The organism is Syntrophobacterales bacterium, from assembly GCA_031274925.1.
Classification (GTDB): Bacteria; Desulfobacterota; Syntrophorhabdia; order Syntrophorhabdales; family Syntrophorhabdaceae; genus PNOM01.
The window spans coordinates 1-57,671 of sequence record JAISPL010000041.1 but is presented as its reverse complement, the minus strand read 5'-3'; the positions used below and the strand labels follow the sequence as shown (position 1 = coordinate 57,671).

General features: G+C 48.0%; 47 protein-coding genes, 1 tRNA gene and 2 pseudogenes (1 of these 50 running past the window's edge). 20 read left to right on the top strand and 30 right to left on the bottom strand.

Annotation, left to right across the window (positions count from 1 at the left end; translation table 11 throughout):
- Both LBQ00_07470 and LBQ00_07465 read left to right on the top strand, forming a co-directional pair.
- Positions 1 to 381, top strand: the 3' portion of a protein-coding gene (locus LBQ00_07470) for a (2Fe-2S)-binding protein (protein ID MDR2018691.1). 225 nt of this gene lie to the left of the window's left edge; the window shows 381 of its 606 coding nt (coding positions 226–606); the start codon falls outside the window, past its left edge; its stop codon occupies positions 379 to 381.
- Between the two features lie 72 nt (positions 382 to 453).
- On the top strand, positions 454 to 2,529 hold the full coding sequence (locus LBQ00_07465; GenBank protein ID MDR2018690.1) for a molybdopterin-dependent oxidoreductase: 2,076 nt from the start codon (positions 454 to 456) through the stop codon (positions 2,527 to 2,529).
- A 172-nt stretch (positions 2,530 to 2,701) separates the two neighbouring features.
- Here LBQ00_07465 and LBQ00_07460 read toward each other — a convergent pair whose 3' ends face one another.
- Positions 2,702 to 4,456: a DUF362 domain-containing protein gene (locus LBQ00_07460; GenBank protein ID MDR2018689.1), complete on the bottom strand. Its 1,755-nt coding sequence runs from the start codon at positions 4,454 to 4,456 to the stop codon at positions 2,702 to 2,704.
- Between the two features lie 972 nt (positions 4,457 to 5,428).
- The gene (locus LBQ00_07455; protein ID MDR2018688.1) at positions 5,429 to 6,019 is read right to left on the bottom strand and encodes a class II aldolase/adducin family protein; all 591 of its coding nucleotides are present in this window, start codon (positions 6,017 to 6,019) and stop codon (positions 5,429 to 5,431) included.
- A 294-nt stretch (positions 6,020 to 6,313) separates the two neighbouring features.
- Here LBQ00_07455 and LBQ00_07450 point away from each other — a divergent pair, with 294 nt between their 5' ends.
- From LBQ00_07450 to LBQ00_07440, 3 genes and pseudogenes are all read left to right on the top strand, one after another.
- Positions 6,314 to 6,562, top strand: coding sequence for a hypothetical protein (locus LBQ00_07450; GenBank protein ID MDR2018687.1), 249 nt, complete (start codon positions 6,314 to 6,316; stop codon positions 6,560 to 6,562).
- 593 nt (positions 6,563 to 7,155) lie between these two features.
- Complete coding sequence (locus tag LBQ00_07445; protein MDR2018686.1) at positions 7,156 to 9,201, top strand: acetate--CoA ligase family protein; 2,046 nt, start codon at positions 7,156 to 7,158, stop codon at positions 9,199 to 9,201.
- A gap of 306 nt (positions 9,202 to 9,507) precedes the next feature.
- Positions 9,508 to 9,597: pseudogene (locus tag LBQ00_07440) on the top strand (hypothetical protein).
- Positions 9,598 to 9,642: 45 nt separating this feature from the next.
- Here LBQ00_07440 and LBQ00_07435 read toward each other — a convergent pair.
- The 4 genes from LBQ00_07435 to LBQ00_07420 are packed head-to-tail and all read right to left on the bottom strand — an operon-like array spanning position 9,643 to position 12,117.
- Positions 9,643 to 9,798, bottom strand: coding sequence for a hypothetical protein (locus LBQ00_07435; GenBank protein MDR2018685.1), 156 nt, complete (start codon positions 9,796 to 9,798; stop codon positions 9,643 to 9,645).
- A gap of 24 nt (positions 9,799 to 9,822) precedes the next feature.
- Positions 9,823 to 10,152, bottom strand: coding sequence for a hypothetical protein (locus LBQ00_07430; GenBank protein MDR2018684.1), 330 nt, complete (start codon positions 10,150 to 10,152; stop codon positions 9,823 to 9,825).
- Between the two features lie 25 nt (positions 10,153 to 10,177).
- Positions 10,178 to 10,498 carry a hypothetical protein gene (locus tag LBQ00_07425; GenBank protein MDR2018683.1) on the bottom strand — a complete coding sequence of 107 codons (321 nt, stop codon included), beginning with the start codon at positions 10,496 to 10,498 and terminating at the stop codon, positions 10,178 to 10,180.
- Positions 10,498 to 12,117 (bottom strand): DUF1538 domain-containing protein, encoded by a 1,620-nt coding sequence (locus LBQ00_07420; protein ID MDR2018682.1) that lies wholly within the window; start codon positions 12,115 to 12,117, stop codon positions 10,498 to 10,500. Before LBQ00_07420 ends, LBQ00_07425 begins: the two co-directional genes overlap by 1 nt.
- Positions 12,118 to 13,301: 1,184 nt before the next feature.
- On the opposite strand from LBQ00_07420, the gene LBQ00_07415 reads away from it, so the two are divergent.
- The 5 genes from LBQ00_07415 (at position 13,302) to cas7c (ending at position 21,808) form a co-directional block, all read left to right on the top strand.
- Positions 13,302 to 15,257, top strand: a complete 1,956-nt coding sequence (locus LBQ00_07415) for a cation:proton antiporter (GenBank protein ID MDR2018681.1) — start codon at positions 13,302 to 13,304, stop codon at positions 15,255 to 15,257.
- An 857-nt stretch (positions 15,258 to 16,114) separates the two neighbouring features.
- A complete protein-coding gene (gene cas3 / locus LBQ00_07410) occupies positions 16,115 to 18,391 on the top strand; it encodes a CRISPR-associated helicase Cas3' (protein ID MDR2018680.1) in 2,277 nt (758 codons plus the stop codon).
- A 27-nt stretch (positions 18,392 to 18,418) separates the two neighbouring features.
- The gene (gene cas5c / locus LBQ00_07405; GenBank protein MDR2018679.1) at positions 18,419 to 19,132 is read left to right on the top strand and encodes a type I-C CRISPR-associated protein Cas5c; all 714 of its coding nucleotides are present in this window, start codon (positions 18,419 to 18,421) and stop codon (positions 19,130 to 19,132) included.
- Entirely contained in the window at positions 19,116 to 20,987 is a 1,872-nt protein-coding gene (cas8c, locus tag LBQ00_07400; GenBank protein MDR2018678.1) for a type I-C CRISPR-associated protein Cas8c/Csd1, read from the top strand. Before cas5c ends, cas8c begins: the two co-directional genes overlap by 17 nt.
- Positions 20,984 to 21,808, top strand: coding sequence for a type I-C CRISPR-associated protein Cas7/Csd2 (gene cas7c, locus LBQ00_07395; GenBank protein MDR2018677.1), 825 nt, complete (start codon positions 20,984 to 20,986; stop codon positions 21,806 to 21,808). Before cas8c ends, cas7c begins: the two co-directional genes overlap by 4 nt.
- Positions 21,809 to 22,464: 656 nt before the next feature.
- On the opposite strand, the gene LBQ00_07390 is transcribed toward cas7c, so the two are convergent.
- On the bottom strand, positions 22,465 to 23,520 hold the full coding sequence (locus LBQ00_07390) for a branched-chain amino acid aminotransferase (protein MDR2018676.1): 1,056 nt from the start codon (positions 23,518 to 23,520) through the stop codon (positions 22,465 to 22,467).
- Between the two features lie 1,176 nt (positions 23,521 to 24,696).
- Between LBQ00_07390 and LBQ00_07385 the strand changes: the two genes are divergently transcribed.
- Complete coding sequence (locus LBQ00_07385; GenBank protein ID MDR2018675.1) at positions 24,697 to 26,607, top strand: ATP-binding cassette domain-containing protein; 1,911 nt, start codon at positions 24,697 to 24,699, stop codon at positions 26,605 to 26,607.
- Positions 26,608 to 27,527: 920 nt separating this feature from the next.
- On the opposite strand, the gene LBQ00_07380 is transcribed toward LBQ00_07385, so the two are convergent.
- The 7 genes and pseudogenes from LBQ00_07380 to LBQ00_07350 form a co-directional block, all read right to left on the bottom strand.
- Entirely contained in the window at positions 27,528 to 27,716 is a 189-nt protein-coding gene (locus tag LBQ00_07380; GenBank protein MDR2018674.1) for a hypothetical protein, read from the bottom strand.
- A gap of 208 nt (positions 27,717 to 27,924) precedes the next feature.
- Entirely contained in the window at positions 27,925 to 28,614 is a 690-nt protein-coding gene (locus tag LBQ00_07375) for an MBL fold metallo-hydrolase (GenBank protein MDR2018673.1), read from the bottom strand.
- Positions 28,611 to 29,615 (bottom strand): tRNA 4-thiouridine(8) synthase ThiI, encoded by a 1,005-nt coding sequence (locus LBQ00_07370; protein ID MDR2018672.1) that lies wholly within the window; start codon positions 29,613 to 29,615, stop codon positions 28,611 to 28,613. The genes LBQ00_07375 and LBQ00_07370 overlap by 4 nt, the downstream gene beginning before the upstream one ends.
- A 27-nt stretch (positions 29,616 to 29,642) precedes the next feature.
- Entirely contained in the window at positions 29,643 to 30,851 is a 1,209-nt protein-coding gene (locus LBQ00_07365) for a homocysteine biosynthesis protein (GenBank protein MDR2018671.1), read from the bottom strand.
- A gap of 223 nt (positions 30,852 to 31,074) precedes the next feature.
- Positions 31,075 to 31,332: a hypothetical protein gene (locus LBQ00_07360; GenBank protein ID MDR2018670.1), complete on the bottom strand. Its 258-nt coding sequence runs from the start codon at positions 31,330 to 31,332 to the stop codon at positions 31,075 to 31,077.
- Between the two features lie 313 nt (positions 31,333 to 31,645).
- Positions 31,646 to 32,500: a hypothetical protein gene (locus LBQ00_07355; protein ID MDR2018669.1), complete on the bottom strand. Its 855-nt coding sequence runs from the start codon at positions 32,498 to 32,500 to the stop codon at positions 31,646 to 31,648.
- Positions 32,489 to 33,015: pseudogene (locus tag LBQ00_07350) on the bottom strand (FAD-binding oxidoreductase). The gene LBQ00_07355 and the pseudogene LBQ00_07350 overlap by 12 nt, the downstream one beginning before the upstream one ends.
- A 506-nt stretch (positions 33,016 to 33,521) precedes the next feature.
- On the opposite strand from LBQ00_07350, the gene LBQ00_07345 reads away from it, so the two are divergent.
- Positions 33,522 to 33,680 (top strand): DUF4368 domain-containing protein, encoded by a 159-nt coding sequence (locus LBQ00_07345; protein MDR2018668.1) that lies wholly within the window; start codon positions 33,522 to 33,524, stop codon positions 33,678 to 33,680.
- Positions 33,681 to 34,032: 352 nt separating this feature from the next.
- Here the strand turns inward: LBQ00_07345 and LBQ00_07340 are convergent, their stop codons facing one another.
- Positions 34,033 to 34,731, bottom strand: coding sequence for a LuxR C-terminal-related transcriptional regulator (locus LBQ00_07340; GenBank protein MDR2018667.1), 699 nt, complete (start codon positions 34,729 to 34,731; stop codon positions 34,033 to 34,035).
- A gap of 376 nt (positions 34,732 to 35,107) precedes the next feature.
- On the opposite strand from LBQ00_07340, the gene LBQ00_07335 reads away from it, so the two are divergent.
- Positions 35,108 to 36,031 carry a hypothetical protein gene (locus LBQ00_07335; protein ID MDR2018666.1) on the top strand — a complete coding sequence of 308 codons (924 nt, stop codon included), beginning with the start codon at positions 35,108 to 35,110 and terminating at the stop codon, positions 36,029 to 36,031.
- Between the two features lie 985 nt (positions 36,032 to 37,016).
- On the opposite strand, the gene LBQ00_07330 is transcribed toward LBQ00_07335, so the two are convergent.
- The gene (locus LBQ00_07330; protein MDR2018665.1) at positions 37,017 to 37,880 is read right to left on the bottom strand and encodes a hypothetical protein; all 864 of its coding nucleotides are present in this window, start codon (positions 37,878 to 37,880) and stop codon (positions 37,017 to 37,019) included.
- Between the two features lie 79 nt (positions 37,881 to 37,959).
- Between LBQ00_07330 and LBQ00_07325 the strand changes: the two genes are divergently transcribed.
- Positions 37,960 to 38,700, top strand: coding sequence for a DUF1460 domain-containing protein (locus LBQ00_07325; protein MDR2018664.1), 741 nt, complete (start codon positions 37,960 to 37,962; stop codon positions 38,698 to 38,700).
- A gap of 449 nt (positions 38,701 to 39,149) precedes the next feature.
- On the opposite strand, the gene LBQ00_07320 is transcribed toward LBQ00_07325, so the two are convergent.
- Both LBQ00_07320 and LBQ00_07315 read right to left on the bottom strand, forming a co-directional pair.
- A complete protein-coding gene (locus tag LBQ00_07320; protein MDR2018663.1) occupies positions 39,150 to 40,148 on the bottom strand; it encodes a hypothetical protein in 999 nt (332 codons plus the stop codon).
- 53 nt (positions 40,149 to 40,201) lie between these two features.
- Positions 40,202 to 41,128: a C40 family peptidase gene (locus LBQ00_07315; GenBank protein MDR2018662.1), complete on the bottom strand. Its 927-nt coding sequence runs from the start codon at positions 41,126 to 41,128 to the stop codon at positions 40,202 to 40,204.
- 180 nt (positions 41,129 to 41,308) lie between these two features.
- Between LBQ00_07315 and LBQ00_07310 the strand changes: the two genes are divergently transcribed.
- Positions 41,309 to 42,064 (top strand): hypothetical protein, encoded by a 756-nt coding sequence (locus LBQ00_07310; GenBank protein MDR2018661.1) that lies wholly within the window; start codon positions 41,309 to 41,311, stop codon positions 42,062 to 42,064.
- Positions 42,065 to 42,627: 563 nt separating this feature from the next.
- Here LBQ00_07310 and LBQ00_07305 read toward each other — a convergent pair.
- The 12 genes from LBQ00_07305 to LBQ00_07250 all read right to left on the bottom strand — a co-directional run bounded on the left by LBQ00_07305 (position 42,628) and on the right by LBQ00_07250 (position 52,056).
- Positions 42,628 to 43,509 carry a lysophospholipid acyltransferase family protein gene (locus tag LBQ00_07305; GenBank protein ID MDR2018660.1) on the bottom strand — a complete coding sequence of 294 codons (882 nt, stop codon included), beginning with the start codon at positions 43,507 to 43,509 and terminating at the stop codon, positions 42,628 to 42,630.
- A 6-nt stretch (positions 43,510 to 43,515) separates the two neighbouring features.
- Positions 43,516 to 43,692, bottom strand: a complete 177-nt coding sequence (locus LBQ00_07300; GenBank protein MDR2018659.1) for a Trm112 family protein — start codon at positions 43,690 to 43,692, stop codon at positions 43,516 to 43,518.
- Between the two features lie 18 nt (positions 43,693 to 43,710).
- On the bottom strand, positions 43,711 to 45,435 hold the full coding sequence (locus tag LBQ00_07295; protein MDR2018658.1) for a 30S ribosomal protein S1: 1,725 nt from the start codon (positions 45,433 to 45,435) through the stop codon (positions 43,711 to 43,713).
- A gap of 8 nt (positions 45,436 to 45,443) precedes the next feature.
- Positions 45,444 to 46,268 carry a 4-hydroxy-3-methylbut-2-enyl diphosphate reductase gene (ispH, locus tag LBQ00_07290; GenBank protein ID MDR2018657.1) on the bottom strand — a complete coding sequence of 275 codons (825 nt, stop codon included), beginning with the start codon at positions 46,266 to 46,268 and terminating at the stop codon, positions 45,444 to 45,446.
- The gene (gene cmk, locus LBQ00_07285) at positions 46,269 to 46,940 is read right to left on the bottom strand and encodes a (d)CMP kinase (GenBank protein MDR2018656.1); all 672 of its coding nucleotides are present in this window, start codon (positions 46,938 to 46,940) and stop codon (positions 46,269 to 46,271) included. It abuts the gene before it with no gap.
- Between the two features lie 43 nt (positions 46,941 to 46,983).
- The gene (gene hisC / locus LBQ00_07280; GenBank protein ID MDR2018655.1) at positions 46,984 to 48,060 is read right to left on the bottom strand and encodes a histidinol-phosphate transaminase; all 1,077 of its coding nucleotides are present in this window, start codon (positions 48,058 to 48,060) and stop codon (positions 46,984 to 46,986) included.
- A complete protein-coding gene (locus LBQ00_07275) occupies positions 48,060 to 48,716 on the bottom strand; it encodes a histidinol phosphate phosphatase domain-containing protein (protein MDR2018654.1) in 657 nt (218 codons plus the stop codon). Before LBQ00_07275 ends, hisC begins: the two co-directional genes overlap by 1 nt.
- 4 nt (positions 48,717 to 48,720) lie before the next feature.
- Positions 48,721 to 49,218, bottom strand: a complete 498-nt coding sequence (locus tag LBQ00_07270) for a bifunctional nuclease family protein (GenBank protein ID MDR2018653.1) — start codon at positions 49,216 to 49,218, stop codon at positions 48,721 to 48,723.
- Positions 49,215 to 50,540, bottom strand: a complete 1,326-nt coding sequence (miaB, locus tag LBQ00_07265; GenBank protein ID MDR2018652.1) for a tRNA (N6-isopentenyl adenosine(37)-C2)-methylthiotransferase MiaB — start codon at positions 50,538 to 50,540, stop codon at positions 49,215 to 49,217. Before miaB ends, LBQ00_07270 begins: the two co-directional genes overlap by 4 nt.
- 82 nt (positions 50,541 to 50,622) lie before the next feature.
- Positions 50,623 to 51,102: a fructose-1,6-bisphosphatase gene (locus LBQ00_07260; GenBank protein ID MDR2018651.1), complete on the bottom strand. Its 480-nt coding sequence runs from the start codon at positions 51,100 to 51,102 to the stop codon at positions 50,623 to 50,625.
- A gap of 51 nt (positions 51,103 to 51,153) precedes the next feature.
- Entirely contained in the window at positions 51,154 to 51,903 is a 750-nt protein-coding gene (gene surE / locus LBQ00_07255; protein ID MDR2018650.1) for a 5'/3'-nucleotidase SurE, read from the bottom strand.
- Positions 51,904 to 51,982: 79 nt separating this feature from the next.
- Positions 51,983 to 52,056 (bottom strand) — tRNA-Pro (locus LBQ00_07250).
- A gap of 118 nt (positions 52,057 to 52,174) precedes the next feature.
- Between LBQ00_07250 and LBQ00_07245 the strand changes: the two genes are divergently transcribed.
- From LBQ00_07245 to LBQ00_07225, 5 genes are all read left to right on the top strand, one after another.
- Complete coding sequence (locus LBQ00_07245; GenBank protein ID MDR2018649.1) at positions 52,175 to 52,462, top strand: hypothetical protein; 288 nt, start codon at positions 52,175 to 52,177, stop codon at positions 52,460 to 52,462.
- A gap of 210 nt (positions 52,463 to 52,672) precedes the next feature.
- On the top strand, positions 52,673 to 53,854 hold the full coding sequence (ahbC, locus tag LBQ00_07240; GenBank protein ID MDR2018648.1) for a 12,18-didecarboxysiroheme deacetylase: 1,182 nt from the start codon (positions 52,673 to 52,675) through the stop codon (positions 53,852 to 53,854).
- Positions 53,855 to 53,903: 49 nt separating this feature from the next.
- A complete protein-coding gene (hemB, locus tag LBQ00_07235) occupies positions 53,904 to 54,890 on the top strand; it encodes a porphobilinogen synthase (protein MDR2018647.1) in 987 nt (328 codons plus the stop codon).
- On the top strand, positions 54,866 to 55,882 hold the full coding sequence (locus LBQ00_07230; protein MDR2018646.1) for a radical SAM protein: 1,017 nt from the start codon (positions 54,866 to 54,868) through the stop codon (positions 55,880 to 55,882). Before hemB ends, LBQ00_07230 begins: the two co-directional genes overlap by 25 nt.
- An 817-nt stretch (positions 55,883 to 56,699) precedes the next feature.
- The gene (locus LBQ00_07225; GenBank protein MDR2018645.1) at positions 56,700 to 57,581 is read left to right on the top strand and encodes a hypothetical protein; all 882 of its coding nucleotides are present in this window, start codon (positions 56,700 to 56,702) and stop codon (positions 57,579 to 57,581) included.
- The last annotated feature ends 90 nt before the right edge of the window (positions 57,582 to 57,671 follow it).

Here is a 57,671-nt window from a genome sequence, read left to right as displayed (position 1 = left end):
GTCAGGACAAGGTCCGAGAAGGTGGACAAAATCAGGAAAGTGCTGGTGGAATTTCTGCTTTCTCACGCTCCGGACTCGCCCATCCTTGATGAATTGGCCAGAGAATATGGAGCCGACCCGTCGAGGTTCAGAAGGGAGTCCTCATTCTGCCTTCTTTGCGGCCTGTGTGTGCGATACTGCGCCGAGATCAAAAAGAAGAATGCAGTGGGGTTTGTTGAGAATGGAGGTAAGCGGATCATAAGCTTTGTTCCTGAAATCGCAATAAAGGAATGCTGGAACTGTAAAGAATGTTTTCCTCTTTGCCCTACATCGTATTTACAAGCGGCTTACTTTCTGACTGAAGGCCTCTCGCTTTCGACGGATGCCGTATGGAAGGAATAGATGCCGTTACGTTGAAACATTACAGATGAATCTTAAACGGAGAAAAGATAGTGTTGACAAGGAGGAGCATATATGGCGACGCAAGTAATTAAGTCAGACTGTATCATGTGCATCAATAGTTGCGGAATAAATGCGTATGTTGAAGACGGCAAGCTTGTGAAAGTGGAGGGTATGAAGGAACACCCCATAAGCTTAGGAGAATTGTGCCCCCGTGGTGAGGCTCTGCCGGAGTGGGTCTATTCGAAGGGCAGGCTGACCTACCCCATGAAAAAGAAGACCGACGGTGGATGGGAACGTATTACCTGGGATTATGCCCTGGACACTATAGCCGAGAAGTTTCAGGAGATAAAAGATAAATACGGTGCCAGAGCTCTGGCTGTGTATACCGGTTCCCTGGGAACGGAGAATATTGAGCTTGCGGCCTATGCCCAGAGATTCCGCGGTGTTTACGGAACACCTAACCTGCTCTCGGTGGAAGGCAACTGTTTCCGCTCGCGCATCATGGCTCGTCAGATGACCTTTGGCGGTTATCCTATTGAAGAGCCCTGGAATGCCGAGTGCATCATCGTCTTCGGTCAGAACATGGACAATTCAAGGATCACCGTGGGCCGGAAGATATACAAAGCCATGGATGCCGGGACGCTGAAACATGTGATCATCGTCGATCCCAAGAGAATCCCCATGGCGGAGAAGGGTATTCATGTCCAGATCAGGCCGGGAACAGACACCGCACTTTGCCTCGGTATGCTCAACATAATCATTGAAGAGAACCTTTATAATAAGGAGTTCGTGGATAAATTTTGCCTCGGTTTTGACAAATTGGCGGAGCACGTGAAACAGTTCACGCCTGAGAAGATGTCAGAGATTACATGGGTGCCTGCGGATCAGATACGGCAGATTGCCCGCCTTTTCGCAAATTCTAGGCCGTCCTCCATTGTTCCTGGGACCTGTTCTATTGACCAGCACATAAATGGCTTCCAGGGTAACCGCATCCACGCCATCATGCAGGCCATCACCGGCAATATTGACGTCCCCGGCGGGTGGGTGAATATCCCCTTTATCCGCTTGGGAGACATGAGAGTCACCGAAATCAGCGACCCCATCGGCACCGATGAGCATCCTCTCTTCCGCCGTTTCTGGGGAAGGACTTCTCCCTACGGCCAACAGATGCTCTTTGCCGACGCAGTACTCAAAGGTAAACCTTACCCCATCAAGGGACTCATCTGCACCGGCGGCAACCCTGCCGTTACTCTCCCTGATTCAAAAAAAATCAAGGAAGCAATAAAAGCACTGGACTTTGTGGTGGTATCCGAGCTCTTCATGACAGAAACCGCCGAGCTTGCCGATATCGTGCTACCCGCATGTTCCTTCCTTGAGAAGAGCGGTGTGGGCTATGTCTACGGCGTCACCAACTGCATCCCTTATGCCATGGTGCGGAAGAAAGTGATTGATCCTATTGGAGAATGCTGGCCTGACTGGAAGATATGGACCGAGATAGGCAGAAGGATGGGCTACGGTGAGTTTTTCCCATGGAACACGGAAGAGGAGATCATCGATTTCTTCCTGAAACCGAGCGGACTGAACAGAGAACAACTGACCACAGAATACCCGGAAGGCGCCTACTATACAGAAATGAAGTATGTACAGCAGAAACGCTACAACACCCCCTCAGGCAAGATTGAGCTCTATTCCCAGACCTTGGAGGAGAATGGCTACGATCCGCTACCATTCCCTGTGGAGCCGAGCAAGAGTCCCATAAGTGCGCCTGAGATATACAAGAAGTACCCGGTGATCCTTACCACAGGAGCAAGGATCCCGGAGTATACCCATACCCAGCTAAGAGGAGTGCCGTACGTGCACAAGACCGCGCCCGAGCCCGTGGCGGAAATCCATCCTGATACAGCAGCCCAATACGGCATTGCTGACAGTGACATTGTGAATATCGAGACCACAAAGGGCAAGATTGCGATGAAGGTAAAGACGACGGATGCCTTGGTCCGCGGGGTACTCTCCATTCCCCACGGATGGTCAAAGGCAAATGCGAATGTACTGACAGAGCTTGAGCCGCGAGATCCTGTGACAGGCTATACGGAGATGAAGGCTCTTCTCTGCCGAATATCAAAGGCGGCCCCCGAAAATATCTCTTGAATGCTTTACTACTGATCTTGCGGCATGTGAGACCGCCGATCGTCTATAAAGCTACAAGCTAGTAGTCCCCAATAAAAAACCACCGCCTTCAAGACGGTGGTTTTTTATTCCGTAACGGTTGCCGCGGGCCATGCTGTGCAGGCAGCCGGAGGTTGCGCTTATGCTATGCTGGCTATTCAAGGGCCTTCAAGACATCCTTCAACATTTTTTCCAGCGTGGCTTCCGCCGTATCATCGGCATACCTGGGCCTCTCGACATCTGGGAAAAGCTGGAATATTCCGTTCATGATTACCTCTGCGTGGGGAGGGCAGCCGGCGAGCGTGGTACCTTTGCCGGCATGATGGAGCTGGCATATGCCCATGAAAATGTTAGTCTCTTTTGGATCTGCGTCGGCTCCGTCATCAGGACCGAGAAAGATATTGACCTTCGACTCAAAAGGACGGTCGATCAGTAATCTGCCGGGGTCAGCGGGGTCGGGCCTTCTCAGTTTGGCGAGACCGAAGTGCAGGTATCCTCTGCAGCCGATGCAGGCATTTGTCGCGTGGATTTTGAAATCTTGGCCGCTATCCAAGTTAAGGATGGGCTCCTTGAACGGGCTTGCAACCTCATCTATGGAGGCGCCGAGGACTTGAATCTTTTCTGGTTCAACAGGACCCAATCCTTGAAGATATGCCATTAATACCGGGGGAGATGTAAGGGGCTCAAGGCCCATGACCCGCATGGTAACAGCATCTACCGTCACCGGGTTCTCGCCTCCTATGAGGAGATTCATGGTTTTCGGTCTTCCTGCCACAGGCCCGAAATCTTCCTGTGCCACTATGCCGTCAATAATATGAAGATCGGGTTTCACGATGTGATGAATATTTACAAGGTTCTGCCATAACCCGAAAAAATGGGTCATATACTTCTCAATGGGGGGCATGGCGCCTTGAAGATTTTTGACCGCCAGGGAGACTCCTGCGGCAAAATGCATTTTCATCACAGGAAGACTTATGATCACATCAGCCTCTTCAATAGTGCGCGGGATTTTCCTGGACTTCATCCTTTTTCCTGCTGGAACAGGTTTTTCCACAAGCGCATCGGTATTCAGGTCGACAAGGCTTACCTTCTTTGGATCTATATCGATCAACGTGGGATATCCGTAAATCTCGAACATCTTGCTGGTGGCGCTCCGGTTAATAGACGATCCTTCGGCTACAATCACCCTGTCAGCAACAGGCAGTAGCAGCTCAATAAGGCCCTTCAGGATACGAATATCTGTAACCACGCCACCGGTATACTTGCCCCCTATCATACCATGATCGGCTACCACATTTGGTTTGAGGACCACGGTCTGCCCTGGTTTTACATACTTTCCTATGCCTCCGAGCTTGTCCAGGAGAGCCTGGAGCGCTGCCTTGATGTCTTCTTCGGCTTGGGCATTCCCAACCTTTTGAACGACCACTTTCTCTTTCCTGCGGTAAACCCTGAATGGCCTTTGTTCCTTCAATCGCTGAAAGAAGACTGACGTGCTCAATTCCATCTTAACGAAGGAACTGCCGCAGGTCTTAATTTTCCTTGCAGGACGAAAACCATAGTCTACGAGCCAGTCAAGCTTTTCCTTGTCGTTCTCCAATATCTCGGCGGAGATAAGGCTTTCCCGTGCAATGAGCGCGTCGACGGCCTGAGTGCGAAGCTCCGGCTTATCATCCCCTGGGTTCAGTAATACCTCCTCAATGGCGCTGGTGGCTTTGTTATAAATGATCCAGCCGACGGTCTTACTCCCCCTTCCCAAAAGATAGACAACAATGTCAGGACTGTTCTTCCATCGGTTCCATTGCGCTTCGACACAGGCATGCCCAATGTCCGGTATTTTTGCGTAATAGCCATCCACGACATTCCGGAAAGTTACGGAAAGTTTGCCTTTCTTCAGCGTTATATCCAGCATAATATTTATCTCCTTAACTTAGAAATATTCTTCATGCTCCTAATGCTATGACCATGCTATAATTTTTCCTAATTAAATAAAATTATAAAGAAATCAAAGCAAGGTTGCAACCCCCTCCCGCCTTTCTCTCACCGCTCCCCATTTTTTCTGGTTGCCTGTCTCCGTACCCCTCTTGCATCTATATCAAATGCATGGGCTTTCTCTCGTTTCGTCTAATAGTATGTCATACACTTTTCTTAAGAGTGGGATCTTATCTTCTAGCTCCATGAGCGGCTCGGCTAGAAGGTATGGCTCTTACGGATGGTTTCAAGGGCTTTCCATAAGGGATACACATATTAGGCGAGACTCAATACTTTTATGATATGAGCTTAAAAATTGGTAAAGCTTAAAGGATGGGGAATCATCCACTGAAAATGCCGCCTACAGGATAAGGGGGCCAAGTCGCTACATCTGTGTATTATTTTTGAAAAATGTCTATTTTTTCATACATGGATATGGTGAATCCAAATGACAGCTAAAGAGGCAGCTTGAGTCCAAAAAAACGCGAGACGACATGGAAAACGGTATGGGAGAAGAACAGAGTTTCCCAAAACCTAAAGAGCATACCGCATGGCGATCCTTATAAATTCATGGTACGAGGAGATATTGGGCGAAAAATTTTAAAAGTTCGTTTCCGATATACCGGAAAAGACCGATGTGATGGATATATTCATGAGAACTGATAAGCTGCTTCTGGTAGTCAAGGGGGTCGTGATGATAAGGCCGAGGTGCATTTGTTTCAGAGTGCATTTGGTTTCAACTGAGCGTTGCAAGCGAAGAAACAACGGTTGTTGTGAACGTAGCGGCATAGACTTCATTCTGGGCAGATGTATGAAGCAGGAACATGCAGGATTTTTCAAAAAAGGTTGAAGTGAGACAGGACAGGCCGAAGCTTGGTACATCCATCCCATAGTCTATTTAGACGGCTAAAGTTTATGGTAGACCCAGAAGCCTTGCAAAAAGAGCTATTTTGGCAGCCTCTTCCGCAAGTTCTGCCAAGGCTTCCGCATCGTCGAGTGTTTTACCGATAGCCACCAACCCGTGAGCGGCCAAGAGAACGAGGTTGATCTCTTGATCCGAAAAGGCCCCCACCGCCTGGGCCGCCAGTTCTTCGGAGCCATCTTCAAGTTCCGGTACTACAGGCATGGCCGGGAAGTTTTTTCTTGCATGGATGGTAAGAGCTGTGATGGGTATACCCTTCACAGCGAACGCAGTTGCAAAAGGGGCATGGTAGTGCACGATACCGTTTGCGTCTCCCCGGGTCCTATAGATACCCAGATGGAGCCGAACCTCTTTGGTAGGGATACCGACCCCGCTTTGGACCTTCCCGTTCGCGTCCACCACCACGATATCGGCATCGGTGAGACCATAGAGCGATCTCCCGCTCACTTTCATGAGAAAGTGAGAACCCCAGCGCAGGCTGATGTTTCCGCCCATTCCGGACTGGAGCCCCATATCCACCGCTCGCCTGGCGACTCTGACGATCTCCTCTTTTCCATTTTGAAAGTCAGACGATATTTCCATGGCGTAATCACCTTTATGTCAAATTGCTTATCATCCGTTATATACCACGAGGAGTCATGGATATCCACTTTTTTCACTATGAGAGAGTGGAGTGCAGGAAGGTGATAGGAAACGGAGTTATTCTTGATTTGACGAATCAATTCTAGATAAATTCTTTAATTCACGAATCCTACCACGACACAGAAAACATGACATTCATTAATATCGCTATGTTAGACAAAATGAAAGATTTGGCACCGTAAATGCAAGTATCTTTTACTGATGAAGTTAAATAACCCAACATGAGGTGAACAAATGAAAAAAGTAGCATTGTTAGTCTTGGCAGTCATCATCAGTGTAGTATTTGCGACAACCGGTTTTACGGAAGATCAGGCAGTTGCACCCGCCACCGATGACAAGGCAGCAGTAGCAGCCCCTGAGAAGAAAGACGAAGCTCCTGCAAAAGAGACCAAGAAAGCAAAAAAGAAAGCAAAAAAAGCAAAAGCAAAAAAAGAAGCAAAGCCTGCCGAAGAGAAAGCACCTGAGGCGGCTCCTGAGAAGTAAATTCGTCGAGCCGGGTGGGAATCGAAAGATTTCCACCCTTTTTTTGTCGTTAATCGTCAACTTATAGGCAGTAGTTCGTCGTTAACCATCAATAAAAGATAAAGAAGAGATGGCGAAAGAAGTGGCATGGATATTGTAATCCCGAGAAGAACTGACCGGTCGGGAAGAGCTTGACTTTTGTATATCGGAACTTGGAGTACTTGTTTTCAGCCGTCTTTGAACTTTCACTGTTTAATCTCTACGGGTCTAATTCCCCGCCCCTTGGTGCGTGCTTGCCTAATAGCCAGTCGGGTAAACCTTGGGATACACCTTGGCTTGCGGCTGGAGGTTCATTGGCCTGAGGGCCATTGGAAACAGGATGACAAGGGAAATGGAGACCACTGATGCGGTGTTGGGTCTGAATATGTTTATCTGTTGTCCTCAAACGATATCATAATGCATAGTACATTAAATTGAAATGTAAAGTTTTTGAGCTGTATGATGAAAAAGACGAAAAAGATGATGAAAAGAATGGAACCTTCATAACTCTTGTGTTTCAAAAGTTCCTCAATATATACTAATCTCGTGAAAGAGGGAGAATAAAGAGGCGGAAAATGAGGACGTTTTTTTATCCAGAAGCCGTAGCGGTTTTCGGTGTTTCCGATACCTCATCCAATTTGGCGCGAATTATAGTGGAGAATCTTGAAAGGTTCCAATTTAAAGGGAAGGTATACCCTGTGGGTTCTAGGGAGGGAACCGTGGCAGGAAGGAAGATCGCCGTCAGTCTTGACTCTGTGGAAGGAATCCCGGACCTTGCGATCCTCCTTATCCCTGCGTCATGGGTGCCTCAAGCCCTTGAGGAATGTGGTAGAAAAGGTATTCGCCACGCTATCGTCGAGTCAGGAGGTTTTTCGGAGTTCAGCGACGAGAGAAAGACCCTTGAAGACGAGGTCCGTGAGATTAGCGGCAGATGGGGCATCAAAGTGGTCGGTCCCAACTGTTTCGGTGTGATCAACCTTGAGGCAAATCTCGTCCTTCCTTTTTTTATTCTCAATCCGGTCTATATGAGATCGGGTCATATTTCCCTTATATCACAGAGCGGCGGGATCCTTTACGACACCTGCATGCTTGCCTCCTCAGAGAACATAGGCCTCAACAAGCTTGTCAGCGTGGGAAACAAACTGCTCACCGGTGAGAACGATTGTCTTGAATACCTCGTTTCCGATCCTGGCACCCGTGCAATAGGACTCTATCTGGAAAGCTTCTCCGACGGCAGACGCCTCATCGTTACAGCTTCAGCCACGGAAAAACCTGTTGTTCTTCTTAAAGCCAACAGAAGCCCTTCGGGCAGAGAAATAGCCCGGTTCCACACCACGGCGCTGGCGGGTGACAACCTTATCGCGCAGGCTGCCATAAAGGAGGCGGGTATCCATCAGGTTGATAGTTTGGCCGAAATGATGGATGTATACAAGGCCTTCAGCCTCCCGCTTATAAAAGGTAAACGACTAGCCCTCATTGCTAGGTCTGGAGGTCATGGCGTCCTCTCGGGCGATGCGGCATTCCGCTACGGGTTTGAGCTGGCGGAACTCTCCGAAAATTTCTTCACGGCAGCGAAGGGAAAGAAGATCAATGTCATAAGGGCTACGAACCCGCTTGATGTGGGCGACGTATATGACCTCGACTCCTATTCAGATATACTTACGTGGGCGCTGGAGGAGAAAGGCGTCGACGGCGTAGTATTCGTGATTACGTACAGTTCCGAGACCGATGGCGTCAGTGTGCAGAGATTCCTGAACGATGCCGGTAAAAAATCGCTCTCTTACGATAAACCCGTTGCTCTTTGCGTGGTGACCAACAGAGAGCAGTGGCTCCCCATAAGGGAGGCGGCTGGTTTTCCTATCTTCACTGATGTTGATAATGCATTGAAGGCTCTCAGACGGTCCGTAGACCACCTCGAGTCAGGACCTGGAAGGGTTGCTGTGGCCTCTCGTTTGAAAGGAACTAGAAAACCCACCGTAGGTCTTGCTACGGCGTCGCGGTTGATGAGTTCCGGTGAAGCGTTTGCCCTTCTTGAGAAGTACTGCCTATCCATTGAGTCTTACAGGGTCGCGAAGAACATTGATGACGCCTTGTGCTGCGCCACCGAATTAGGGTATCCGGTGGCAGTGAAAGTCGAATCTCCATTTATGCTCCATAAGACGGAGAACGGAGGTGTTGCGCTCAATGTAACTGACGAGGATGCCCTAAGAAAGACCTGGGAACTGATGAAGGCGAAAGAATGTCTCCTTCAGACGATGGCCCCGGCAGGGTACGAAATAATAGTTGGCGGACGGCGCGACCCGGAGTTTGGTCATGCCCTTCTTTTTGGTCTCGGCGGCATTTTTGCTGAGGTATTCAGAGAACCGGAAATCCGTCTCGTGCCTGTCGACGACGATACGGCAGCAGCCATGATCGAAAACAGCCGGGCTGCCTCGGTCCTCAAAGGATGGAGGGGTAAACCTGCTGCCGATATGGCGGCCCTGAGGAAGACGCTCACATGGGTATCGCGGCTGCTTACTGAATATCCCGCAATAAAGAATATCGATATCAACCCTCTCATCGTGTATGAAGACGGCAAAGGAGCAACGATTGTGGATGTGAAAATGGAGATAGATCTGTGATTTATACCCGCATACCATATCTGTTTCTTACAACCACCGACTTGTCTCACCCGTGATAGCACGGATGAGGCCGACCAAGACCTTCTCCGAATCCTTCCACCCTCCTTGTCAACATCAACGCCTGTCTGGGCCTTGCACAGGCATTCCCCATAAAAGCCAACATAAGGGATGGTCTGGACACAATCAGGTCAGGAGTTTCTCCAATTCTCTGGAGATAAACAGAAAAAGCCGCAATGGGTTTTTTCAGATACCGGGTCCACTTTCTTTGCCGGATCCAAACAACGGCACTCATAGTGGCCGCAGGGCTTTTATTCTCTCTCGCTTAAAAGCGACGGGACGGTGTGGGTCTGGGGGTGGAATCGCTGCGGCAAACTCGGCGAGACACCTCTCTTTTAATTGCTCCACAACCAGCAATATCAATACCATTTGGTTAGCAAGTTCTTAGATAAAGCGACGGAGTATGCTTTTTTCTGCTTTTGTTAACTTATTTTTGCCGTTTTCCAAAAGCTGTTTTTCGGCTTTGGCCTGTGAAAGGCCCGCTTCGTTCGAATTGAAGTCTTTTATTACTTTTTCATAAGTATCTCGATAATGGTTCATCAATGATATTTGTCCTTCCTTTGTTTATGGTTTATAAATCAAAGGTTCAATATTTATTCCAACAATTTTATCTACTGGCATGGTGAAACAAATGCTGTGAGCGGGAGTCTTTATCCCGAATTTTTCTTTTATGACATCCATAGCCTTTTCCGCCGTGATTGTGTCAACGACGCAGAGGATTAAATCTTTTTCGGTATCAACGGTGATACCGAGTATTGATTTGTGGTGCGCACCTTCTCCGCGTGCGTTAAATATTGTCGCGCCTCTGACGCCAACCTCACGCGTCGCGTCTATAATATCGTCGGCAAAACCAGCATTTACGACAATCATAAGCGCCTTCATATTATTCTCCATTTTATTTTTCCCTCCGCGATTAATCTTAATATGATACCTTGTCTATAGGAGCGGTAAAGGCGATACCTGTATTCGGTTTGTTAAATCCAAATTTTTCCTCAAGCATCCTTAAAACGATTTCATTCTTCACGCAAGTAGATATACAGGTTATCACCACTTTATTTTCTTCCGGGACAAGACCGAGCGCATTTCTCAAAAAATTCGCTTTTACGGTTCCCTTGCCATAAATGGTATTTATCAGGTGTATGTCCGAATCCAATAGCGCTGTCAAAAGGGCGTCTTTTTTATTTCTCCCGGTTATTATGGTTAAAAATGATATTTTATTATCTGTTTCATTAATCATCATTATTCTCCTTTTTGGTTTTGTCCCAGTATGTCGCTTTTGTCCAATTCACCGTTTGCAGCTTCGTTGTATAGGGGTGTTAATGTTTCGAGTGTTTCGAGTTCATATTGATCAGCAAGTATTTGTTGTTTTTTATAACGTGACTCGTAGATTATCCCCAGCGTTTGTACGGCAATCAACGGCACCACAGACATAAATGAGATAATACCGAATCCGTTTATCAGGATCGACTGGGGCGTGCCCCCTGCCGCGATAACAAGATCTCGAACCGCCAGAGCTATGCCGAGAGCGAACGGTGTCAGAAATGCCGACGTCAGACCTCCGGCTGTTACGCCACCTGAGTCGAAGGCCAATCCTACAAACATTTTGGAAGAAAATTTCATCATACAAATTGCTACGATATAGAGTGGGATCAAGAACCAAAGAAGATTTATTTGCGTTATCATCTTAATAATGGCCAATACAGAAGCGAACCCAAGTCCGATTGCAAGCGTTAGACGTATTGTCATCTGTTTGATGTGTCCGTTCGTTATTTCTTCAAGCTGATGGCCAAGTACTGTCACAGCTGGTTCCGAAAGCGTTATTCCGCCGCCAAGCACAAATCCTACAGCCAGCAGCAGCCATTTGAACCATTCGGGGCGGGAGGCGTCAAAAAATACCGTGCCAATGTACTTCCCCGCATAAGCAAAACCGTAATCGACGCACGTAAGGAATATAAACAAACCTGCAAAAACAGGGATCATTCCTAATAACAATTTGACGAAATCTTTTTTATACAATTTTATCAAAAAGAATTGAAAAGGCAGGAATACGAGAATTATCGGGGCAAGGGCGAAGAAAACGCCGTGCAGATTAAACAATGCTACAGATGCAAAGCTTTCCACTGCTTCCGGTGTATATGAGCCTGCCTCTGGGATCACGCCGCCGCGAGAAACCTTGAAGATTATCCCGTAAATGAAAACTGAAAGTATGGGGCCTATCGAGGCAAGCCCTACTATGCCGAAAGAATCGTCGTTTGATTTGTGCCTAGACACTGTTGCGGCTACGCCGAAGCCAAGCGCAAGCATAAACGGTACCGATATATCGCCTGTTGTCGCGCCGCTGCCGTCAAAGGCTATCCCGACAAATTCTGATGGAATAAAGATCGCAAGAAGAAATACCACAGCGTATAGGACGGCAAAAACCACTTTTATGCTTATATCTTTTAATATTCTGTACAGTGCGAACCCAGCCAATGCGCCTATTCCGGCAGCCATAACCACGATCAGTACCTTTTCGCTTATTTCGCTCATTACATGGCTGGTCTGCCGGGCAAACACTGTAAGTGCCGGTTCTGCAGATTCGGCAATAAAACCGAATAAGAAACCAAAAAAGACTATAAATACGACTTTTTTTAACTTGCTTAGCGATTCTCCAACCGCTTTTCCGATAGGCAGGATGCTGATGTCAAGTCCGACTAAAAATATTGACTGTCCGACCACAACCCCAGCGTAACCGATGATCAGCTTAATATAATCGAACGAATCGGTCATGGGTGCGACGAAACAACACACGATTATTATGATCGCGGCAAGAGGCAGAGAAGCTAAAAAAGTTTCTTTTAATACGCGAAATAATTTCATAAAATCATCCTGTTCGTATAATCAATTTTGCCGTATCTTATTTACTTTTCACCATCAATGAAATTGTAATCCGTGAGATTTTTGCCCGTTTCAGTATCAGCGATCCTGCGTCTTAATTCAGCTGGTTTTTTCGTTGCAAAACGGGTAGTATATCTCAAACGGTATTTTCCTCTGATGCAAGGCTTGGCCGTGCAACCATATTGAACGCTGTGGACAATTCATGTCAAAATCGTGGAACATTTTTTCTGCCTATTCTTTAACCTCTTTATCGAGCCTTATGGTAACATTGATTGTTTCGGCCATTTCCAACACCTCCATAATCTTGTATCATTTATCATATAATAATATACCGTGCGTTTCAAATGGTGTGCACGAATGAGCTGTAAATTTTTCATATAGGATTCATTTTTATTATCAACAACGATAAAAATGTAAAAATCAACGCCCGATTGTGAAAGTTCATTCAGACGCTTTTTGTAAAAATCAATGATTCCCTTCGACAAACATTGTTAAATGACGAAGGTTATTTGGCTATGCGGTGATCCAGTATCCCTCTGACCAATAACGGTGTGCTAAACCGGCGGAACATGAGGATGGCTATACGGGAGGTCAAAAGAGATGTACCCTGTTTTTATAGTGACGAATAGAATTGGCATTGCCCCGGGGCTTCGCTCGCTTGAGGAACATGACTGAATAGTGTACTATATTCTGTCATGACCATGTTCCTGAAAAAGATCACCCTTTTTTTGCGCGTCGGCGACGATGTTTTTCTTTTTTTCGCTCTCTCGTGGACTGGAGAGTTTATTTCGCCACGACCCCAGGCCTTCCAGGGATGGGGGCCTGGTAGTGGTGCACCAGACTGATATCTTTATGCCTTCGGAATTGGCTCTCCGAGCGGTCGCCTCTTCGCCATCAGGCTCTACCTGTTCGTTTGGCCCGATTATCGCCTTATATGCCGCAGTATATGTCCTCATCTCGGTATTGACGGCGCTTGGCACTAATAACCGGAGTCAACCAGGCGGCCTTAGGCTATATATATCTGAATAAACCTGTTTCCACTGGATACACGGTTGATCTGATCAATCCGGTAAAAACTCACTTCGCGTGGGGCATATTGGTGTTTATAGCGACACGTTGAAGACCCGTCAGGTTTAGCGGGCTTAGGTGTTTGGGAGAACAAAAATATGATAACCGAATATCTCTATTTGCTGATTGCCGTATTTGGTATCTCCGGTATAACCATCTATTTCTTGGGTAAAGCACGTATACCATCCATCGCTGGTTTTCTTGTTGGCGGTGTCATAATAGGGCCGTCAGGCCTCAATATCATCACCGATGCCAACGCAATTGAGATCCTGGCTGAAATTGGAATCATCATGCTCATGTTCACCATAGGCTTAGAGTTCTCCCTGGAAAGCCTTATCGAAATGAAGGTTCCAGTCTTTGGCGGCGGGGCGCTTCAGGTCCTTCTTTCCGTTACAACCACGGCGTTCCTTTCATACTTCTTATTTATCGAATCAGTTCCCAAGGCGATTTTTTTTGGAACCGTCCTTTCTCTAAGCAGCACGGCTATCGTACTCAAGATGATCATGGACAGGGGCGAGATGCATACGCCATACGGAAGGGCCACCATAGGGGTCCTCATATTTCAGGATCTCTGTGCAGTGCTTTACTTGCTTCTCGTGCCAATCCTCGCCGGGAAAGAAGCCGGACCGGGCATGATAGCGTTTACCGTTGTCAAAGCCGGCTTGGTGGTGGGAGGCGTCCTCTTGTCTGCGAGATGGATCATTCCGTGGCTTTTGAGGGAAATAGTCAGGACCAGGAGCAGAGAGCTTTTCATCATCACCATAATAGTATTATGTTTGGGGACCGCTGTACTCACTTCCATGTTGGGTCTTTCCCTGGCATTGGGAGCTTTTCTTGCTGGGGTCGTCATTTCGGAATCGGAGTACGCATCTCAGACCGTCTCGGACATCCTTCCACTCAAGGAGGCTTTCAGCGCCCTCTTTTTCATCGGCATCGGAATGCTCCTGAATTTCGACATCCTCATAGGGAGACTCAGTATTGTGGCAATCGTGGTGTTGATAATGGTTGTACTAAAATTGCTCACCGCTGCCATACCAGAATACATCACCGGACAGACCGTGGAAAATTCGGTCCGCTCGGGCCTTTGCCTGGCCCATATCGGTGAATTCTCCTTTGTAGTCGCTGTGGCGGGGAAACGGGCGGGTCTCATGGCGGAAAACGAGTATCAAGTCTTCCTGTCCGCAGCGGTTCTCACCATGATGGCTACACCATTCATTATCTCTTGGTCTCCCAAGATATCACCCTCCATCGCACGGCTTCCCGGGCTTCGCGTGTTGGGGGCGGACAGGAACGTACCTCAGGAATACTACCCAGAGCAGTTGGACGGACACGTGGTGATTGTCGGTTTTGGTGTTAACGGGGGAAATCTCGCTAAGGTACTCAGCCAATCCAGCATACCCTATATTGTACTGGAACTCAACAGTGAGACGGTCCGTAAGGCCAGGAGGCGGGGCGAGCCTGTCTATTACGGCGATGGGACCAGTATTACCGTGCTTCACAAATTAGGCATACAGTCGGCCAAGGTCCTTGTGGTGGCTATCTCGGACCCGTCGGCTACCAGGAGGATTGTAAAGGTCGCACGTATGAACAATCCTTACCTCTATATTATTGCAAGGACACGGTACGTGTCTGAAGTAGACGGACTGGTAAAGATAGGAGCCAGCGAGGTAATCCCCGAAGAGTTCGAAACCTCGGTCGAGATATTTTCCAAGGTGCTTAACTATTACCATGTACCCATGGAGGCAATAAAGGAAAACATCGATACTATCAGGGCTGACGGCTATCGTGCGCTGAGAACGGTCCATTTTAGCCTGACACCCCGCATGGAGACATACCTTGTGAAGGAGGGGTCATACATATCCGGCCGTACCTTTGCAGAGATTGATCTCAGGGCCAAAACCGGCATCACGGTGGTCTCTATAAGACGGAAAGAGACGGTATATGAAATTCCATCACCTTCTTTCAAAGTCAATGAAGGTGATATTCTCACCCTGATGGGTATGAGGAAGGATATGAAGGCTGCGATCGCGTATATAGAGACGGGACACATCTGACAGGCGGATAGCGGTGCATCGGCGGAAAAAAGCAGGAGCGACGAACCAATTTTTTGTTTCCTTCATAAAGCTTCGGAGGATATGCACTCTATGCAAAAGAGAACAGATGATCAAAGCAAGCGAAAAACATGAATAGAACGAAGTGCCGGTTTTGCGGGGCCAATATACCGCCTTTGCCTCGGAACCACATGGCGTAAGAGGCATGATGTAGAGCACGTCATAAAAAGCTTTCGTTCTGTGTCTTGCTGGCACGATCCCTTACTCTAGCTTGAAAGTCTCCTGCAGCAAACTGCATGGTATTTATTAACTCGGTCATCTTGAGGGCCCAAAGTCAACCGGCCAAATTGCACAAACTTTTTCCGTGAATAAAAAAGCGACTGCCTTTTTGCAGGACAGCCACGGCGGGCAATGATAAACCAATGATCTATGGGCATGGGCATTTCGACGGAAAGTTTTTTTTTGAGAATTCATAGATTGGCCAGATTGCAGTGCGCTCAGTTTTTTTGGGAACACTAAAACGTTGGGCGGGAGGATGCGGCGCGTCCCTTTCTGTCCGTTTCGGGCTTGTAGGTGAACCGCCCATCCGATCTACAACGGAACATTTACACTTACCAAATGGCGGGTGGAATGCGACATAGCCGTATCCATCACAGTTTCAAAAATCTCTCGAAACACTGCAAGTGGACGGAACTCGAAGAACTGTGGAAGATTGAGAATGCAATTGCATATTTCAACCTCAGATAATATAATCAGTTAAATTTATACTTCCTTAAAGCTGCCGCAAGAGAAGAGGCAGTATCCATGAGGACTTTGTTATAGCCATTGATGTAGATGAAGTTCTTGTGAAGGGAGTTTGTATGAAAGACTATAACGCTATATATCTGTACGGGTTACACATTGTACGTGGGATGATGGAAACCACGGCAGAACATTCCACATTTTGGGATGGGATGTTGGCGCGTCCAGGACAATCTCTGAGCGAGCACTCTGCGAAGGTGTCTGCGCTTGCGTCCCTATTTGGAGGCAAATGCGGCGCGGCAGAGCTCTCGCGTATAGCCGGTTTTTTTCATGATTTCGGTAAAATATCACCTGATTTTCAGAAGTATTTATCCAATGATAACGCTAAGCGCGGGTCCATAAAACACAGCGTTTTTGGCGCAAAACGAGCTTATAATGAAACATTTTCATACCCGCCTGTTGCCGAAATCCTTAGTAACGCCATCGCGGCGCACCATGGGGGGCTCTATGATAGTATAGCTCCCCATGGAGATACGCCGTTGCTTGATAAATTGTCGGACATCACGGACTTTCCAACGTCTGCGGATTGCCCCTTCATTGATATCAAGGCGTTAGAAAATGAGCTTGCTACCATACTCATGGCAGCGTCTGAATATGATAAACCGTTCTGGATCTCCATGTTGACGAAATTCATTTATTCATGTCTGGTTGACGCCGACCGCCTGGATGCCTATCTTTCCGATAGCGGCCAACAGTATTCACCCGAAAACCCCGACTGGGACAAGATGCTCTCACAGCTTGCGCGCAGGCTCTCCAAATTTGACTCGCGATCAGAGATGGGGGCATTGCGGAGGCGCGTATCGGATGACTGCGCGGTGGCCGGATTGCGGGAGCCTGGCATCTATAAGCTGGAAGTACCGACAGGGGGCGGGAAAACACTGTCCAGTCTTCGATTCGCGCTTGAACACGCGCGGCTGTATGGGCTGGACAGGATTATCTACATCATACCCTATCTCTCTATATTGAGCCAGACGGCACGCGAAATTCGCCTTGCACTCGGGGCTGATGACAAAACTGTACTTGAACACCACTCGAATTTCCTGCCGGATACCCAAGAGAATTACAAATTGCATACGAACCGCTGGGATGCGCCGGTTATCCTGACAACACAAGTGCAATTTCTGGAAAGCATCTTTTCCGCAAAAGGCAGCGATCTGCGTAAGCTTCACAATATGTCTCGCAGCGTGCTGATCTTTGATGAGGCACAGAGTCTGCCGATAAAATGCGTACATCTCTTTAACGGTGCGGTAAGTTTTCTGCACCGCGCCTGCGGAAGCACGATTTTGCTTTGTTCCGCAACGCAGCCGCTCCTTGACAAGGTCTGCCGACCGCTCATTTTTTCGGAAAATCCATCCATCGCCGACTGCGGTCCTGTACCGGAGCGTTATCATATCGAAAATGCGATGATACCTGGCGGGTATTCATATACGGACTTAGCCGCATTCATTTTGGCAAAGCATACAAATTCAACCCTCGTGATCGTCAATACAAAAGCTGCGGCGAGATCGCTATATGATGAGCTAAGAAAGGTTGGTGCCCCGGCGCTACACCTCAGTACAAATATGTGTTCTGCGCACCGCGATAAGGTGATTAAAAAACTGCGCTGCCGCCTGAAAAAAAAGGAACCTGTCATATGCGTCTCCACGCAACTGATTGAGGCAGGCGTCAATATTTCACTCGAATGCGTTGTCCGCGATGTCGCGGGACTTGATAGCGTATTTCAGGCGGCAGGCAGATGTAACCGGCACGGTGAGTTTGGCGAAGTAAAGCATGTTTATGTCGTCAACATCAAAGACGAAAACCTAAGCAGACTACCCGACATCAAAAAAGGTGCGGAAATTACGAAGTGGTTGTTTGACGACGGGAATCTTGACATTGACCTGTATTATCGATACTATTTTCACGAGCGGCGCACGATGATGGATTACCCAATCAATGGCGACGAGGGGAGGACGGTATATGACTTGTTGTCTGATAATAGACATGGTTGTGGCGCATACAGAGACCGCAAGGATAAGAGGGATGTTACCCCGCCTTCCCTGCATTCGGCAATCCACTCGGCCTCTGACGCATTTTACGTCATTGAAAGGGGGCGTACAGAGGTTATCGTTCCGTACGGAGAGAGTGATAAACTTATGGCGAAATTCCTAGCCGCGGATAACATTGCGGTAAAGCGCGAGTTGTTGCGTAAGCTGGGACAATACAGTGTCTCATTGTATCAGTATCAACTGGACGAGCTGTTACGCCGCGGTGCGCTTCTTGACCGCGGGGGTATCGCAGAGCTTGCATGCTGGTTTTACGACAAAGAATGCGGTGTTGACTTGGAGGGTTCATAATTTTTTACTTGTCTGAGGGGTGATGGCATGGAAGCAAGGCGAAACACGGTGCAATTCAAGGTCTATGGCAGGTATGCGCTGTTCTCAGACCCCATAACCCGCCCTGGCGGCGAGAAGTTCAGTTATCAGGCACCGACATACCAGGCGCTGAAAGGGATTACCGAAAGTGTGTACTGGAAGCCGACGTTTATCTGGTACATCGACGCAGTGCGCGTTATAAAGCGCATTCAAACCGAGAGTAAGGGGATCCGTCCAATCAAAATGAACGGAGGCAATGATCTCGCGTACTACACCTACCTTCGAGACGTTGAGTATCAGGTTTCGGCGCATTTCGAGTGGAATGTACATCGTCTCGATTTGGTGAATGACCGGGATGAGCACAAGCACCACAACATTGCGCGGCGCTGTGTTGAGCAGGGCGGACGCCGCGATGTGTTTCTCGGCACGCGAGAGTGTCAGGCATACGTCGAACCGTGTGCGTTCGGCGAGGGTGAGGGCTTTTATGACCGCTATGGCTTGATCGACTTTGGGATGATGTTTCACGGTTTTGACTATCCGGACGAAACCGGCAGGAATGAACTTGGCGTGCGGCTTTGGCGGCAGTCCATGACAGATGGTGTGATCGAATTTGAAATGCCCGAAAGTGTCGAGAGGCGCCGTGTCGTCCGCGAGTACGGTCATGGATACAGTTTCAAACAGTTTAAGGAAGGGGAGAATTTCAGCCTTGAGTTGGTTCAGTAATTTAGTCGAAACGTATGAAGGGGTCTTGGATATCGTCGGTGCGGCGGATGGAAAGGGAAATGTTCTGTTACCGCCGAACCACATGGCGGCAAAGACGGACATTTGCGTTACTCTTGATGGAAATGGTCATTTTCGTCGGGCGGAAAAGTCTTCCCAGACGATCATGATTCCGCGTACAGAAGATTCATCCGTGCGAACATCTGGCATTGAGCCGCACCCGCTTCACGACCAGCTTGGCTACCTTGCATTAAACGCAAAAAAGCGTGAAAAGTATCTTACGCAACTGGAGAAGTGGAGCGATTGTCATCCAAAAGTCACGGCGGTATATGAATACATCTTGGGCGGGACTTTGCTGAACGATTTGCAAAACACAGGAATCCAAACGGAAGATAAACTGTTCGTCCGCTTCAGAGTGGAAATTTCGGATGATTTTACACCCGACCTATGGAAAGATAGAAGTGTCGCAAGGGCATGGCGGAATTATTTAGCCGACACACAATCGGAAGACAATACACTATGTTATGCGACAGGCGAGGTTGCCCGTCCGATATACAAACACCCAAAAGGCATCAATCCGTCTGTGAACGGAGCAAAGCTCATCAGCTGCAATGATGAAATAAATTATACGTACAAAGGGCGTTTCAACAAACCGGAACAAGCCAACGCTATCAGCGCGGATGCAAGCCATAAGGCGCACGCCATGTTGAAGTACCTGATTTCCACGCAGAGGAGCAAATGTGACACGCAAGCTGTTGTCGCCTGGGCGATTGGTGATGGAAGCACACAGCCGGATCCATTTAAAAATTCCAAAGATTTATATGGTATATATGCGAATAGTAATGAAACCGAATCGGACAAGTGTATAGAAATACACAGTAAACTTGCGACTGACTACGCTAAGAAATTGGGCGCCGCACTGCGCGGCAAAGGCAGCGCCAAAAACATTGATAACAAAAACATGGTGCGACTTGTTGCGGTTATGGCGGTGGATGCCGCGACGACAGGGCGCATGGGGATCACCTTCTATCAGGAACTACCCGAAAACGAATACATTGAGCGTGTGATCACTTGGCACGAGTCCTGCTGTTGGTGGTTTCGCTGGGAAAACCGAGACTATATCTCTGCGCCGAGCGTAGACCGAATCATAGCGGCGGTATACGGTGAGCCAAAGGGTACGAGTTATAAGAAAATTCAGAAACAGGCCCGTGAAAAACTGTTGCACTGTATCGTATGTGGCGAACCAATTGATCGTGGCTGGGTATCAGCCACTGTTGCACGGGTGAGCAATCCGTTTTCCTACGATAAGGGCGGCAGCGGTTGGGACAAGAGTGAGTGGGAAGACGCGGTAAGCGTTACATGCGCTGTCGTGCGAAAATATTACAGCCAAAAAAAGGAGGAATTTTCATTGGAACTCGAGAAGGAACGCGCTGACCGGGATTATCTCTTTGGCAGGCTTCTCGCGGTTGCCGACAGGCTAGAAAGCCACGCGCGGCACCTGCAGCATCTGCAAACAAAAGGAGACGACGACATTGACAAGAACGACACGGACAAGTGTCAGACGAATGGAGACGACGATACAGACAAGCGCCCAACGAACGCTGTGCGGTATATGCCCGCCTTTGCGGCAAAGCCGGTGCGGACATGGAAGCTTATTTTCGATCAGCTGAATCCGTACATGCAGCGGATGAACGGTGCGGAGTGGTATCAGCAGCAAATTGATGAAATTATGAGCCTATTCGACCAGGAGGAGTTTACCGACAGCACTTTGTCTGGGAAATACCTGCTCGGATATTCACTGCAACGCAGAGCCCTGCGACTGCGACCCAAAAACAAAAAGAGGGGAAGAAGCCAATGAGCCTGACTAAGAAAATTGATTTCGCGATCATCATTAGCGTGAAGAACGCCAATCCCAACGGTGACCCGCTAAACGGCAACCGCCCCAGAACGAATTATGAGGGGTATGGCGAGATTTCTGATGTGTGTATCAAACGAAAGATCCGTAACCGTCTACTGGATGCCGGCGAGGCGATCCTCGTACAATCGGATGACTATCGGAATGATAATTGCCGCAGTATTAAAGATCGGTATGATAAAAAGATGGAGCATCTTTCAAAAAGTAAAGACGGAGAAGAAAAAGCGAGTGAAGCGTGTAAAATATGGTTTGACGTTCGCGCATTCGGGCAGGTGTTTGCGGGCGTGGATAAGAAAAACGCTTCTATAGCCATCCGTGGGCCGGTGAGCGTACAGAGCGCGTTTTCCGTCGAACCGGTAGATGTTGCAAGCCTGCAAATCACAAAAAGTGTGAACCTCACGACGAACAAAAAAGATCCGGCCAAAAAATCCAGCGATACAATGGGTATGAAACACCGCGTTGACCGCGGGGTTTATATGACCTTTGGCAGCATCAACCGCCAGCTCGCCGAAAAGACCGGTTTCTCAGACAGCGATGCGGAAACGCTTAAGAAAGCAATGCTGCGGCTGTTTGAAAACGATGAATCAACGGCGCGCCCCGCAGGGAGTATGGAAGTTTTAAAGGTCATTTGGTGGACCCATACGGATACCACGCTCTCATCGGCGGAAGTGCACAGAAGCCTGACGGTCAATGCCGACGGGACATACAAGCTTGAGCTTGACAAGCTTGACGGACTCCGCCTGGAAGAACTTGATGGTATGTAGAATGTATGATGGTAACGATTTCCTGCTCGTCTCCGGCATCCGGTATTTTGTTTTTGCCAAAGACAGTGGGTGCTATCCGCATTTGAGTGGCTCTGACGGATAATGCGGGGACAAACCGGCTAACTGATGCACACCCGCGCCCATAACCCGTTTTTTACGGAAAAACGAGGAGGGTGTACTTCTTACGAGGGACTAGGGATATGCCGAATTCTCTTGTACCAAGGGTACACACGGTATGTGTGATTTGGTTGTGAATTCAGAGGGACGACAGCTTGCCTCTCTCTTCAGACGGATGAGAAGGCTTACAGTTGCTCTGTTCAGGAGTAAAAGCTGGAGTCGCCAATAGACATATGATGCAGATCACCTGCAACTTCGCGTACAAGCCTGCATAAGAGGAAATATTACTTTGTCTGCAAAGTGAGACAGCCTATTTGTTTCTATGGTGAGATCAAAAGGCGCGAATCCATGCCGCTCAATGTGAACTTGCACAACTGTCTGCACGATGTTTGAGGAGATGCGCAACTATTTCAACCGTCAATGTACGCCGCATCTAAAACCGAAGAAGGAGTGTACAAGCCTGTTCGCTGCGAGATGTTCGCCTTCTAAAACTGCATCGGAGCCTGCATTGCCAAAACCCTTTTTAGAGTGGGAGTCTCTTATATTTTATGGCACCATCCGAATTTGTCTGGCCGATCTCCATACTGGATTCCTGTTATTTCATCGTAGAGTCTCTGGGAGAGATCTCCTGTCTTTCCATCATTAATCCTTATGAGCGTATCTCCGTGCTGGATCTCTCCCACAGGCGAGATCACTGCCGCGGTACCTGTTCCGAAGACTTCTTTGAGTCTTCCTTCCTTCCACATGGCGAGCACTTCATCAATTGATATCTTTCGCTCCGTTACCTTGATTCCCCAATCTCTCGCCACCTGTATTACCGTATCTCGCGTGACTCCCGCAAGGATGGACCCTTCCAAGGCTGGTGTCACCAACTCATCGTCTATTACGAAACAAATGTTCATGGTACCAACTTCTTCTATATATTTTCTCTCTACCCCGTCAAGCCAGAGTACCTGGGTAAACCCTCTCTTGTGAGCCTCTTCCGTGGGCAGCAGGCTCGCGGCGTAGTTTGCCGGTGTCTTGGCCATGCCAAGCCCTCCCTGAACCGCCCTGACGTACTCGCCCGAGGTCATGAGTCGCACAGGGTTCATACCTTCCTTGTAATACGCTCCCACAGGAGAAGTGAGGACCATGAAACAATATGATTTTGATACCCTTACCCCTATGTAGCTGTCCGTGGCGAAGACAAATGGTCGGATGTAGAGGGAGCAGCCTTTTCGTCTCGGGACCCAGTCTCTGTCAAGAGCAACCAGTTCCCTGATGCCGTCGACAAAAAGCTCTAAGCTCATTCCCGGAATGCAGAGCCTCTGACATGACCTGTTGTATCGCTCGTGGTATGTTTTGGGACGGAATAGATTGATTGTATCTCCTCCTGCATAAAAGGCCTTAAGGCCCTCGAAGACCACCTGACCATAATGTAGGGAGCACAGGGAGGGTAATACTTCTATCTTCCCGAAAGGCTTTATTTGGGGTTCAAGCCAATGTTCGTATTCGTAATCCATACTTAGCATGTGGTCCGAAAAGACCTCGCCGAACGCGAGGTTATCGAAATCGACGGACCCTATGTTGCTTTGATCTATTTTGCAAATATTCATGATGTCATTACACCTCTGGAGTGAATAATTCGATTTTCTCTATATATTTTGCCATAATAGACTACCTATTGCAAATCAAAAAATAATCGGTTGGTGGCCTTTCCGGTCTCCTCCCCACGTCGTCGCTCCGCCTCGGGAAAGACGGCGTTATGCGAACATATTCCCTGACATATGCAGCACTGCAATTTATGGCAGGAGGGAGGTGTTTGCTTCTTCTGCCATGTCTCAAAGCGACCGCCATTATTCAGATCAGGGATAGCTAATTTTGAAATAGAGACTTTCGTTGCATAATATATTAAAGAAAATAGAGATTATTGCCGATAAAGCGTGTCCACTGCTATGCTCGGGGACGGTTGTGTAATGTGCCTTAGCGAAGCGGGAAACATGATGCGTAAACTCGGTCTTTCGCTTTTTGTTCCGTTTCTGCTGTGTATAGGTGTTGCAGTCCGCCGGTTTGGTTCGTCTTGTCTCGAACGGCGTCAGTTCCTGCCTTCAAAGTGGATAAGGCTCTTTTATTTCTGATCGTGTGGACATGGGCAACTCCAGTTTTTTGACGTAGACTTTAAATCTTTGGAGCTGAATGAACGGCAGATTGCCATCACGACTACATGAGATGGGAGAGTGGGGTTCATTTCTCGATTTCTACCGCACGCAGCTCACGTTGCCGGATTCGAACAAGCTTGACAAATACGGTCGCTTGGGGCGATGTTTTGGGTCGTTATTGCCGTGGATTCGATAGGTGGTACCATTCCAGGTCTTGTGAGGCACCATATATTCAAGATGTGTCCAAAGCCCGAGACAGATCAATACCTCGCTCTGAAAAATATGCCTCGAGTGTGATATAGGATACCATCACAGATTGAATGAGGAGACGGGTAGCCACCATATGCCTTGCCAATGGGGTACGTCTGGAGTCTCTGACGACAGCATCTACCTTGTAGTGACGGCTCTGAATGCACATATCCGTCCGTGCTTTTTTCGCCGAGAGCCAGAACTACCCGGTCTCTGCTTATTTCCATGGAGCGCTGTCTCTTAGGCGTTATCCTGATGGTTTATATCCTAACTATTTCAATATTACACAACATTCCTCCTTCCAATTTGACACTACCGGACTACTGCGCTAAAATATCAGGAATTACCGATTAATTCCCCTGACAAAAACGGATTATTTATAGGATGATAACAGTAACAGGACTGACCAAAGCATACGGCTTGCAGACGCTCTTTGAGAACTCGTCGTTTGCCGTCGGTGCAGGGGAACGGGTCGGGCTGGTGGGGCGAAACGGAAGCGGCAAGACCACCCTGTTCCGACTGATCCTCAAGGAAGAGGAACCAGATGGCGGGGCCATTCACGTTCCAAAAAACTACCCCATCGGTTTTCTTTCCCAGCACATTTCCTTCAGACACGATACCGTATTAAAAGAAGCCTGCATCGGTCTGAAAACTGACGATGACGGCGTTGACCGAACTTACATCGCGAAAGAAATCCTTTCCGGCCTCGGATTTTCTTTGGTTGATTTTTCTCGAAGGCCAGAGGAACTGTCTGGAGGATACCAGATAAGACTTAATCTTGCACGGCTTCTCATATCAGAGCCGCGCATGCTCCTTCTTGACGAGCCGACAAACTATCTCGACATACTCTCGGTTCGCTGGCTCACCAGGTTCCTCAGGGGATGGAAGCGAGAATTTATCCTTATTACTCATGACCGTGATTTTATGGATAGCGTGACGACCCATACTATGGCGATTCACCGCACATCATTTAGGAAGATGGAAGGCTCGACCCATAAACTCTACCAGCAGATTCTGCAGGAAGAAGAAGTATACGAGCAGACCAGGATAAATGATGAAAAGAAGAGGAAGGAAATAGAGCAGTTCGTGAACAAGTTCAGGGCGCAGGCTACGAAGGCTCGAGCCGTCCAGTCCAGGATCAAAGCCCTTGAGAAAAAAGAGAAGCTCCAGAAGATGACCGGGGAGAGGAATCTGGAGTTTGAATTCAGTTCAGCCCCCTTCCACGGCAAATGGCTTCTGGAGGGGAGGGAGCTTTCATTTTCATTCACCCCTTCAAGAATTCCCCTTATCAGCGGTCTTACCTTTTCCATCGGCAAGAAAGATAGAATTGGCATAATAGGTAAGAACGGCAAAGGAAAAACGACACTTCTCAGGCTGTTAGCCGGAGAACTTGGCCCGTTGTCCGGTTCTATAGTCCGACACGACCACGTGGAGGTAGGTTACTTCGGCCAGACAAATATCGACCGCCTCAATCCTGAGAACACGGTCGAAGAAGAGATAGGGTCAGTATTCCACGATGGAGGTTACAATACGGTCCGTAACATCTGTGGTGCAATGATGTTTGATGGAGATAGAGCCCTTAAGAAGGTTGGCGTTCTCTCGGGCGGTGAGAGGAGCAGGGTGATGTTAGGCAAAATACTCGCGAGTTCCGCGAATCTTCTGCTTCTTGACGAGCCGACCAACCACCTTGATATGGAATCCATAGACTCGCTGGTCGAGGCCCTTGAGACATTCAAGGGCGCTGTCCTTATAGCGACTCACAGCGAGATGATCCTCCAGATACTGGCCACAAAACTTATTGTCTTTGACAGGGGAACCGTCACCCTTTTTGACGGTTCTTACCAGGACTTTCTGGATCGGGTAGGATGGGAGAGCGAGGATCTTAATCGCAAGGACCGGGGCGAGGGAAAGCCTGGCAGGGAAAGGGCGCTTGACCGGAAAGAGTTTAAACGTCTCAAGGCTGATATTATAGCAAATCGGTCCAGGGCGCTTACTCCTCTCAATGAGCATATCACCCGTTTGGAAGGAAGGATCATCGCTCTCGAGAAACAAATGGAAGAAGAGAATGCAATTCTCATCAGGGCGTCGGAGAATAATGATGGCAAGCTGATCGCCCAGACGTCAATGTCCATCCATAACAAAAAAAGAGAGATTGATCTCGCTTTCCAGGAACTGGAAACATATTCTTCGGAACACTACGAAAAGATGCGGGAGTTCGAGGATAAACTGGAAGATTTAGACAGGCTCGATAAGTCGGCCACACTTCCTACAAGACTGGCGGACAGGTCTCCCTGATGGTTTTTGATACCTCTAGAACCATGCATTATTTGTAAGTATAACATGCGTGGTGGGGTTATCTCCTGGCAGATACGGAAACGATGAAAAATTGGTTCAACTTTGCGATAAAATAGGGATTGATGTGAAAACCTCCATATTCTTGGTTCCCTTGCGGAAGTCTTTATTGTAGGGAAGCACGAATTAGCGGACTATTTTTGCAATATATTTTACGGCATTCCCGGAAAGCAAGAATAATACTTGGAAGTGAGCGTGCGCCTTGGTTTCTGAAGAAAGTGCGGGTGGAATGGTTCGAGTTTTTCTTTAGAGTCGGTATGGACAGGAGGTTTCTCGTGTGCTCACCGAATATAGGCGCGAAGCACATAGAGGCGAATGAAGAGTTCCACGTCTGTAAGGCTTTCTTTCGGGAATTGATCAAGGGAGTCGCCTGAAGACTCCGGCGGGAGGATCTGTTTTAAGGGTATTGGCCTTTCGGCCACGGGTGCCCCCGTGAACTGGAGTATCTGTTTTACTGTCTAATCAGTAATGGCATGGAGGCGGTGGATCATGCCGATCTCCTAACCAGAATCTCTTCGCGCGGGGAAACCATACCTCCCTTCATGGGCAAAATTCAGATATTCAATAAGTGGATTTTTCTTTGGGCCGATGACATTGAAACGCTATTTTTACTGTTTTATTCGACGAAGGCCATAAATTCCGGTTTCGAGTTTCCTCATAGCGAAATTAACCGTAAGAACGCATTGCGAAGCCCATTGCCGGGAAGGGCCAAGGCAACAATTCAACCTTCCCTGGACCGGTATGGGATGAAATATCACATAGTCGTAGACTGATCAATGACCCCTGGTTTTAGAAATTCAAAAGGATTCTTTAACCCTGTTTTAAAATTTAAACATGCTCCATGTTGCTGTTTCAGAGGCCAACTAAAGACCTCCCCTGGTCGTATGATAGTTGAGAATGCTGATAAATGCCTCGTCGTCAAGGAATTCATCATAGGTCAGCTCTTTTGTGACCATACTGCTGCCGCAATTCGGACAGAAATTGCTCGGCACTTCCCCGTCCAGAAACATATAACCGCACAAGTCACATAGATACTCGTCAGGTATTCTCAAATCGTTTCCTCCTCTTTTCCCTGTACCCTGGATCTTCCATATATCTTGTATGAACGATCTACCGGGTCCTGTGGGCACAGAATTGTTGGGATGAGGACATGATGCTTCGTCAATATCCACTTTTCCGTGTTATTTGAGACAGGCGAGGAATCACCCCCTCTGCCATCGCAATATTGTACCATAAATTCCTGAAATATGCACAAGCCTATTACAGGGTTCGCTCATCCCGTCCAAAGGGCGAGGATTGAAAGTAATCGTCAAGTATAGTCTTGAAGTTCTTCTCTATTGTCACCTTTCCCTGTACCATCTCTCCGTGACCCGGGATGAGATATTCCACGTCAAGCTGGGACAGGCGACGGATGCTTTCACCGAGCAGGGCCGTGTCTCCGCCGTAGAGATCGGTCCTACCGACTCCCATATAAAATACCGTATCTCCGGAGATAAGAACTTTTTTCTCTTCCCAGTACAGGCAGATTGCCCCCGGTGCATGGCCTGGCGTCAAGAAAACTTTGAATGTCTTATCTCCGATTCGTATCCTCCCCTCCCTGAGGAACACCTTGAAAGACTGCGCAGGAGACTGACAACCGGTCGCAAGAAAAAGCTCCCTGTATCCGTTCGTGAGGTAGTCGCATTCCTCTTTGCTTATCCCCTTTATGACGCTTTCGTCGAACTGATCCATCGCCTCTATGTGATCGGGGTGGCCATGAGTGCAGAACACCATTTTTACGGCATCCACCGATTTGCCGTCCCTGGCCATGCCTTGAGCCACCTGGTCAAACAGATGAGTGTGGCCGGGGTCTATAATAAGGGGCACCTCTCCGTCGATAAACACGGTATTGCAGTTGTTCTCTCTGTAGGATACCCACGGATAGGCATAAAAATCCTTAAATACTCTCATATTGACCCTCTTTCTTGAATCCGGAACCTTTCGTAATTTTCCCCCGTCTTTTCTACTATATGTGTCTCTATCGTGCCGTTGTCGGATTGTACGGAAAAGGCAGGGGACGTATTTTTTCCGTAAAATGCAATAATATTGCCGACCATTTTTATGATCTCGTCATTGAGTGGGCCTTTCAAGATCGCCTCGGGGCCCCTAAAATCGACAGGAGAAAAGAATATGTATGGTGACGAACACAAATTTCGGAGCTTCTCGTTTTCCTCTTTGTCTCTTCCCACGATGAGTTTCGTCCCTTCCATTAGTCTGAAGTGGCGGCCGATGCTCAGAAGGTCAATGTCCCGGAGGGTAAAATCTTTTTCTTCTCGAAAAAGCTCTTTTAGTTTTACCGAAAATATCGGATCAGTGAGAAGGCATCCTCCGCCGGGTTTACTGAACTCTTGGAGGTTGTATTTGCGGGCGAGGTTGTATTGGGTATTTCTCGACCGACCTGTTATGCCAAGGAGCTTGTCTCTGTCCAGCAGACCTTCCAACTCCGGGATGGTTGGTGTAAAACGCATGGCGGAAAGAGGTCTCACAATAAGGCCCTCAAGCCCGCTTTCCTTCTCGATCAGGCGGATGGTCTCTCTCCGTTGGGACATGGGTCGCTGGCCGAGGACTTCCCCGGTTACCACAAAGGAGGCGCCTGTCTCCTCCATGAGGGTTGTGGTAATTTTCAACATATATATCCTGCAATCAATACAGGGGTTCATGTTCTTACCGTAACCGTGCTTTGGGTTCTTCAATACTTCAAGGTAGTCATTTTCCTTGTGGCGGGTGATGAGGTCTATGCCGAGCTCAGAGGCTGTTTTTATTGCCCGTGCGCCCCCTTCTTTATCTTTTCTGCTGCTGAAGGGCGACGTGAAATGGAAGCCTACCACCTCCACACCTTGTTCCATAACGAGTTTCGTGGCAAGTATGCTGTCGAGCCCCCCTGATATGAGGGATATTGCTTTTCTGTTCATATAGTGCTCTGGTCCTGAATCCCGTGGCTACGTTGCCCCGGAAGGTCTCTCATCAAGGGTGTTCATCTTGATGCCGGCGTCCACGCCGGGAAGAGGCGCTACCGGGATGGTGAGGAGGAATTTTCCCTCTGTCACCCATCCTTTCAGGATAGTGGCTATCTGTACGGCCTTGGAATAACTTGAAATGGGAAAGGATGGTATCTCCTTGCCATTGAAGCTTATCTTGCCTGTCTTCAATTCAGCATAGCTAACTTCTCCAAGGCTTCGCGGCTCCCTTTGTGGATAATCATTGCCGTAGTCCACCACCTGTGCCCAGTACTCCTCGTCACCTCTCGAGGTGAGATAGGCCATTTCCTCATCAAGTATCGGTATGGGGACGCCAATACCCACAAACATTGTGGCCCCGTAGCCGATGAAGCTTGCCCCCTTGAGGAACTCCCCGCTCATCTGTTTTGCGTCACCGATAGTTGCGAGTGTCCCGGCACCGGCTCTTGGTATGCCGTTGGGGTTTCGAGGGACGTCAGGATTATGCTGCGTCCCATGCCACGCAACGTAGCCTGTTCCGCCTCCGAGAAAAATCCTCGTCCCGATGCCTATGGTCCGGTAGTTCGGGTCTTTCAGCAGAGGGGAGAGCTGCCCGGCGCTCGAATAGTTTGCACTTCCCATGTTGGGCTTCAGGGTGCCCATGTATGTGTGAATGATCCTTGAGGTGAGATTGACGGCCACATTGTAATTCTGATAGTCATTTCTCGGGTTGTACAGATAAGCCTCGTTGGTGTTGTTTTTGTTGATATAGGTCTCTATTTTTTTACGCGGATAGCAATCCGTGCCATATGCGGTTGCCACGAGTTTTATATCTTTCCCGCTTACAAATTCCTCTATAACATGTCCGCCGCCATACTTGAATGCTCCGGGATATACTGTATTGCGGGGGTCATCATCGGGTGTTGCTGTGGCACCGATATATACGTCTGCTGCGGCGAGTCCGCAGTACGCCGGGACGTCATTTAGATAACATCTTCCTCCTCCAATCTTAATCCTCGGTTTGGAATGGCCTACGCTCAGGAACATCCCGCTTGAGCACATGGGGCCGAAAGTGCCAGTGGTCACGACATCCACGTACTCGGATGCCTTCTTGACACCCTTATCTTTTGCAATTTCAATCATCTCTTCGGCTGTGACTACTACCACCTTGCCGGTTTTTATTTTTTCGTTTATCTCTTCAATTGATTTCAATGTTCCTCCTAGCAAGCAGCACAGGTCTGCTATGAACGGTTTGCCGATTCAGGCGTCCGGCGCGGAATCAATTGTATTCCCGCTCTTATGAGAGATATTTCCCTGGCTAGATGTGCGGACCGGAAAGGATTCGCAACCGTTGCAATATTATACACCAATTCGGGCCTGATTTTGAAAGTTTCTTAACCGGCAGACAGAAGTCTAGAGAGTTTTCTTCACTTCCTTAATTTGTTGTCTTTTCAAATTGCGCGACAGTTTGTCTCAGAAGATACACCCGACCTGTCTTGGAGACAGAGACCGTCATACCTTCCATGGTGCAATCAACAGCCTCCGTCTCTGATAAGGGGTCTTTCGTTTTTCTGAATCTGATAAGGCCGTCAGACCTATCGTAGAACGTGGTGTCCGAAGCCAAAGCACCTCCTGCCAAGGGAAGTCGGTCCGGCAATCTGCCATAAGCAGGCCGTGTATATAGAATTGCCATTGCTAAAGACCCCTCCTGATATATAGTTCCTTTAATGGCGTATATATCTTAGAGGCATTACCATCAAAGCATACATAAGATCACAAATGAACCTCTCCGCCGCAAGCGGCGGGGTATCCCGGCGGGGTTTACGGCTGACTATTAGGACGCCCTAAGGGGCAGGGAATTAGACCCGTAAAGATTAAACAATAATATATCCCAAGCGATCCAGTGATGCCTGTTTACGATCCCTCTTCTCGTCTGCCTCTTTTTATTGAAGCAATTCAATTCCGGCTGATTCCGGTTTTCTTACGTCACCTCGCAATGCTTAAATTCACGACCAAATCTTGCCCGGGTTCATTATATTGTTTGGGTCGATGAGTGATTTGATTTGCTTCATCATATTAACTGCAATTGGGTCGACGCTCTTATTAAAGGCTTTAGCCTTTTCGAGACCTATCCCATGTTCTCCTGAAATAACGCCGCCTAAGGTTATGGCCATTTCAAATATCTCGTCCATAGCGGCAGCGGCCCGATCATAATGTTGCTTATTATTTATGTCAGTAAGGATAGAAGGATGTAAATTGCCGTCTCCTGCATGTCCCAAGATTACGATTTCCACCTGGTGTTTTTTTGCTAACTCTTTACATTTGCTTATTAGTGCAGGAATTTGCCCCCTAGGCACTGTCACGTCTTCAGCCATTACTGTTGCAGCCGCACCGAAAACAGCAGCAAAACCCGCCCGCCTGCCAGCCCAGTACTTATTGGCTTCATCCATATCTTTTGCCGCCCTGACGTCTCTTGCCCCGTATTGCGTCGCTATACGTATAATTGTTTCAGTTTCCATTGCAACTGCTTCCGGTGCTCCATCAACCTCAAAGAGAAGGACTGCATCCGCATCACGGGGCAAACCTATGTGCATCATATCTTCAAATCGATTAATTACCCAATTGTCGATGAGTTCAATTTTGCTCGGTATTACTCCATTTTCAAGTACACGGTAAACGTTTTCCCCGGCTGTGGCGACATCATTGTACACGGCAAGAATTGTCTTTCTGTCTGCTGGCAACAAGGCTATCTTTACGATTGCCTTTGTTATTACGCCAAGCGTACCTTCTGAACTGATGAATAAATGAAGCAGGTCATAACCTACCACGCTTTTTAACGTTTTCCCGCCTAAAGTGATCATCTCTCCCGTTGGGAGCACTATATCCAGTCCAAGTACATATTGTTTTGTCACTCCGTACTTTACACAAGCTGGTCCTCCCGCGTTCTCCGCGATTACCCCACCCATCGTTGCACTAAGAAAGCTTTGGGGATCAGGAGGGAAGAAAAGGTTCTCTGGGCATTGAGATCAAAAAGTACAACGCCTGGTTCCACCGTGGCCGTCATTCCCTGTTTGTCGATCTCAAGGATTTTGTTCATTTTTGAGGTGCAAAGAACGATGCCGCCTTGGATGGGTACTGGACCTCCGCTTAAGCATGAACCTCCGCCTCGCGGTGTAACCGGTATTTTATTGGCATTGGCGATCCTCATTATCTCTGCTATTTCATCCGCCTTGTCTGCAAATATTACCAAATCAGGCTCGCGTATCCAATTGGTTGTAGCATAATAGGAATAGGCCTTTAAGTCTTCTCTTTCAGAAAGTATCTTTTCTGGACCCACAATTCCGCGAAACTGTTTGAGCAGATGTTCATTGAGCATATGACGCCTCCAATTTTTTATGTTTTCTGTCTCCATCCTAATGCTTCTCTTATTCTGTGTTTCTTATACCCAGAGAAAGTCCATAAAACAATCACTCATGTGAGGTATTTGTTTAAATTCTTGCGAGAATGGACAGTACATATAAGGAAGCACCTAACAAACACTAAAATAACGACTGACAGATGGGATGGGATAGAAAAGCGAGGAAGTTAAACAAAGACAACCTTGTTTTTCTATGTTATTTTCCGCTAACCCTCATACCAGGAATATCATGCGGCTGATGATTCTATAGCCCGCTATTCTACTGTGAACATGATGCTGCAGGTCTTGTTGTAAAACCTTCAACGAAATAAGCAGGTCACGAAGAAGGATATTTTTTAGGTCCTTTACAGTTTCAATTTCCATCACATGCCGGTAGTTGTGTTCATCTGGCTTAACAAACGTAGAGACTATCGGGTTATTGACACCGGACATATAAACGGCCGCAACGGCCAACATGACGAAGATTGACCAGGAGTATTTTATTTGACAAAGTTATTATCCATGAGACGGAACAAACGCGGGGCGACCGCCGACAAAAGGTTGAAATTGTTTATCACCGTATAGGCAAGATTGACTTTGCGGAATGGATTGCTGCAAGGTCACAAAACCGAATATATGGGTAAATGGCGCAAGTATTAGCCGAGCAGAATAATGCCGCCGCCCGTCATGAGATTTATGTCTTTCTTCTTAGAATACTATGCTGTCCTAATATAATAAGTAAGTTTCTTATCTTGATCTGCTCATGGCTTACTGGGACGATCTAAAACATGCTGTGTGTGTGTAGATTGGATTGAGGAATAAGAAACGTTCCACGGGCAAATCTTGACCGTCTCAAGCTTAAGGAGGAACTGGCATACAGAACAGGATAGTGAAAGACTGAAAGTGCTCCTCTCAAGCCGGACGCTTCATCTCGCGTATGTGCCATTCTTTGTACTCCCATAAATCCCTCTGACTGTATGGTGATAACCTATCGATTTAAAGAATGCCGTGGGTTGCCGCCCAGGTGGCTGCTTCTGCCCTATGGACAACATCTATTTTCCAGAATATGCTTTTGATGTGAGTCTTTACAGTTTCTATGCTGATATTAAGAGAAAGCCCTATCTGTTTATTTGAAAAACCTCTTCCGATGAGACAAAGGATTTCTCTCTCTCGGGGTGTTAGCTGTTCGCTATTAGAATTGCCTTGTTTTAGGTTCGTCTCGGAATTCTGTATCCTTGATTCTCGGAGCGTTCTTTCGAGTACCTGAATATATCGTGTTCTTTCTTTTTCACCCTTTTTCTTGTTGGTGATAAACGTAAGCATCTCAAAAATATATTGAACGGATTCGTGACTGTCAAGAATAGGATACAGTCTTACCTCTGCATACTGACGTTTCTGATTAGGTAAATCTAACCATCTTTCTGCTATCAATGGCTCCTTTGTCTCAGAAACTGTCTTGAGTAAACAAGTAGGACAGGGACTATTTCTGTGTCGGAATGCCTCGTAACAGGGCTTTCCGATCATTTCGCTTACCGGCTTCTTAACACCTGCGGACATCGCATTATTGGTCCAGACAACAGTATAGTCATTAGATACAAGATTTATGCCTACATCATTAATACCTTCAAAGAGAGTATTGATGATCTTTAAGGCGACATCTAAAGGCTGACTGGTAATATTGTCTTCCCCCAACATGACCTATCAAATACTACCAAATATGTATTCCAATATACAGCCTTATTTATTCGATATCTGTGAATGTTTAAAAAAGATAAAAGAGAAATTCGATTACTTAGATTAATACGGAGGTTTGCGGGAGTTTTTTAAGCATCAATACTCCTCTCCATGATGCTATCATGATATCGAGATACTAAATTTGCGGCTGGAGATGTGGTGAACGTAGTGGCGGCAGCGGGAGAAGGAGCCAAAAATGACTTCGGGCGTACCGTTATATACAGCAGAGGCATGCACTAGTTTCAGTTTTCCTGTGAAAAGTTTGGGCTTAGTCTTGCATATGCGCTTATCTTCGCGTAAAATTTGTAGCATAAAATCATAAAGGGAGGGAGACAGTATGCCAGTCATTACGAGAGATGACGTGATCGTTCCGTTGGATGTGCCGAGGGTAATGCGCGATACCTATATTGACAATTATATGGCAATAACGAGGTCAAGCGGGAGGTTAATGCTTTTCGCCGGAGACCAGAAACTTGAGCATTTGAATGATGATTTCTATAGTAAAGGGATTCACGCCGATGACAATGTCCCCGACCATTTGTTCAGGATTGCCTCCCAGTCTAAGATCGGTGTATTCGCCGCCCAGCTTGGACTCATAGCGAGATACGGGATGGACTATCCCGATGTGCCGTATCTGGTCAAAATCAACTCCAAGACCCACTTGGTGGGCACGGCGCAGGACGACCCGGTGAGCCTTCAGTGGTTTGATGTCGACCAGATAATGGAATTTAAGGATAATAGCGGACTCAACATCCTTGGTATAGGGTACACGGTGTATCTTGGCAGTGAATACGAGGCCGATATGCTCCTCCAGGCTGCTCAACTGGTCTACGATGCTCATCTGAACGGCCTCATAACCGTTCTCTGGGTGTATCCACGAGGCAAAGCCGTAAAAGATGAGAAAGATCCTCACCTGATTGCAGGGGCAGCAGGAGCCGCCGCATGTCTTGGAACGGATTTCGTGAAGGTCAACTACCCAAAGAAGGAAGGGGCCGAGTCCAAGGAGGTCTTCAAGGAAGCCATACTTGCTGCGGGCCGCACCAAAGTGGTTTGCGCAGGCGGTGGAAGCGAATCGGTCGATAAGTTCCTGGGGCAACTCTACGACCAAATCCACGTGAGCGGAGCAGCGGGAAATGCCACGGGGAGAAACATCCATCAGAAATCGCTGGCGGAGGCAGTCCGGATGTGCAATGCCGTGTACGCGATCACGGTCGAAGATGCAAGCATTGAGGAGGCCATGAAGATTTACAACAAAGCGTGATCCTCTCCGTTCGACCGATACTAAGTCCTAAACCCGAACACCTGTTTTTGATTGGGGATATTGTTTCTGAAAATAGTGCCACAGCGCCTTTGGGGAGTTACGATTAATGAGAAGGGCGTTGTGCACTGTCTTCGGGCTACTGGCCGAACTAAGCGAAATTGCGGATAATTTTTGGTGGAGCTGGTATCCCTCGACAATGATGCTTTCCAAAATATTTAGCAGACATGGATGTATGAGGGCAGCCACAATCCCTTCAAGATACTGGCCAGCCTTTCCGGCCAATACTTTGACCGCCCTTTAACGATTTAGGTCATACCTTGGTTCTCCTGTCTGAAAGATGGATACAATAACAAAAAGGGCAAAGAAATATCTCGTCTTCTCGGAGAAAGACTATCATTTTTGGAGAACCCGGGGAAGCTGATGTTACAGATCGTATTTAACGCGGCGCGAAATGCCAATTTTGGCAATGCGTATCGCTTTTGTGTCTGACTACGGAGATAGCTGCTCAAATATGAATGGCTCAACAATCCCATTCCGCCCATAGGGGCGAGCGGGATAAGCGGCATGAAGGCGTCCCCTGAAGGATGTACCTCGCTTGAATATATCCTGGTGGCTGGTAGTTAGAGGGCAAAACGGGGAGAACGACTGAACTTAAGGACTAAAGAAGGAGAAAGCGGACTGCAACGAAGCAGCCACCGAGGGCCTCTACAGTGTTCTCGAAGATGAGGCTATCCTGCTCTAATACGATCAGCCTGAAGGTGGAGTACCCCATGGATGAATAAAGGTCACGAAGAAATCCATCCGGAGTAACACCGCGAAATTCTTGACGAGGCACATAGCAGAAGTCCACATGAGTTTTCCTGGTAAAGCTATCCCACAAATTAAGAGGCAGTATATCCTTAACGAATAAAGAAGTATTTCAATTACTAAACAAATATGTTGGAAACGAGCGGATACTCCAATTACCCCCTTGCTTCTCGGTGCATCAGGAGGATAGATATCTTTCTGGGTTGAAACTGATGCATGGCAGGATCAATTCCCTGTTAAAACCTGCCTTGATGAGTTTCGTTGCCGCCGTTACCACGTCAATGGCTCCACCCATGAGTTTGCCAGTCCCGTTTTCCAGGTTTGCCGTGGTCGGACTCTCATGGTCCGGGGTTTCTTTCACAGAGTCCGACACGATTATGATCTTAGAGGGATTCTTTACCCTGAATACAAGATCTAAAGTCCTTGGATGAAGATGAAATTGATCACCGATCAGTTCCACATATATGTGGGGATTGAGGAGACCGAAACCGGCAATCCCCGGTTCCCTGTGGTGATAAGGCCGCATGGCGTTGAAAAGATGTGTGATACAATGGGCCCCCTGCTGGTAAGCCCTCTCGGCCTCACTGAATGTGGCGTTTGTGTGGCCCAGGCTTACCGCCACGCCCCGGTCAGACAAGAGTCTTGTTAGTGCTAGTGCACCCTTCAGTTCCGGGGAAATGGTGACTACCTTGATAATATTTTCGAAACCTTCGGTAATCTCTCGGTAATGGCGCTCCGCAGGCGGAAGGAAAACTTGCGGATCTAGTGCCCCCGGAAAAGACGGGTTTAGAAACGGTCCCTCAAGGTTAACTCCGAGTATCTTGGACCCGTGGCTTTCTTCACGGGCTTGGATTTCCATGGCCTTTTTTACTGCCTCTATATGGGTCCTCATTTTGTTTATCTTGGCGGGATATATGGTAGGGATAATGGCAGAGACACCGCGGGAGGCCTGAATCTCTGCTATTCGGAGCAGGTCTCCGGGGTCGACTGTCTGTGTATCATAACCGCCGCCGCCGTGGATATGGATGTCAATGACTTTCATCTTCTCTGAATGATACCAGAAAAATGAGAAAGAAAAAAGAATGTGGAGACGGGTCTCTCCGGAATGATATAATCAAGTCATGAAAGAAGTGCTCATACGTCTTGGAAAATGGTCTGAGGAGAGTCTTGACCAGCTTATCCGCCGGGCCTCCCTGATACCCGATCCAGGTCCCAGGATAGAGTTGATTTCAAGGGAATTTCTCGGTATTCCATACTGCGGGTTCACGCTCGTCGGTGGCAGCGATACTATCGAAACATTCGTGATTGACTTGGAAGAGGTGGACTGCTTCACCTTCATCGACTATGTCGAGGCGATGCGTATCTCCGTTTCCTATTCCGAATTCAAGACAAATCTGGCGAAGGTGAGATACAGAGGGGGTCTCGTTGCGTACGAGGGAAGGAATCATTTCTTTTTAGACTGGATTGAATCCAACAGCTCCCTTGTCTGTGATGTCACGGACAAGATAGGACAGACTGCTTCGCGGCACATGGCAAAATTTTTCAATCAGAAAGAGGATGGCGCCTTATTCCTTCCAGGTCTCATTGCGAAAAAGAAGGATGTGCACTATATTCCGTCTTCGCTTATCGATCATTCAATAGAGGGGAGGTTGGAGACAGGGGATTATGTTGGGGTCTACTCCATGACGACCGGGCTGGATGTCTCTCATGTAGGAATATTCATACGTGGAAAGAATGGCGCTTCCCTGAGACACGCATCGTCCGCTGACGAGAAGAGAAAAGTGGTCGACCAAGATTTCAGATCTTACATGGCGGCCAAGCCGGGAATAGTTGTGCTTCGCCCTCAGCGCTCCGACAGGTGAAAAAACGCATGGTCTCGTTTCTGTTTTTTCTCTGACTCCATGCTCTTCGTTATTCGTTCTGCGCTCTGTAATAGCTAAGGCCGGGAATCTCTTTGATGCACCCTTATATCCTATCAATTCTATCCATCCTTCCCCTCCCGTTTCGGCTGTACCCAATTGATTGATAAGTAATACATAATAAATTCAGATAGAGCTTGCTTAAATATATGATAGCGTTCACCAATTGATATGCCTGGTATGGGCGGTATTATTTTGTAAGTGAGTCAAAGACGACCAAGAACTGAAATTGCATTCCGTAGCACTCTTAACAGGCAAGCTGGCCTACAGTGGTGACACTGATTAGAACCCGGGTAATTCTCTCAACTGAATATAAAGCGCATGTTGTTCATGGGGGATTTGGTGAAAAAAAGAAGGCGACCGGCCACAGGGGCCCTCGACCTGCATGATCTTCAGCCAATAACGAACATGGGGCCTTGGATTTCTAAGGCACCGTACCTGTTCCGGTGATGGAGGAAATGTATTCCATCCAGGTCAATGTAATCGAATGCGTCCGACCCGGCGGCAAGACAGATGCCGGCCGATAGGCCGACCATTGTCTCCGTCATACATCCGATCATCAGTTTAAGGCCTGATTCCCGGGCAATGCGCATGATATTGTACGACTCCTGAATGCCGCTCTTGGCGATCTTTATATTGACCCCGTGACAGAGGTCCATGTCTACAGCTTTTTTCATCTGTTCCTCGGTTTCCACAGTCTCATCAAGGACCACCGGTATGGGAGAGTGCTTCTTGATCTCTGCCAGTCCGCGGTAGTCGCCTTTGGGAAGAGGTTGTTCGAAAAGCTCTAGCTTGTAAGCCTTTTTTTGAAGATAATCGACCATGCGCAGAAACGAATGCGACGTGTAACCCTGGTTGCCGTCGAGACGGACGGTAAAGTCTGGAGTCTTTTCTTCGAGCGTGCGCCAGAGGATTGAGATAAATCTCTTGTCCTCTGTCAGGTCCCCGCTCACCTTGATCTTATAAATCGTAAATCTTTTTTTTGCGGCATAGTCGATCCAGCGGAAAAGAGCCGGATTGCCAGGAATGAAGGGAATGGTGATGTCGGTCTCTATTTTTTTTGACTTTCCTCCCCAGTAAGAATGCTCCGAAAGCCCCGTTGCTGTTAACCATGCCCGGAAAAGTGCAATTTCAAGGCCGGAAATGGCCATGGGATAGGCTTGGTTGTCTCGCCTGAGTTGTGCTATCCTCTCTTTCCACTCTCCCGCAGATGTTCCGACAAACCTGGGTGTCCACTCTGTGAGACGTGTCCATATGACGGGTATGGTCTCATTTGCGAATGCCAAGCTGGTGGGGCACTCCCCGAGTCCAAACGAGCCGTCGTGAAGAGTCACACGCACGACGATGCTTTTCAGGACGTCCTTTGAACCGAGTGAGGTGGCGAATCGCATCCTGAGGGACCGCGTAACCTCATGGAGACGGATGTTTTTTATTCGGTCATCTGCTATGGCAGCACCTTTCCGAACAAGACCACATGGTCGCCGATGTATATCTTTGGTCCTTCTCCGCAAAAGGCGGCTAGGTTCTTGCCGAATCTTTCCTTGAAGGTACCCATAGTCACGTTGGCTCCAGTCTCACGGGCTTCGATAAAACTCTCCCCGCCGACGAATAACATAACATGAGTCACTGTGTTTTCGCCGTTAGCCACAAAGATAAGATCGCATGGCCTCAAATTGTCCGCGGACACAGGGGTCGCCTTCATCCACTGCTCATGGGCATCTCTTGGAAGATCAATACCGTGGACCCGGAAGACAATATTAACGAGGCCAGAGCAGTCGACCCCGGTAGCCGTTGCCTGCAGGTCGGGCATATGCATACTCCTCCCCCCCCAGAGATAAGGTACTCTCATGAAAAAAAGCGCGGTAGCAAGGACATCCTCCCTGTCTTGCCACCACGCCGCCTCTTGGTCTGTCATGCGCAGCTTCTCTTTATCAATCCAACCGGTTCCTCCTCCTGCCAGGCAGACCGGGTAAAACCTTTCGATTTCAGCTGATGTTTGACAGGCGTCTATTCTCGTTCCTATGGAAAGATTGAATAGAGTGGCGCTGTTGCAATCAGGCATACTATAGACAAGAGCTGTTCTGGTCTTCACCGTTGCTCCGGTTTCCGTCTGCCTCGCCCCACATGGCTTGATCGACTCTTTTTGAACCCAACCAGAATAACCTTCCCACTGTTCGTGCATCTGGAACATCTGCTGTTCTACTGCCTCCACAAGAGCCCATCCGTTATGTTCGTCACGGACTAGGACTTTTTCACCGAAGAGGAGTTGGGAAAAAAGGAGATCGTCCTTAGCATAGGAAGGAACTCTTTCCCGCGGGACTTTTTTGAGGTTTGTCACGGGTTCGACAACAGTATGATATTCTCTTGGCACGTTGTCTTACCTTTACCATATTCTCGACAGACAAGACAATAATTTGCAGAAGAAGCCAGTTCACGGTAAATAAGATCTTGGAAAAATTGTGAATATCGTTTAGAGTCATATACGATCGTTATGACAAAGTCTGTAAAAACCGTCCATGGACCATTTTCTGTCTACTTCGCTGGGGAAAGTATGGACCCGGCTCTGCTCACCCGGCAACTGGACTCTGCCCTGACCATAAGAGGGAAAGGCAGGGGGGGGATCATGATTCTGGATGCCGGGACAGTGACCCTTGCTTGCAGGAAATATGTCCACGGCGGAGTGCTCAGGGCCGTGACTGGGAAGATGTTCCTTTCCGGCCTGAGGGCGCTCAAGGAAATGGAGATAACATCTTATCTTCGTGAGATGGGTTTTCCCGTCGTTGACCCTTTCGCGGTCATCGTTGAGGACCGGATACTCACAAAACGCCTCTATTTTATCACCGTTTTCGAGGAAGAGGCTACCGACCTGCTCAAGTTTCTCGCCGAGTCGGGCAGGATGGCGAGATACAGAAAAATCAGGAAATTGGCGGAGCATATCAGACAACTTGAGGTCCTTGGGATCTATCACCCCGACCTTCATCTTAACAATGTACTTATCGCGAGAGATGATAAGGAGATGAAGTTCCTCGACTTCGACAGGAGCAGTAGAGGAAACGTGACAAAAAAGGAAGTGACAAACATGATTTTCCGCCTGAACAGGTATGCCGAGAAGATGGAGAAAGACGGAATCATCACCTTCACCATGAGAGAACGGATGCTCTTCTTAAGGGCCTATCAGAGGCTTTCCGGATTTGACATCATTCTAGAAGTAGAAAAAAAGGCAAAAACGAAAAAGTTTACCTCAAGGCTGGGATGGTTCATTGAACGTTTACTCTACAACAACCGTAGAAGCAATCGCCAGCTTTAAAAACAGTTATTCATCGCTGGTGGTTAGGTGTTTACCCCCACATTAAAGTGGTTTGGGTTACCTGTAAACCTTCTAGGCTCAAACGTCCATATATCTCTGATGAAATCACATAAGGAGATTTTCCTTATAAGCTTTTCAAACGATTGCCAGATTGTACGCCATTAGAAGTGCATTGAGGTGTTCTTTATGGCTGCCATAATGGTAACTCCGGTTGGTCAGTAATGTTCAGGCAGATAGCATCACGGATGCCGTTATCCGTGTTTCGGAAAACTCTTGGGCTTAAGCTCTTCGTCGTATGCAAACTTTGATGTTCTGTCTGCCTTCTTCCAATTGCACCTAGGTATATCCACATGAAACTCTGCAGGGATGAACGTGTCTAGATGCTGCAGCTAATACAGACAGCTGTGTGAAGATCATGAATGTCACAACCGCAGCTTCTTAGGATGACTTTCGGTTCCGATTGGACAAAATCTCTAGTTTTTCCCTTCTTAAGTGAGGTATTATATGCACCGTTACTCAAAAGGGGATGGACAGGGAGGAAATTTTGTTTATGGAAGGGTATATCATTTTTTTCTGGCCCAACGTCGGTGAAGCCAAAACCAGTCTTCCGGCCTCTCCCGGAGAAGGTTCTCAAGAAATGCATTAATTTTCCTTGTATTTTTGTATATCAGGTCTTCTATGTTGCCTTTCCGTTCCATTTCTATAGCAGGCGAGCATACGATCGTATACCGGAGAAACCCATCTCTTCTGAAATAGAAAGGAACGACTGGAGTGCGCGTTTTCATTCCGATCATCGCTATGCCTTTGGATGTAGGGGCTTTTTCGCCGAAGAATTCCACAAAGACACCTCTTGACCGCTTTTCTCTCTGGTCCCCGAGGATTGCCACTATTTTATTTTCTTTGAGGTATCTCATTACATCTTTGCCTGTATTTGCGTTGGGGATGACGGTAAGGCCCGTTTCTCCACGAAGTTTGTTAAGGTATTCATTGATCCGCTGGTGCCGCTTAAGGGGCCGCGCAAGGACGATGATGTCCCTTTCCAGGAAGTGGGACGCAACACCCATGATCTCCCAGTTTGCATAATGAAACACAAGAGCCATCATGCCTTTGTTCAAGGCCAAAACTTCATCTACATAGAACCGGTCCTTGATGGCGAAGCGACGGACAAGCTCCTGTTTAGGGATGAAAGGCAGGATCAGAGACTCCACGAAATTGATGCCGAGGTTTTCGAAACATCTCTTCGCCAGACGGGATGCGTGTTTCTCATTGAGATGACGAAAGGCTTTCTTCAGGTTCGAAATCGCCACATGGCGCCTCTTCGCGAGAAAAAAATAGGCCCCCCGTCCCATGGCTAGACCGACCCCACGCTGAAAGCGTTCAGGCAGATGGCGGAGAAGCTGCTGAAACGATTTGATAACAAAGATGAGAAATAAATCTACTAACACATGCAACTATTTCTGGTCAATGGATATTGCCTCGTCAATAAGCATAACGGGTATATCGTCTTTTATGGGATAAAGAAGTCTGCACGACTCGCATATGAGTCCATCCTTTGAGTCATTAAGCCGTATGTCTCCCTTGCATTTCGGGCAGCACAATATATCAAGCAACTCTTTACTGACAGGCATACGCTCACCCCCCCAACCCTATAAGGAATGATCCGGATTATCTCTGTTCATTGCCCGTACAAATGCGTCCCCAAGAGTTGAGAATGCCGTCTCTTCCTTGGTATAGGTTTCTGTCGTCTTTTCTTCCTCAGTCTTGTTCAATACCTTTATGCTGAGACCGATCCTTTTATTTCTCTCGTCAATACTCAGGATGCCAGCCTTTATAGTATCATCAAGCTTGAAGATGTCCCCCAAGTCTTTGTTCTGAAAATCTTCTATTTCAGAGAGGTGTACAAGACCTTCCACTCCCTCTTCTATTTCCACGAAAACGCCGAAGCTGGTGATACTTGTGACGTACCCTTCAACTACATCTCCGGTGTGGTATCGCGTCACCAACCCTTTCCAGGGGTCATCTTTCAATCTTTTTATGCTGAGGGAAAACTTTTTGGCTGCCTTATCCACACTGAGGACGAGAGCGTCCACCGGCATCCCTTTTTTGTAAGTCTCGGAAACGATTTTCTTTCTTCTGGACCACGAGATCTCAGATATGTGGACCAGTCCGTCGATGCCATTCCCTATACCCACAAACATACCGAAGTCGGTGAAATTTTTTACCTTCCCATTTACCGTAGAGCCTGCTGGGTATTCTGCGGACAGTTCCTCCCACGGATCGGGCAGCAACTGTTTCATTCCCAGGGAAATACGCTTTCTTTCTTTGTCAAAGCCCAAAACGACCAATTCTACCCAGTCTCCCTTGTTCACGAGTTTACCTGGGTTCTTGAATTTTTTGTCCCAGCTCATTTCACTCACGTGGAGAAGTCCTTCGACACCCTGCTCAAGCTCCACAAGAACGCCGTAGTTTACTATCCCGACCACTTTGCCTTTCACTTTCGCTCCATCGGGGTACTTCTCTTCAATATTCAACCACGGGTCCACCTTAAGCTGCTTGACGCCTACCGATATCCTCTCTTTTTCGTGATCAATGGTAAGCACCTTTACCTTCACTTCGTCCCCGACCCTCAGATATTCCTTGGGATGAGTTATTCTGCCCCATGTGATATCGTTGAGATGGAGGAGGCCATCAACGCCCCCCAAGTCTACGAAAGCCCCGTAGTCGGTGATATTCCGGACGAAACCGTAAATGACCTGACTGTCTTTAATGTTTTTCCAGAATTCCTGTCTCTTCTTTTCTCTTTCTTCCTCCATCAATATTCTTCTTGAGACGATTACATTCCCTTTCCGTTTGTTAACTTTAAGTACTTTATATTTCAGGCTCCTTCCCACAAAAGACGCAGGGTTCTTTACCGGTTTCACGTCGACCTGAGAGATGGGCAAGAAAGCGTGCACGCCACCCAAGTCGACCATGAATCCGCTCTTTACCTCCGATATAATATCTCCCTCAACCGGAGTACCGTCTTCGACCGCCTTATCCAGATTGGTCCAGACCCTGATGCTGTCCACTTTTTGTTTGGAGAGAAGCAGAAGGCCAAACTCCCTTTCTCTGCCCACGACCATAACCTCGACTTCATCCCCCACCTGTACTTCCGGCTCGCCCGGTTTCGCGGTAAACTCGGAAGTAGAAACTTTACCTTCAGATTTCAATCCAACATCCACGATGACCGCATCGCCGTTTATATCTATTATCTTGCCTTTAAGGATATTACCTTCCTGCAGACTCTTAAGGGAAGTCTCGTAGAGTTCCTTCATCTCCTCTATGGTGTTCTCGCACTGAGCTGATGTATCAAGAGTATCTGTCTCTACCATATGACCCCCTAGAAGTTTTTTGCACGCCTCTCCACCAAATCTATTATAAGGTCAGGAGTAGATGCTCCCCCTGTTATCCCTACTTTCTTCGCACATGAAAACCATTCAGGCCTCAAGTCTTCTTCAGTCTCTATGTGATATGTGCCGGACTGAATCTGCTTTGCTATATTGTAAAGCTTGGTTGTGTTGGAACTGTTCTTGCCGCCCACAATCAGCATAACATCGACAGATAACGAAAGGGCCGCCACTTCTTTTTGCCTGATCTGTGTGCTCTCGCAAATTGTATTGTAAACCCTAATTTCTTCAGTCCCTTCTACAAGTCCGCTCACCACGCCAGTAAAGGTCTCTGCGTCTAGTGTAGTCTGACTCACTACACCGATCTTTTTCGCTCGGACTGGCATTGATTGATGTAATACAATACCATCATTATGTAAATAACTCAACACACTTTTCACTTCAGGATGGTTTTTATCCCCAACGATTACGACAGTATAGCCGTTCTTCTCCAGGTAGAGGGCGTGCTTCCTCACCCGTTTCACGAAAGGACATGTGGCGTCTATTACCCTCAGTTTTCCGTTCTTCTTTATGTAATCCTCTTCTTCTTTGCTGATCCCGTGAGTCCTGAAGAGCACCGTACCTTCCTTTACTCCAAAAATATCGCGAATGGGGACTACGCCCTTTTCCTCAAGCATCTTGACCATTTGGGGATTATGAATTATGGGACCGATCGTATAGAGACCTCCGGGAGTGCCGTCAAGTTCCTTGATTACCATGTTGATGGCCCTTTTCACACCGAAGCAGAATCCCGAGTGCTCAGTCTTAGTGACCTCCACCTAAGCGCCTGCCCCAGGGATACGGTCTATCATCAGGCTCACGACCTGTTCCGCATTAATTCCCGTACTATCAATAAGGATCGCTCCATCCGGCACTACAAGAGGAGCGATATCCCGCTCTGAGTCGCTCCTGTCTCTCTTGACCATTTCAGTTTCCACGGAACCGGAATCCTGCTCCATGCCTTTTGAAGAGAGTTCATGATACCTTCTTCTCGCGCGTTCGGAAAGATTTGCATCAAGGTAGAATTTTATGTGAGCGTCAGGAAACACGACACTGCCCATGTCCCTTCCTTCCAGCACAACGCTGCCTTTCCGTCCTAGCTTGTTTTGAATATGCCATAGATATTCCCTTACTACCCTGTCCTTGGAAAGACTTGACGCACTCAGGGAGACGCCTGGCTCTCTGATTTCACGGCTAATATCAATGTTGTTGAGCGATACTTTTGTCCCATCGCCGAACTCGAACCTTAGAGGAAGGTCATCGAGAAATACTTTCAGATCTGTCGGTTCCCCGGCCTTCATGTATGCATATGCCACACCCCTGTACATTGCGCCCGTGTCAATATACGTATAGCCGAGTGTTTTTGCAAGCATCTTTGCGACAGTACTTTTCCCGGACCCGCTCGGTCCATCTATGGTGATAATCAGGTCTTTACTCTTTCCGTCCGCCATGTCCGTCAACTTGTCCAATGGAATTTATGAAGAATGGAGATTCCTACTTCCCGTTCTTCAGTATCCGGCTAAGGGTTTCTATAAAACGGGTATTTTCCTCCGGCGTGCCGATTGATACTCGGACGTAACCGGGAAGTGTGTATGCGCCCATCCACCTTACCAGAATTTTTTCTTCAAACAGCCTCTTCACAGTACTTTCCGCCTGATCTCCTATCTTGAAAAGGATAAAGTTCGCTTCCGTGGGAACACATTCCAGCGAAAGGCCCTGCAATGCCTTGTGCAGAAACTCTTTACCTTTTCGATTATTCATGAGGATTTTCGCGAGATAGCCCCTGTCCTCCAGTGCCGCCTTTGCGCCGATTAGGGCAAGCTCGTTCACGCTGAATGGTTGCCTGGTCCGCTCAAGGTATGAAACGAGAGGTGCCTCGCCTACTCCATAACCGACTCTGAGTCCGGCAAGGGCATAGGCTTTTGAGAACGTGCGAAGCACGAGCACCTGATGATTACCGATGTAGGAGAAAGTATCGGGAAACTTAGGGTTTTCCGAAAACTCCGCATAAGCCTCGTCGACTACTATCAGGATGTCCGAAGGTAGGTCATGACAGAAAATCCGGAACGATTCTTCTTCAAAGGCGGTACCTGTAGGGTTAAGGGGGTTATTGAGGAAGATGACCCTCGTCCGTTTGTCAATGGCCTTCTTTATGGAGGGGAGATCAATTTTCATATCTACAAGGGGGACTTTTTCCACCTCGTAGCCGTAAATGGCCGATGCGATGGCATAGAAGGGGAATGAGGGATTGGAGATGATTACTTTGCTCTTTTCCTTGTATTTCAGCGCCCTCAGAATCATTTCTATGAGTTCATCTGACCCGTCGCCTAGGACTACCTGATCAGGTCTGACCTTATAAAACTCGGCTATGGACCTCTTCAGATTCTCCTCTCCGCCGGGATACCTGTTTATATCAAGGAGTGCGTCAAGGATGCGAGACAGAGTCTTCCGAGAAGGGGGATAGGGGTTCTCATTTGATGCAAGTCGTGTCCAACCCTCTTCGAGACCGTACATCATTGCCTTGGGGTAGTGGGGTATCTTCTTTATGGTATTGTCGATAAATAAACTCATTATTTCTTACCAAGTGTCCTTTTCGCAAGTTCCATTGCGTTTTCCTGCATTACATAAAAATCATCCGCTGAAAGCCCGGCGCCCATTACCACCTTTCTGGCCTGTTCCTCCGTCACCAGATCGGAAGGACTGTGGGCGTCCGTATTGAAGATCAATCTTGCTCCTATTTTTTTCGCTAGGTGCGCCACATGACCGTTCGAAAAAGAATGACCTTTTCTTCCGCTTATTTCGAGAAAGACGTTATGCTTTCTGGCAAGCTCCATATCTTCCTCGGATATAATGCCTGGGTGGGCAAGGATGTCCGCGCCGCCTTCTATAGCCTCCCTGTTTGTGCCCTCTTCCACCGGTTCCGCAATAGTCTCTCCGTGGACTACCACGTATAATATGCCTAGTCTTCTAGCGAAGGTTATCAGATCTTTTATCACCCTCTTTGGTGCATGGGTTATCTCGACCCCTGGCAAGACGGTAATATCCTCATAATTCTCAATCTTTTCAGATAGTTTGAGCATGGATCCGGCCACTTTCTCGATATTTGAGATGTCCACATGGTCCGAAATGCCGATCATCCGGTATCCTTTTACCTTTGCCCTCCTGATTAGTTCCGAAGGGACAAGTTCGCCGTCGCTTAAGAGTGAGTGGGTATGGAGATCTATCATAGCATTACATCTTATAATTGCCGAAATCTTCCTGCGAAAGGCCTTCCAGAAGGTCTTCTAAATCCGTACTTTCTGTGACCACTTTGTCACCTTTTTGCTGGAAGTCTGTTTTTGTCGCCTTCTTTATCACGCTCTCTGCCACAAATATAGGCGCTCCGGTTCTGAGCGCAATGGCAATAGCATCGCTGGGCCGCGAGTCGATAGTGAACTTCTCATCCCTCGCCTTCACATGGAGCAGTGCATAAAATGTGTGGTCTTTCAGGTTATTCACCTCTATCTTGACCACCTCCGCCTCAAGCCTGTCTAGAATATTCTTCAAAAGATCGTGGGTCATGGGTCTTGGGGTTTGAATATTCTCAATAACGGTCGCGATACTTGATGCTTCGAGAAGGCCTATCCAGATCGGAAGGGCTTCGTTTTCCTCAATATCTTTCAGGATCACGATCGGCGTATTGGTGAAAGGATCTACGGTGATTCCCGCTACTCTCATCTCCTTCATCATTCTATACCTCCTTCTATTTCCGGTTTTTCACCTTTCAGGGAATTTGCGTAGCCTTCTACCACGCTTACCATGACCAGTTTACCTATCATACTTTTCTTGTCTCCCTTAAAGTTGACGATCTTGTTAGTTCTCGTTCTTCCCATAAGGTCTTCATCTGAATTCTTGCTGACATCTTCCGTGAGGACCTCCACCCTCTTCCCTTCCAGAGCTTTGTTATTGCTCAATGTTATTCTCTTTTGCAGATCTTGCAAGGCGGCAAGCCTCTCAAGGCTCGCATCCCTGGGCACCGCGTCAGGGAGGGTCGACGCGACTGTCGACTTCCTTGGCGAATAGGCAAAGGAGAATATACCGTCGAACTTCACTTCTTCCACCAGTTTCATGGTGTCGGCAAATGCCGCCTCATCTTCACCTGGAAATCCTACGATACAGTCTGCGGTTATCGCGATCCCGGGACATTTATCCCTGAGCAGGTCTATTTTATCCACATATTCTCGGGCGGTATAACTCCTGTTCATAAGGCTAAGGATTCTGTCGGAGCCTGACTGGAATGGAAGATGGATATGCTCGCAGAGTTTTTCCAGAGAGCCGAAACATCTAATTAGTTCATGGGAAAGGTCTTTGGGGTGCGACGTGACAAACCTGATCCTTTGGATCCCCAGAATATTATTTATGGCTTCCAGGAGTTGAGGAAAGGAGAGATCGTTTTGCCCCTTATTATAGGAGTTCACATTCTGTCCCAGAAGGGTCACTTCTTTTACACCTCGTCCGGCTACGTCTTGTATCTCCTCAATGATGTCTTTGCTCTCCCTGCTCGTCTCTCGTCCACGCACATAGGGCACTACGCAGTAACTGCAGAAATTGTCGCACCCTTTCATGATGGTAATATATGATTTTATGCCGCCATCTATATGACCGTTTTTGAAAAACAGAGGGACTGTATGTTCATTATCGGAAAAATCAAGAAAGGTATGCTTTCTGGAGGCGTGTTCAATGGCCTCCCCGATCCTGTGGATATTTGACGGACCTAGTGAAAAGTCGATGAAAGGCAACCTTTCTTTTATGCCGCTTTTTTCCATCTGGGCGATGCATCCGGTAATACCTAAGAGCATTTTACGTTTTTTTTTCATGAGCCTCAAACGTCCCATGAGGCTGTAAAACTTTTGTTCCGCTTTTTCGCGTACGGCGCATGTGTTTACAATTACCACATCGGCATTATTCAGGTTGCCAATGCGTTCGTAGCCGTCGTTTATAAGAATGGAAGCCATCTTGTCCATGTCATGGTCATTCATTTGGCACCCGAAAGTCTCTATGTAGAACCTCATTCTTTATTCCCCAAAGCGGCAAGTGGTGAGGGAACCTGCCGCCTCACCACTTCGGCCTCATTTTTTACAGGCTTTAAACCCCTCACTTTGAATTGAGGCTAAAGCCTTTCCATCTTCTTTGCGATCCTTCTATATTTGAGCTCGGAATAGGGCAACATGTCGTATATGTCGTACATCTCTTCAGGGACGTTCGCTCAATCAACAGGTCTCTTTCCGTATAATTAGCATTCATCATGACGAACTTGAACTCATTGGCCATATCTGTCGAAAGGGTAAGGCCTAATGTGGCGGGTCCCATACCTTTCATATTGCCGAAGAAGGAATTTTTGAGAAGGTCTTGACCTGCGCCAGAAAAACCCTGCTTCTTAGCGATCTTAGCCTGAGCGGTAAAAGCGTTCCAGGTGAGTTTATGAACTCCCTCATCCTCTGTTTCTAGGCTATAATTGAAGAGTGCGGCGATGTTATCTCCGGTGTGGCAGACGAAAAAGTCGCAGATAGGCTCTCTTCTCTCATTCCTCATGTACCCTTCCACTATCCTGAACAAACGGGGGTTCGGTTTGATGTGGTCCCCTGATGTTGCTGGTATAAGCTTTAATGATGGATAAAGTCGTCTTCATCCGTGCCTTCTAAAATATGTTCTGTATATCTCAATTGAGCTTTCGCTCGTAGTATCGAGACCCAGAGGAGTAATGGAGACACAGCCTTTTTCTATCGCCAAAAAGTCGGTGCCGTCGATGGGTTCGTAGTTCTCTCCGTCTCCTCCGATCCAGTAATACCTGCTTCCTCTTGGATCAATTCGCACCGTCACTTTATCATTATATATTCTTTTTCCGAGCCTTGTCACCATAAAACCAGATATCTGCCCATGGGGGATATTAGGGATATTGATGTTGAGAAACGTACCTTCCGGCGGCGGTCGGCGCATGATGAGGTCAGCTATCTCCTCTATAATTTTCGCCCCTTCGGTGAAGAAAAAATTGCTTCTCCCATTCATTGAGACGGAAACGGAAGGGATCCCGAGTAAGGCACCCTCCTTTGCGGCGGCAACGGTTCCGGAGTAGTTGACGTCCTGTCCCATGTTCGCCCCGCTGTTGATCCCCGAGATGATAAGGTCGGGCGGCCTTGGAAGCAATGTCCTTACCCCGATATATACGCAGTCTGCCGGAGTGCCGCTGGTGGAAAACACGTTGTCTCCAAGGTCATTTACCCTCAAGGGCTTGTGAATGGTGATGGCATGGGCCACACATGTCCGCTCTCGGTCGGGGGCTATCACGTAGACTGTGTGCTTGTCGCGGAAAACATCCCTCAGGGCGGTGAGACCGGCGGAGTGGACGCCATCGTCATTCGATAAAAGGATCAACACAGATCACCTGTTGAAAATTTAGCGGCGGAAAGGCTAAAATTAAAAGAAAAGGGCATTATGCAGCGCTTATCATCATAAATCGGGGCGACTGGATTTGAACCAGCGGCCACTTGCACCCCATACAAGTGCGCTACCAAACTGCGCTACGCCCCGATGACAAACATTCTATAGAAAATTTTCGAAAAAGTCCAGCAGTTTCAGCGTGGACCTCCTATCCTTATCAGGCGGTTTTTTTGTTGCAAATACGGCAGAATGGTGAGAAACTTATTTTATGGATAAATCTCTACAGAGCAAATTGAGGACACGGAAAGTAGTTGCGACGCTCTTGGTTGTCTTTCTCATGGTCTTTATGTCTGTCGGTTGCTCCAAGAGAACCGGCGATGAAGGGAGTGATGTGACGCAGGAAGACACACTGCAGTCTGGGACCGTCACCCCCGGGGCGAGCGGAATTGAACAATCGCAGACATCGCCGGTTCCAAAAGCAACCCATAAGGACAGTAGCAAATCGGGAGATGAAGATGATCAGGAAGATTTTGAATCCGAGCTTGGAGATGATTAGGGTATAAGGCCGGGCAAAACCCCAGGGATGGCTATGGACAGAGACGCTGCCGATAGTTGGAGTTAGCTGACGGAAGTTACTTCTCCTTGCACACAGGATGTTTTTGTCTTCATGCTTTGATCCGGACAAGCAAACGATAAAATCAAAGCTCAACACGAGTCCGCCCAGGGGACCATTGACTTTTTACGTATTTCAAGCCAAAATATCAGCGTGATCGGTGTTTCAAAACTATATTGCGGTACGGTTGAAACCTCTGACCCATTGCGGTACGGACGTGAATCCTCACGACTGCCTTCTCATCTCCTTCAGTTCTCGAAGGACAAGAAACCAGTGGTGGTCTGGAATGTAACGAAGAGGTGCAACCTAAAATGTATCCACTGTTATGCTCATGCCGAAGGGGAACAAGAAAGAAAGGGGGAGCTTTCCACAAAAGAAGGGAAAATTTTCCTTGAGGATCTTGCCGCCTTTGAAGTCCCCGTGATCCTCTTTTCAGGTGGAGAGCCGTTGTTACGCGAGGATTTGTCTGAGCTTATTGATTATGCGGTGAAGCTTGGAATGAGGGCTGTTATCTCGACCAACGGGACTCTCATCACTGAAGAGAAAGCACGGATTTTTTCCCGGCATTCCCTCTCCTATATAGGGGTCAGCCTTGACGGCATTGGAGAGGTCAACGATGCGTTCAGGGGTGTAAAATGGGCCTATGAAAGGGCCATTGAAGGTATAAGGAACGCAAAGAGAGCAGGAATAAAGGTGGGCCTCCGTTTCACCATAAACAAAAGAAACTATAAGGAAATCCCCGCTATTTTCGACCTTATCGAGAAAGAGGGGATCGACAGGGTCTGTTTCTACCATCTTGTGTATGCCGGAAGGGGCTCGAAGCTTATGGAAGAAGACCTTTCCCATGACGAGACGAGAAATGTGGTAGATTATATCTTGGACCGGACAAAGAGTTCTTTTGACAGAGGAAGAGAAATTGAAGTGCTCACCGTTGACAATCACGCAGACGGTCCTTTCATTTATCTCAGGCTCCTTAAGGAAGACAGAGAGCGGGCAGCCGAAGTCTATAAACTCCTCATGATGAATGAGGGGAACGCCTCCGGCGTGGGGATCGGCTGCGTGGATGAAGAGGGGAACGTGCATGCCGACCAGTTCTGGAGGCATTATACGTTCGGTAATGTGAGGAATCGCCCGTTTAGCACGATTTGGGAGGATACAGAAGACCCTCTCATGGCAAGACTAAAAGAGAAGAAACGCCACGTGAAGGGAAGATGTGCCAGGTGTAGATGGCTCCCTATCTGCGGAGGCAATTTCAGGGTGAGGGCTGAGGCTATGACTGGAGACATATGGGCTGAGGATCCTCAATGCTTTCTCGCTGAACAGGAGATCGTCTGAAGCGAAATAGACCACAGGAGTATGTCCGATACTCGCAAGGGGGGTGTACGTGTCCTTTCCTGTAACACGGCCGAGAAGATTGAGACGGAATGATAAATTGAGGGGGCTTGTCCGGGAGGTTGCCATATCTCCGGAGCACCTTGTATATCCTCTTTTCGTGAAGGAGATGACGGAGGATAGGGTCCCCATACCTTCCATGCCCGGTGTTTTCCAGTTCTCCGTGGAGGGGCTGATACGGGAGGTGGAGGATGTGGTGAGCATGTCCATACCCGCAGTTCTGCTTTTCGGTATTCCTGAAAAAAAAGATGATATGGGAAGCGGGGCCTTTGACGAGAAAGGAATCGTCCAGAGAGCAGTAAAAGCGGTAAAGAAGCTCTTCGGCGACGACATCCTCGTCATCACCGATGTCTGTATGTGCGAGTATACAAGCCACGGCCATTGCGGTGCCGTGAAGGACGGCGTGGTGGACAATGATGAGACTCTGAAGCTCCTTGCTCGGAGTGCGCTTTCCCATGTTTCGGCTGGAGCGGACATGGTGGCTCCCTCCGATATGATGGATGGAAGGGTCAAGACCATACGGGAAGCTCTCGACGACAACGGGTATTACTCCACTCCTATTATGAGTTACGCAGCGAAGTATGCATCAAGTCTGTACAATCCCTTCAGGGATGCGGCGGAGTCTGCCCCCCAGTACGGCGACCGGAAGGACTACCAGATGGACCCTCCCAACCGGAGAGAAGCGCTCCGTGAGATAGAATTAGACATAGAAGAGGGCGCGGATATTATAATGGTCAAACCGGCTTTATTCTATCTCGATATAATTTCAGCGGCGAGGCATGCTTTCGACATGCCTCTGGCCGCCTATTCGGTGAGCGGTGAATACTCCATGATCAGAAACGCTGCGGCGCAGGGTCTTGTCGATCTCAAGAGGACGGTTCTTGAATCCACCGTAAGTATCAGGAGAGCCGGAGCTGACATCATTATCACCTATTTTGCGAAGGATTTAAGCGCATGGCTCAAAGAGAATTCCCTTTAAGAATGGTAGCATGGGAGCTTACGAGGAACTGCAATTTGAACTGTGTGCATTGCAGGGCTTCGGCAACAAAAGGTCCCTACAAAGGTGAACTGACCTTCTCCGAATGCGTGGGTATTATGGACGAGATTCGATCCTTCTCTGACCCTACCATTATTCTCACGGGCGGGGAACCTCTTCTCAGGGGAGATATTTTCGATATAATTAGCTATGGCGCGGAATCGGACCTCAGAATGGTCATCGCCACAAACGGGACCCTTCTTGATGAGGAACAGGCGTGCAAACTCAAGGCGTCGGGGATCAAGAGGGTGAGCATGAGCCTTGACGGAGTAGACAGAGAAGCCCACGACAGCTTCAGAGGGGTTGAGGGATCCTTTGATGCGGTGATGGAAGGCGCTAGGATCCTGAAAAGGATAGAAATTCCCTTCCAGATAAATACGACCGTTACCCGGTTGAACATGGAAAACCTTGAGGGTATATACGGCCTGGCCAAGGAGACCGGTGCAGTGGGATGGCATGTTTTTTTGCTTGTACCGGTAGGGCGGGGCGAGGGACTCAAAAACGAAGAGCTGAGCGCAATGATGTACGAGTCCGTTCTCGAAGGCCTCTATGAAATTGAGAAAAGAGACGAAATGGAACTGAAGGTGACGTGTGCTCCTCATTATTACAGGATTGTGAAGGAGAAAGGCGGTATGCCGAAAAGCGCAGGCTGTCTCGCGGGGAAAAGTTTCATGTTCATTTCTCACAGAGGTATAGCGCAGCCCTGCGGTTATCTTGAGGCCGCATCAGGCGATGTACGGAAGTCGGGAGTGAAGGCTGTGTGGGAAGACTCACCCGTTTTTGCCGCGCTGAGAACGCTTGCATCGTACAAGGGCAAGTGCGGCGGCTGCGGATATCTCAAAATATGCGGCGGTTGCAGGGCGAGGGCCTATGAATCGAAAAACGACATTATGGAAGAGGAGCCCTACTGTTCTTATGGGTTAACGGACAAATAGAAGGCGTTAAACGATCAGACCGAGCATGGCTCACCACTAACGCTTCACAGCTTAAAAACGACAGGACCAAAAAAAGAAAACCAAATATGGTTGATAATAAAAGGCACAGGAGCGGGCGGAACTGCGCCGCACAATTTTAAGGATTGCAAGCTACCTGCGCGGGGAACGTGGACGGGCAGTATTTAAAGCAGCATATTCCTGGAATTTTGTTCTATTGCTATATCTCGGAGGATCTTTTCGCTTACTACTAACGACAATGAACGCACCGCCGTAGGTATGTCGTTTTGTTATGCCGGACCTGCGGATAACAAAATTGAGGAAAAGCGCTGCGTTCTTTTGAGCGCAAAAGGTTTCTTTATTCTGTCAAGTGAACTTTTTCGAATGTGTTAAAACACATTGCATTCGAGTTATAATTGAAATGAAAAATTTGAAAACATTTTTAAAAACGTCAAAATTCACAAACCAACCTTTACTGTACGGAAATTTTTATGTAAAATATATAGGGAGGGGGACCGTCAGGCAATTCAACTTTTTGGCAGTCCTTGGTCAAATAACTGGTATTCAAGGTAGTGATGGGGGTTTCCCGTGAGAAGCGGACGGGACAACACGTATTGGAGAATGAGGTAAACCCCTGTTATCTGCAGATGATCAAGTCCGATACCTTTCACTTTATATCTTTGCACGCGTTTTCCTATAGCGTGCTGATACTATTGGCTTATGGTATATGACAAGACTCTATGCATACAGGGTGAAACAATACTCAAAAACGAAACACACAATATCAGGGATTGAATGTTCTGAAAAGGAGGGTTTCAAGATGAAAACCGGAAGAAACGTATTTTTGGTGATGCTAATTTCTGCGGTGCTCATGCTGACCATTACCCCAATGACGGCGACTCCAGCATTCTCCGTAACGCCCATGCTGGCTGGGGGAAACGGACATACTCTAGCTTTAAAAAGCGACGGCACGGTGTGGGCCTGGGGAAGCAATGAATACGGTCAGTTAGGTAACGGTTTGGGCGGGACCGCTAATAATCGCTCTGCACCCGTGCAGGTGAAGGACGAAAATAATGTGGGTTATTTATCCGATGTGATTGCTCTTGCAGATGGAGGCGATCATTCCCTTGCCCTTGACAGAGACGGCACGGTATGGGCTTGGGGACACAATGATTACGGTCAGCTCGGCAACAATAGCATTGATAGACTCCCTCATTCGACCCCTGTGCGTGTGAAGGGCAAAGATGGCGTGGGTTATTTATCCGGCATGAAGGCTCTGGTTGCTGCATACGATCATTCTCTCGTCCTTGCAAGCGACGGCACGGTGTGGGCCTGGGGGCACAATGAGTACGGCGAACTAGGCGACGGGCATACTGCTAATCAACCTACCCCAGTGCAGATGTTGGATTCCAGCGGGCAGATTTTCACCGGCGTGATTGCTCTGGCTGGAGGAGAAGAGCATACTCTCGCCTTGGCAGGCGACGGGAAAGTGTGGGCTTGGGGATTTAATATGTTTGGTGAACTCGGCAACGGGATCTCTGATTTCTTCTCTCATCCCATCCCCGTGCAGGCGTTATCCGATGTGAAGACCATAGCTGCGGGACTCTTTCGTTCCCTCGCCCTTAGAGACGACGGTACGGTATGGGGCTGGGGAAGTAATAGTGGTGGTCAGCTGGGCGATGGGACCATTACTGGTCGCTAACCCCCATTCAGGTATTAGGCGGCGAAAGCGGCGGTGATTATTTCACCCTTTGCACCCCCGACTACAGGGATGTTTCTGATGCCCTCACCC

Coding starts and splice junctions, on each gene's coding strand:
- LBQ00_07465 (MDR2018690.1), top strand. CDS start 454: ATGGCGACGCAAGTAATTAAGTCAGACTGTATCATGTGCATCAATAGT.
- LBQ00_07460 (MDR2018689.1), bottom strand. CDS start 4,456: ATGCTGGATATAACGCTGAAGAAAGGCAAACTTTCCGTAACTTTCCGG.
- LBQ00_07455 (MDR2018688.1), bottom strand. CDS start 6,019: ATGGAAATATCGTCTGACTTTCAAAATGGAAAAGAGGAGATCGTCAGA.
- LBQ00_07450 (MDR2018687.1), top strand. CDS start 6,314: ATGAAAAAAGTAGCATTGTTAGTCTTGGCAGTCATCATCAGTGTAGTA.
- LBQ00_07445 (MDR2018686.1), top strand. CDS start 7,156: ATGAGGACGTTTTTTTATCCAGAAGCCGTAGCGGTTTTCGGTGTTTCC.
- LBQ00_07435 (MDR2018685.1), bottom strand. CDS start 9,798: ATGAACCATTATCGAGATACTTATGAAAAAGTAATAAAAGACTTCAAT.
- LBQ00_07430 (MDR2018684.1), bottom strand. CDS start 10,152: ATGGAGAATAATATGAAGGCGCTTATGATTGTCGTAAATGCTGGTTTT.
- LBQ00_07425 (MDR2018683.1), bottom strand. CDS start 10,498: ATGATGATTAATGAAACAGATAATAAAATATCATTTTTAACCATAATA.
- LBQ00_07420 (MDR2018682.1), bottom strand. CDS start 12,117: ATGAAATTATTTCGCGTATTAAAAGAAACTTTTTTAGCTTCTCTGCCT.
- LBQ00_07415 (MDR2018681.1), top strand. CDS start 13,302: ATGATAACCGAATATCTCTATTTGCTGATTGCCGTATTTGGTATCTCC.
- cas3 (MDR2018680.1), top strand. CDS start 16,115: ATGAAAGACTATAACGCTATATATCTGTACGGGTTACACATTGTACGT.
- cas5c (MDR2018679.1), top strand. CDS start 18,419: ATGGAAGCAAGGCGAAACACGGTGCAATTCAAGGTCTATGGCAGGTAT.
- cas7c (MDR2018677.1), top strand. CDS start 20,984: ATGAGCCTGACTAAGAAAATTGATTTCGCGATCATCATTAGCGTGAAG.
- LBQ00_07390 (MDR2018676.1), bottom strand. CDS start 23,520: ATGAATATTTGCAAAATAGATCAAAGCAACATAGGGTCCGTCGATTTC.
- LBQ00_07385 (MDR2018675.1), top strand. CDS start 24,697: ATGATAACAGTAACAGGACTGACCAAAGCATACGGCTTGCAGACGCTC.
- LBQ00_07375 (MDR2018673.1), bottom strand. CDS start 28,614: ATGAGAGTATTTAAGGATTTTTATGCCTATCCGTGGGTATCCTACAGA.
- LBQ00_07370 (MDR2018672.1), bottom strand. CDS start 29,615: ATGAACAGAAAAGCAATATCCCTCATATCAGGGGGGCTCGACAGCATA.
- LBQ00_07360 (MDR2018670.1), bottom strand. CDS start 31,332: ATGGCAATTCTATATACACGGCCTGCTTATGGCAGATTGCCGGACCGA.
- LBQ00_07355 (MDR2018669.1), bottom strand. CDS start 32,500: ATGATCACTTTAGGCGGGAAAACGTTAAAAAGCGTGGTAGGTTATGAC.
- LBQ00_07340 (MDR2018667.1), bottom strand. CDS start 34,731: ATGTTGGGGGAAGACAATATTACCAGTCAGCCTTTAGATGTCGCCTTA.
- LBQ00_07335 (MDR2018666.1), top strand. CDS start 35,108: ATGCCAGTCATTACGAGAGATGACGTGATCGTTCCGTTGGATGTGCCG.
- LBQ00_07330 (MDR2018665.1), bottom strand. CDS start 37,880: ATGAAAGTCATTGACATCCATATCCACGGCGGCGGCGGTTATGATACA.
- LBQ00_07325 (MDR2018664.1), top strand. CDS start 37,960: ATGAAAGAAGTGCTCATACGTCTTGGAAAATGGTCTGAGGAGAGTCTT.
- LBQ00_07320 (MDR2018663.1), bottom strand. CDS start 40,148: ATGCGATTCGCCACCTCACTCGGTTCAAAGGACGTCCTGAAAAGCATC.
- LBQ00_07310 (MDR2018661.1), top strand. CDS start 41,309: ATGGACCCGGCTCTGCTCACCCGGCAACTGGACTCTGCCCTGACCATA.
- LBQ00_07300 (MDR2018659.1), bottom strand. CDS start 43,692: ATGCCTGTCAGTAAAGAGTTGCTTGATATATTGTGCTGCCCGAAATGC.
- LBQ00_07295 (MDR2018658.1), bottom strand. CDS start 45,435: ATGGTAGAGACAGATACTCTTGATACATCAGCTCAGTGCGAGAACACC.
- cmk (MDR2018656.1), bottom strand. CDS start 46,940: ATGGCGGACGGAAAGAGTAAAGACCTGATTATCACCATAGATGGACCG.
- hisC (MDR2018655.1), bottom strand. CDS start 48,060: ATGAGTTTATTTATCGACAATACCATAAAGAAGATACCCCACTACCCC.
- LBQ00_07275 (MDR2018654.1), bottom strand. CDS start 48,716: ATGATAGATCTCCATACCCACTCACTCTTAAGCGACGGCGAACTTGTC.
- LBQ00_07270 (MDR2018653.1), bottom strand. CDS start 49,218: ATGATGAAGGAGATGAGAGTAGCGGGAATCACCGTAGATCCTTTCACC.
- miaB (MDR2018652.1), bottom strand. CDS start 50,540: ATGAGGTTCTACATAGAGACTTTCGGGTGCCAAATGAATGACCATGAC.
- LBQ00_07245 (MDR2018649.1), top strand. CDS start 52,175: ATGGATAAATCTCTACAGAGCAAATTGAGGACACGGAAAGTAGTTGCG.
- LBQ00_07230 (MDR2018646.1), top strand. CDS start 54,866: ATGGCTCAAAGAGAATTCCCTTTAAGAATGGTAGCATGGGAGCTTACG.
- LBQ00_07225 (MDR2018645.1), top strand. CDS start 56,700: ATGAAAACCGGAAGAAACGTATTTTTGGTGATGCTAATTTCTGCGGTG.